This is a genomic window from Rhizobium sp. Root1334 (assembly GCF_001426665.1).
Taxonomy (GTDB): Bacteria; Pseudomonadota; Alphaproteobacteria; order Rhizobiales; family Rhizobiaceae; genus Pararhizobium.
Map to the genome: position 1 here is coordinate 1359800 of NZ_LMEY01000001.1, position 54930 is coordinate 1414729.

At 60.5% G+C, this 54930-nt stretch carries 60 protein-coding genes (2 of these 60 only partly in view); 34 read left to right on the forward strand and 26 right to left on the reverse strand.

Annotation, left to right across the window (positions count from 1 at the left end; genetic code table 11):
- On the forward strand, window positions 1-475 hold the 3' portion of the coding sequence (locus ASD36_RS06640; RefSeq protein ID WP_060501216.1) for a metallophosphoesterase. 302 nt of this gene lie to the left of the window's left edge; only the last 475 of its 777 coding nucleotides appear in the window; the start codon falls outside the window, past its left edge; it ends in the stop codon at window positions 473-475.
- 23 nt (window positions 476-498) lie between these two features.
- Here ASD36_RS06640 and ASD36_RS06645 read toward each other — a convergent pair whose 3' ends face one another.
- Window positions 499-1656: a fumarylacetoacetate hydrolase family protein gene (locus ASD36_RS06645; protein ID WP_060501218.1), complete on the reverse strand. Its 1158-nt coding sequence runs from the start codon at window positions 1654-1656 to the stop codon at window positions 499-501.
- Window positions 1657-1910: 254 nt separating this feature from the next.
- Here ASD36_RS06645 and ASD36_RS06650 point away from each other — a divergent pair, with 254 nt between their 5' ends.
- The 3 genes from ASD36_RS06650 to ASD36_RS06660 all read left to right on the forward strand — a co-directional run bounded on the left by ASD36_RS06650 (window position 1911) and on the right by ASD36_RS06660 (window position 4768).
- Window positions 1911-3095: a TMEM43 family protein gene (locus ASD36_RS06650; protein WP_060501220.1), complete on the forward strand. Its 1185-nt coding sequence runs from the start codon at window positions 1911-1913 to the stop codon at window positions 3093-3095.
- Window positions 3096-3248: 153 nt separating this feature from the next.
- The gene (locus tag ASD36_RS06655) at window positions 3249-4037 is read left to right on the forward strand and encodes a YdcF family protein (protein WP_060501222.1); all 789 of its coding nucleotides are present in this window, start codon (window positions 3249-3251) and stop codon (window positions 4035-4037) included.
- 95 nt (window positions 4038-4132) lie between these two features.
- Window positions 4133-4768: a trimeric intracellular cation channel family protein gene (locus ASD36_RS06660; RefSeq protein WP_060501224.1), complete on the forward strand. Its 636-nt coding sequence runs from the start codon at window positions 4133-4135 to the stop codon at window positions 4766-4768.
- A gap of 33 nt (window positions 4769-4801) precedes the next feature.
- On the opposite strand, the gene irrA is transcribed toward ASD36_RS06660, so the two are convergent.
- On the reverse strand, window positions 4802-5221 hold the full coding sequence (irrA, locus tag ASD36_RS06665; protein ID WP_060501226.1) for an iron response transcriptional regulator IrrA: 420 nt from the start codon (window positions 5219-5221) through the stop codon (window positions 4802-4804).
- Window positions 5222-5541: 320 nt separating this feature from the next.
- Here irrA and fabA point away from each other — a divergent pair, with 320 nt between their 5' ends.
- The 4 genes from fabA (at window position 5542) to htpG (ending at window position 10128) form a co-directional block, all read left to right on the forward strand.
- Window positions 5542-6057 carry a 3-hydroxyacyl-[acyl-carrier-protein] dehydratase FabA gene (fabA, locus tag ASD36_RS06670; RefSeq protein WP_060501228.1) on the forward strand — a complete coding sequence of 172 codons (516 nt, stop codon included), beginning with the start codon at window positions 5542-5544 and terminating at the stop codon, window positions 6055-6057.
- Between the two features lie 47 nt (window positions 6058-6104).
- A complete protein-coding gene (gene fabB, locus ASD36_RS06675; protein ID WP_060501230.1) occupies window positions 6105-7328 on the forward strand; it encodes a beta-ketoacyl-ACP synthase I in 1224 nt (407 codons plus the stop codon).
- A gap of 4 nt (window positions 7329-7332) precedes the next feature.
- On the forward strand, window positions 7333-8139 hold the full coding sequence (gene fabI / locus ASD36_RS06680; protein WP_060501233.1) for an enoyl-ACP reductase FabI: 807 nt from the start codon (window positions 7333-7335) through the stop codon (window positions 8137-8139).
- Window positions 8140-8241: 102 nt separating this feature from the next.
- A complete protein-coding gene (gene htpG / locus ASD36_RS06685; RefSeq protein ID WP_060501236.1) occupies window positions 8242-10128 on the forward strand; it encodes a molecular chaperone HtpG in 1887 nt (628 codons plus the stop codon).
- A gap of 21 nt (window positions 10129-10149) precedes the next feature.
- On the opposite strand, the gene ASD36_RS06690 is transcribed toward htpG, so the two are convergent.
- From ASD36_RS06690 to rbfA, 9 genes are all read right to left on the reverse strand, one after another.
- Complete coding sequence (locus ASD36_RS06690) at window positions 10150-10389, reverse strand: hypothetical protein (protein ID WP_060501238.1); 240 nt, start codon at window positions 10387-10389, stop codon at window positions 10150-10152.
- A 97-nt stretch (window positions 10390-10486) separates the two neighbouring features.
- Window positions 10487-11503 carry a class I SAM-dependent methyltransferase gene (locus ASD36_RS06695; protein ID WP_060501239.1) on the reverse strand — a complete coding sequence of 339 codons (1017 nt, stop codon included), beginning with the start codon at window positions 11501-11503 and terminating at the stop codon, window positions 10487-10489.
- A 167-nt stretch (window positions 11504-11670) separates the two neighbouring features.
- Window positions 11671-13803: a polyribonucleotide nucleotidyltransferase gene (gene pnp, locus ASD36_RS06700; protein ID WP_060501241.1), complete on the reverse strand. Its 2133-nt coding sequence runs from the start codon at window positions 13801-13803 to the stop codon at window positions 11671-11673.
- Between the two features lie 365 nt (window positions 13804-14168).
- Window positions 14169-14438, reverse strand: coding sequence for a 30S ribosomal protein S15 (gene rpsO / locus ASD36_RS06705; RefSeq protein ID WP_037103961.1), 270 nt, complete (start codon window positions 14436-14438; stop codon window positions 14169-14171).
- Window positions 14439-14616: 178 nt separating this feature from the next.
- A complete protein-coding gene (locus ASD36_RS06710) occupies window positions 14617-14952 on the reverse strand; it encodes an SH3 domain-containing protein (RefSeq protein WP_082511911.1) in 336 nt (111 codons plus the stop codon).
- 45 nt (window positions 14953-14997) lie between these two features.
- Window positions 14998-16707 (reverse strand): sensor histidine kinase, encoded by a 1710-nt coding sequence (locus tag ASD36_RS06715; RefSeq protein ID WP_060501245.1) that lies wholly within the window; start codon window positions 16705-16707, stop codon window positions 14998-15000.
- 177 nt (window positions 16708-16884) lie between these two features.
- On the reverse strand, window positions 16885-17820 hold the full coding sequence (gene truB, locus ASD36_RS06720; protein WP_060501247.1) for a tRNA pseudouridine(55) synthase TruB: 936 nt from the start codon (window positions 17818-17820) through the stop codon (window positions 16885-16887).
- Window positions 17821-17823: 3 nt separating this feature from the next.
- Window positions 17824-18279, reverse strand: a complete 456-nt coding sequence (locus ASD36_RS06725; RefSeq protein ID WP_060501249.1) for a hypothetical protein — start codon at window positions 18277-18279, stop codon at window positions 17824-17826.
- Complete coding sequence (gene rbfA / locus ASD36_RS06730; RefSeq protein ID WP_060501252.1) at window positions 18279-18683, reverse strand: 30S ribosome-binding factor RbfA; 405 nt, start codon at window positions 18681-18683, stop codon at window positions 18279-18281. The genes ASD36_RS06725 and rbfA overlap by 1 nt, the downstream gene beginning before the upstream one ends.
- Before the next feature lie 189 nt (window positions 18684-18872).
- On the opposite strand from rbfA, the gene ASD36_RS06735 reads away from it, so the two are divergent.
- The 3 genes from ASD36_RS06735 (at window position 18873) to ASD36_RS06745 (ending at window position 21042) form a co-directional block, all read left to right on the forward strand.
- A complete protein-coding gene (locus ASD36_RS06735; RefSeq protein ID WP_060501453.1) occupies window positions 18873-19625 on the forward strand; it encodes a type 1 glutamine amidotransferase in 753 nt (250 codons plus the stop codon).
- 120 nt (window positions 19626-19745) lie between these two features.
- Window positions 19746-20468, forward strand: a complete 723-nt coding sequence (locus tag ASD36_RS06740) for a pentapeptide repeat-containing protein (RefSeq protein ID WP_060501254.1) — start codon at window positions 19746-19748, stop codon at window positions 20466-20468.
- A gap of 115 nt (window positions 20469-20583) precedes the next feature.
- Window positions 20584-21042: a GFA family protein gene (locus tag ASD36_RS06745; protein WP_060501255.1), complete on the forward strand. Its 459-nt coding sequence runs from the start codon at window positions 20584-20586 to the stop codon at window positions 21040-21042.
- Here the strand turns inward: ASD36_RS06745 and ASD36_RS06750 are convergent.
- Genes ASD36_RS06750 through ASD36_RS06765 form a run of 4 tightly spaced genes read right to left on the reverse strand, consistent with a single transcriptional unit; the run spans window position 21039 to window position 24791 of the window.
- Window positions 21039-21338, reverse strand: coding sequence for a CcdB family protein (locus tag ASD36_RS06750; RefSeq protein WP_060501257.1), 300 nt, complete (start codon window positions 21336-21338; stop codon window positions 21039-21041). The two genes, ASD36_RS06745 and ASD36_RS06750, sit on opposite strands and share 4 nt — an antisense overlap.
- Window positions 21338-21568 (reverse strand): type II toxin-antitoxin system CcdA family antitoxin, encoded by a 231-nt coding sequence (locus ASD36_RS06755; protein WP_060501260.1) that lies wholly within the window; start codon window positions 21566-21568, stop codon window positions 21338-21340. The genes ASD36_RS06750 and ASD36_RS06755 overlap by 1 nt, the downstream gene beginning before the upstream one ends.
- A gap of 57 nt (window positions 21569-21625) precedes the next feature.
- Window positions 21626-23461, reverse strand: coding sequence for a translation elongation factor 4 (lepA, locus tag ASD36_RS06760; protein ID WP_060501262.1), 1836 nt, complete (start codon window positions 23459-23461; stop codon window positions 21626-21628).
- Window positions 23462-23510: 49 nt separating this feature from the next.
- Window positions 23511-24791, reverse strand: a complete 1281-nt coding sequence (locus ASD36_RS06765) for an MFS transporter (protein ID WP_060501264.1) — start codon at window positions 24789-24791, stop codon at window positions 23511-23513.
- A 218-nt stretch (window positions 24792-25009) separates the two neighbouring features.
- Between ASD36_RS06765 and ASD36_RS06770 the strand changes: the two genes are divergently transcribed.
- The 5 genes from ASD36_RS06770 (at window position 25010) to ASD36_RS06790 (ending at window position 28791) form a co-directional block, all read left to right on the forward strand.
- Window positions 25010-25585, forward strand: a complete 576-nt coding sequence (locus tag ASD36_RS06770) for a helix-turn-helix domain-containing protein (RefSeq protein ID WP_060501266.1) — start codon at window positions 25010-25012, stop codon at window positions 25583-25585.
- Window positions 25586-25590: 5 nt separating this feature from the next.
- A complete protein-coding gene (locus tag ASD36_RS06775; protein ID WP_060501268.1) occupies window positions 25591-26121 on the forward strand; it encodes a GNAT family N-acetyltransferase in 531 nt (176 codons plus the stop codon).
- A gap of 159 nt (window positions 26122-26280) precedes the next feature.
- Window positions 26281-26658, forward strand: coding sequence for a hypothetical protein (locus ASD36_RS06780; RefSeq protein ID WP_060501270.1), 378 nt, complete (start codon window positions 26281-26283; stop codon window positions 26656-26658).
- A 180-nt stretch (window positions 26659-26838) separates the two neighbouring features.
- Entirely contained in the window at window positions 26839-27504 is a 666-nt protein-coding gene (locus ASD36_RS06785; RefSeq protein ID WP_060501272.1) for an OmpA family protein, read from the forward strand.
- Window positions 27505-27693: 189 nt separating this feature from the next.
- Window positions 27694-28791 (forward strand): helix-turn-helix transcriptional regulator, encoded by a 1098-nt coding sequence (locus tag ASD36_RS06790; protein WP_060501274.1) that lies wholly within the window; start codon window positions 27694-27696, stop codon window positions 28789-28791.
- Here ASD36_RS06790 and ASD36_RS06795 read toward each other — a convergent pair.
- Window positions 28788-29858: a lysine-2,3-aminomutase-like protein gene (locus ASD36_RS06795; RefSeq protein WP_060501276.1), complete on the reverse strand. Its 1071-nt coding sequence runs from the start codon at window positions 29856-29858 to the stop codon at window positions 28788-28790. The two genes, ASD36_RS06790 and ASD36_RS06795, sit on opposite strands and share 4 nt — an antisense overlap.
- Window positions 29855-30925: an EF-P lysine aminoacylase EpmA gene (gene epmA, locus ASD36_RS06800; RefSeq protein WP_060501277.1), complete on the reverse strand. Its 1071-nt coding sequence runs from the start codon at window positions 30923-30925 to the stop codon at window positions 29855-29857. Before epmA ends, ASD36_RS06795 begins: the two co-directional genes overlap by 4 nt.
- 197 nt (window positions 30926-31122) lie before the next feature.
- Here epmA and efp point away from each other — a divergent pair, with 197 nt between their 5' ends.
- Window positions 31123-31692: an elongation factor P gene (gene efp / locus ASD36_RS06805; protein ID WP_060501279.1), complete on the forward strand. Its 570-nt coding sequence runs from the start codon at window positions 31123-31125 to the stop codon at window positions 31690-31692.
- Between the two features lie 75 nt (window positions 31693-31767).
- Here the strand turns inward: efp and ASD36_RS06810 are convergent, their stop codons facing one another.
- On the reverse strand, window positions 31768-32097 hold the full coding sequence (locus ASD36_RS06810; protein WP_060501281.1) for a hypothetical protein: 330 nt from the start codon (window positions 32095-32097) through the stop codon (window positions 31768-31770).
- A gap of 25 nt (window positions 32098-32122) precedes the next feature.
- On the reverse strand, window positions 32123-32374 hold the full coding sequence (locus tag ASD36_RS06815) for a GlsB/YeaQ/YmgE family stress response membrane protein (protein WP_060501283.1): 252 nt from the start codon (window positions 32372-32374) through the stop codon (window positions 32123-32125).
- 238 nt (window positions 32375-32612) lie between these two features.
- On the opposite strand from ASD36_RS06815, the gene ASD36_RS06820 reads away from it, so the two are divergent.
- A complete protein-coding gene (locus ASD36_RS06820; RefSeq protein ID WP_244481822.1) occupies window positions 32613-33476 on the forward strand; it encodes an EamA family transporter in 864 nt (287 codons plus the stop codon).
- Window positions 33477-33562: 86 nt separating this feature from the next.
- Window positions 33563-34804 (forward strand): cyclopropane-fatty-acyl-phospholipid synthase family protein, encoded by a 1242-nt coding sequence (locus ASD36_RS06825; RefSeq protein ID WP_060501287.1) that lies wholly within the window; start codon window positions 33563-33565, stop codon window positions 34802-34804.
- On the opposite strand, the gene ASD36_RS06830 is transcribed toward ASD36_RS06825, so the two are convergent.
- Window positions 34794-35615 (reverse strand): lipo-like protein, encoded by an 822-nt coding sequence (locus ASD36_RS06830; protein ID WP_060501289.1) that lies wholly within the window; start codon window positions 35613-35615, stop codon window positions 34794-34796. The genes ASD36_RS06825 and ASD36_RS06830 overlap by 11 nt on opposite strands.
- Window positions 35616-35762: 147 nt before the next feature.
- On the opposite strand from ASD36_RS06830, the gene mbfA reads away from it, so the two are divergent.
- Together mbfA and ASD36_RS06840 are read left to right on the forward strand one after the other, a co-directional pair.
- Window positions 35763-36746: an iron exporter MbfA gene (gene mbfA, locus ASD36_RS06835; protein WP_060501291.1), complete on the forward strand. Its 984-nt coding sequence runs from the start codon at window positions 35763-35765 to the stop codon at window positions 36744-36746.
- A 143-nt stretch (window positions 36747-36889) separates the two neighbouring features.
- Window positions 36890-37282 carry a glyoxalase superfamily protein gene (locus ASD36_RS06840; RefSeq protein ID WP_060501293.1) on the forward strand — a complete coding sequence of 131 codons (393 nt, stop codon included), beginning with the start codon at window positions 36890-36892 and terminating at the stop codon, window positions 37280-37282.
- Between the two features lie 66 nt (window positions 37283-37348).
- On the opposite strand, the gene ASD36_RS06845 is transcribed toward ASD36_RS06840, so the two are convergent.
- Together ASD36_RS06845 and ASD36_RS06850 are read right to left on the reverse strand one after the other, a co-directional pair.
- Window positions 37349-37969 (reverse strand): transglutaminase-like cysteine peptidase, encoded by a 621-nt coding sequence (locus ASD36_RS06845; RefSeq protein ID WP_060501295.1) that lies wholly within the window; start codon window positions 37967-37969, stop codon window positions 37349-37351.
- A gap of 223 nt (window positions 37970-38192) precedes the next feature.
- A complete protein-coding gene (locus tag ASD36_RS06850; protein ID WP_060501297.1) occupies window positions 38193-38996 on the reverse strand; it encodes an alpha/beta hydrolase in 804 nt (267 codons plus the stop codon).
- 218 nt (window positions 38997-39214) lie between these two features.
- Here ASD36_RS06850 and infC point away from each other — a divergent pair, with 218 nt between their 5' ends.
- The 7 genes from infC to ASD36_RS06885 all read left to right on the forward strand — a co-directional run bounded on the left by infC (window position 39215) and on the right by ASD36_RS06885 (window position 46428).
- Window positions 39215-39751, forward strand: coding sequence for a translation initiation factor IF-3 (gene infC / locus ASD36_RS06855; RefSeq protein WP_060501299.1), 537 nt, complete (start codon window positions 39215-39217; stop codon window positions 39749-39751).
- A 228-nt stretch (window positions 39752-39979) separates the two neighbouring features.
- The gene (rpmI, locus tag ASD36_RS06860; protein WP_018323613.1) at window positions 39980-40183 is read left to right on the forward strand and encodes a 50S ribosomal protein L35; all 204 of its coding nucleotides are present in this window, start codon (window positions 39980-39982) and stop codon (window positions 40181-40183) included.
- 38 nt (window positions 40184-40221) lie between these two features.
- A complete protein-coding gene (gene rplT / locus ASD36_RS06865) occupies window positions 40222-40626 on the forward strand; it encodes a 50S ribosomal protein L20 (protein ID WP_037103878.1) in 405 nt (134 codons plus the stop codon).
- A 108-nt stretch (window positions 40627-40734) separates the two neighbouring features.
- The gene (gene pheS / locus ASD36_RS06870; protein ID WP_060501301.1) at window positions 40735-41820 is read left to right on the forward strand and encodes a phenylalanine--tRNA ligase subunit alpha; all 1086 of its coding nucleotides are present in this window, start codon (window positions 40735-40737) and stop codon (window positions 41818-41820) included.
- Between the two features lie 78 nt (window positions 41821-41898).
- Window positions 41899-44325 (forward strand): phenylalanine--tRNA ligase subunit beta, encoded by a 2427-nt coding sequence (gene pheT, locus ASD36_RS06875; protein WP_060501303.1) that lies wholly within the window; start codon window positions 41899-41901, stop codon window positions 44323-44325.
- A 170-nt stretch (window positions 44326-44495) separates the two neighbouring features.
- Window positions 44496-44864 (forward strand): nuclear transport factor 2 family protein, encoded by a 369-nt coding sequence (locus tag ASD36_RS06880; RefSeq protein WP_060501305.1) that lies wholly within the window; start codon window positions 44496-44498, stop codon window positions 44862-44864.
- A gap of 373 nt (window positions 44865-45237) precedes the next feature.
- Window positions 45238-46428 carry a TCR/Tet family MFS transporter gene (locus ASD36_RS06885; protein ID WP_060501306.1) on the forward strand — a complete coding sequence of 397 codons (1191 nt, stop codon included), beginning with the start codon at window positions 45238-45240 and terminating at the stop codon, window positions 46426-46428.
- A 964-nt stretch (window positions 46429-47392) separates the two neighbouring features.
- Here ASD36_RS06885 and ASD36_RS06890 read toward each other — a convergent pair.
- Window positions 47393-47752, reverse strand: a complete 360-nt coding sequence (locus tag ASD36_RS06890; RefSeq protein WP_037103863.1) for a nuclear transport factor 2 family protein — start codon at window positions 47750-47752, stop codon at window positions 47393-47395.
- 149 nt (window positions 47753-47901) lie between these two features.
- Between ASD36_RS06890 and ASD36_RS06895 the strand changes: the two genes are divergently transcribed.
- Entirely contained in the window at window positions 47902-48537 is a 636-nt protein-coding gene (locus tag ASD36_RS06895) for a hypothetical protein (RefSeq protein ID WP_060502887.1), read from the forward strand.
- Here the strand turns inward: ASD36_RS06895 and ASD36_RS06900 are convergent.
- Window positions 48489-48962, reverse strand: a complete 474-nt coding sequence (locus tag ASD36_RS06900; RefSeq protein ID WP_060502888.1) for a GNAT family N-acetyltransferase — start codon at window positions 48960-48962, stop codon at window positions 48489-48491. The two genes, ASD36_RS06895 and ASD36_RS06900, sit on opposite strands and share 49 nt — an antisense overlap.
- 126 nt (window positions 48963-49088) lie before the next feature.
- On the reverse strand, window positions 49089-50033 hold the full coding sequence (locus tag ASD36_RS06905) for an aldo/keto reductase (RefSeq protein ID WP_060502889.1): 945 nt from the start codon (window positions 50031-50033) through the stop codon (window positions 49089-49091).
- 173 nt (window positions 50034-50206) lie between these two features.
- On the opposite strand from ASD36_RS06905, the gene ASD36_RS06910 reads away from it, so the two are divergent.
- Complete coding sequence (locus ASD36_RS06910) at window positions 50207-51193, forward strand: Gfo/Idh/MocA family oxidoreductase (protein ID WP_060502890.1); 987 nt, start codon at window positions 50207-50209, stop codon at window positions 51191-51193.
- Between the two features lie 75 nt (window positions 51194-51268).
- Here ASD36_RS06910 and ASD36_RS06915 read toward each other — a convergent pair whose 3' ends face one another.
- Window positions 51269-51499: a hypothetical protein gene (locus tag ASD36_RS06915; protein WP_060502891.1), complete on the reverse strand. Its 231-nt coding sequence runs from the start codon at window positions 51497-51499 to the stop codon at window positions 51269-51271.
- Between the two features lie 186 nt (window positions 51500-51685).
- On the opposite strand from ASD36_RS06915, the gene xseA reads away from it, so the two are divergent.
- The 4 genes from xseA to ASD36_RS06935 form a co-directional block, all read left to right on the forward strand.
- A complete protein-coding gene (xseA, locus tag ASD36_RS06920) occupies window positions 51686-53278 on the forward strand; it encodes an exodeoxyribonuclease VII large subunit (protein ID WP_060502892.1) in 1593 nt (530 codons plus the stop codon).
- Between the two features lies 1 nt (window position 53279).
- Complete coding sequence (locus ASD36_RS06925; protein WP_060502893.1) at window positions 53280-53870, forward strand: NAD(P)H-dependent oxidoreductase; 591 nt, start codon at window positions 53280-53282, stop codon at window positions 53868-53870.
- Between the two features lie 71 nt (window positions 53871-53941).
- The gene (locus tag ASD36_RS06930; protein ID WP_060502894.1) at window positions 53942-54292 is read left to right on the forward strand and encodes a MarR family winged helix-turn-helix transcriptional regulator; all 351 of its coding nucleotides are present in this window, start codon (window positions 53942-53944) and stop codon (window positions 54290-54292) included.
- A 6-nt stretch (window positions 54293-54298) separates the two neighbouring features.
- Window positions 54299-54930: the 5' portion of an NlpC/P60 family protein gene (locus tag ASD36_RS06935; protein WP_060502895.1), read on the forward strand. 223 nt of this gene lie beyond the right edge of the window; 632 of the gene's 855 nt are visible here — the first part of the coding sequence; its start codon is at window positions 54299-54301; its stop codon lies off the right edge, out of view.

The window sequence follows — 54930 nt, forward strand, 5'->3', positions numbered from 1 at the left end:
CAATCACGAGGCGGTCATGCTCGATTTTCTCGGCAATCCCTCTCCAGATCACCACTGGCTGCGGTTGGGCGGCCTGGAAACGCTGTATTCCTACGGGTTGAACAGGCTTCCAGCCGACCGCGAGGAGAGAAAAAAACTGCTGCGGTCTCTCATTCCCGTCCAGCATGTCGCCTTCCTCGAATCCCTCCCCTCGATGTTGCAGGTCCCAGGTTACTGCTTTGTCCATGCAGGTCTGAAAACGGGTGTCGCACCCGCCGACCAGAAAGACGCAGACCTCCTGTGGCTGCGCCCGCTGGCCTTGACGGACGATGCCCCGGCCGAAGGCTTCGTCACCGTTCACGGCCACACGCCGGTGGCGGGGGTCGAGATTGGCACAGGGCGTATCAATGTCGATACCGGCATCTACATGAGCGGCATTCTCTCGGCCGTTCGCCTTTCGCGCAACGAGCCACCGGACATCATCCAGAGCCGGTAAACACGCTCACCGCGGAAAACACATCAGAGCAATCCACGCGCTGCCAGATTGCGCATCAGGGCGGAGGGCCCGAACGTCCAGGGCGGGCATTCGGTCGAGAGCCGCACCGTATTGGTCAGCGATCCCAGTTCGGCATTCGAGATCGTGACGACATCGCCGATCTTGTGTGTAAACCCCTGCCCAGGCGCATCGCGGTCCTCGACCGGCGCAAACAGGGTGCCCATGAACAGCATGAAGCCATCAGGATACTGATGATGACGGCCGATGGTCTGGAAAACCAGGTCGAGCGGATCGCGGCTGATTTCCCGCATCGTGCTTGCGCCCTTGAGGACGAACCCGTCGGGGCCGCTGATGGTCAGCGACAGGTCGGCCTTGCGCACATGGTCGATCGTATAGGTGTCGTCGAACAGACGGATGAACGGGCCGATGGCGGACGAGGCATTGTTGTCCTTGGCCTTGCCAAGCAGCAGGGCTGAACGGCCCTCGACATCGCGCAGGTTAACGTCGTTGCCGAGCGTCGCCCCCTTGACCCGTCCCTGACTATCGACGGCCAGCACGATTTCCGGCTCGGGATTGTTCCATTTGGAGATCGGATGCAGCCCGACCGACGCCCCCCAGCCGACCGAGGCCAGGACCTGCGCCTTGGAAAAAACCTCTGCATCCGGTCCGATACCGACTTCCAGATATTGCGACCAGACGCCGACCTCGATCAACGCCGCTTTCACCTTCGCCGCCTCCGGCGATCCCGCTTTCAGGTCGCGCAAGCTATCGCCGATAATGGCGGTGACGCGCTGACGCATGGTTTCGGCCAAAGCCGGATTTCCCGCAGCCTTTTCCTCAATGACACGCTCGATCATCGACCGGGCGAAGGTGACACCGCAGGCCTTGACCGCCTGCAGATCGCACGGGGCAAGCAGATGGATGGCCGAGAGATCGCCGGCGGCTTCCACCGAGGCGGTCATGATGGCTTCGAGGGTGGACAGGCGCTCGCCCTGACAGTCCGAGAGGAACCCGATGGGATCCTCCAGTTCCAGAAGGTCGCGCATCGTCGGCACGTCTTTCGACGTGATGTCAATGAGATCGCCACCGCGCAGGACCACCAGCGCCGGACCCGCAACATCCGGCCGCCAGACGCGCCCGACGAACGTTCCCGTTCCAAACACTTCGTTGACCGATGTCATGCCGCCCCTCCCGAACAAAACTCACGGCCGCAAGATACAAGCCGTTGGATCATGGGCAAGGGATGAAATGGAAAAACGGCTCTGCTTGCGGGAAAGGAATGCCCCGAAATCTTTGCGAAGCGCCCAAAGAGTGTTCACCGCGACGGGGGATCGTTCTATCTAATTTTACTGATTTACTGATAGCACCTGTGTCATCGAATAAGTGTGTCGAACCAACCGTTAGACGGATGGGCACCAACAGAGGGACAAGGAGCATGAGCTTTACGGAAACAACAAAGACGTCGTGGTTTTCACGGCTGAAAAGCGGCCTTGCCGGGCTGTTGATCGGCCCAATCCTCGTCATCGGGATGATCTGGCTTCTGTCCTGGAATGAAGGCCGCTCGGTCCAGACCTATCGTGCGCTGGTGGAAGGTGCCGGTATCGTCGCTTCTGTCGAGAACGGCACCGTGGATCCGGCCAATGAAGGCAAGCTCGTGCATGTTTCCGGCCCCGTAAAACCGGACGGCACGCCCGAGGATCCGATGCTGGGCGTCTCGGCAGAGGGGGCTGCCGGCCTCAACCGCCAGGTAGAGATGTATCAGTGGATCGAAGACAGCAAGAGCGAGACCCAAAAGACGCTCGGCGGTGGCGAAGAGACCGTCACCACCTACAGCTACAAGAAGGAATGGCGCCCGCGCCCGGTCGATTCGTCCGATTTCAAACAGAGCGACCAGCACCAGAACCCTGACATGCCGATCGAGGGGGACCGGTTCACCGTGGCGACCGCAACGCTCGGCGCCTTCACGGTCGATGGCAAGGCGGTCGCCAATCTCGGGACAGAGACGCCGGTCAAGTTATCTCCCGGTGTCATCGCGCAGGTCACGGCAGCGCTCGGTTCCGACAAGCCGGTCAATGCCAATGGCACCACCCTCTACGTTTCGCAGAACCGCCAGAACCCGGCCATCGGCGACCTGCGCATCAGCTTCAGCCGCGAGGACATCGCTGAAGCCAGCTTCGTCGGCGCCCAGACGGGGACTAATCTCACCGGCTACAAGGCCTCCAATGGCCGCGAACTGTTTCTGAGTGCTGCCGGAAAGGTCGATGCGCCGCAGATGTTCGACGCCGCCCAGAGTGAGAACACGCTGATCACCTGGCTCATTCGCGGCGGTGGAATGCTCGGCATGTTCATCGGTTTTGCCATGATGCTGTCAATTCTCGGTATCATTGCCGACGTCATTCCGTTCGTCGGGTCGATCGTCGGCTTCGGCACCTCGGTGATCGCTATTATCCTGACGCTGATCCTCGGGCCTCTGGTCATCGCCATCGCCTGGATTGCCTACCGGCCGGTGCTGGCCATTGCCATCATCGCCGGCGGCATCCTGCTTGCCGCCGGACTGATCTATCTGAAGCGCAACAAGACGGCGGCAGTTCAGGCGCCAATAACGCTCGGCCGGGCCTGAAAGCCCGAACCATCGTCAACCCGAAAGGCCCGTGGCAAATGAGCCGTCACGGGCCTCTTACTCTCCAAATAGACTCCATTGGCCAATACCGACCGGGCTGCTAGGTTCGCCCTCCCCGACCCCATGCCCCAGGAAGAGACGGTAGCAGGCCCCATGTTTCTCGCATCAAAACTGTTCTGGCTGCTTGCGCAACCGCTGTCGCTGGTCTTCATTCTCCTGGTCCTGAGCTTCCTCCTCGCCGCCGTTGGCCGGCGGTGGCTCTGCCGGTTCCTGTCTGGACTTGCGGTGACCTTGCTTTTCCTCACCCTGTTCACCAGCACCGGCGCCGTCATGCTGCAGGTTCTGGAAAACCGCATCCCAAGGCCCGTAAGCCTGCCGGACAATCTTTCCTGCATCATCATCCTCGGCGGCGCCTTCGAAAACGAAGTGATTGCCAAGCGGGGCGGCATCGAACTCAACCAGGCAGCCGACCGGTTCGTCGAAGGATTGAAACTGGCTCAGGCCCATCCGGCGGCACGTATTCTCGTTTCGGGTGGCGACGGCTCGTTCAGCGGCCAATATGACGGTGACGCGCAGACGTCCGACACCTTCTTCTCGACCTTCGGCATCGCGCCGGACCGGTTGATCCGCGAAGACCAGTCGCGCACCACCTTCGAGAATGCGACCAATACGAAACAGTTGCTGGAAGCGAATGGATTGTCGAACTGCGCCCTGATCACGTCCGCCTTCCATATGCCGCGGTCCGTTGGTTTGTTCCGCAAACTCGGCATCGGCGTAACACCGTGGCCGGTGGACTATCGAACCAGCGGCGAACTGACCCTCGGCTTTGATTTCAGCCAACCCTCCTTGAACGCGCAGCTAACGACAACGGCGATGCGCGAATGGACTGGTCTGCTCGCCTATTTCATCAGTGGCCGCACGCACGTCCTCTTTCCGCAGTAATCAGCGATACCTGCTTTGAGACCTGCCGTTGACGTGACCGTCCCGTTGTGGTCCTTCTCGAATGTCTGGCGGGCCTGATTTCTGGTGGAGGAAAAATGCCGATCCTGGAAATTCTCGACTATGCCGGCGTGGCGGTTTTCGCGGCGACCGGCGCCTTGGCCGCTTCGCGCAAGCAGCTGGATGTTATTGGTTATATCTTTCTCGCCTCGGTCACCGGCATCGGCGGCGGCACGTTGCGCGATGTCATCCTTGGCGCGACACCGGTCTTCTGGATCACCAATCCGATCTACCTGCTCGTCTGTGGCTGCATGGGTCTTCTGGTGTTCTTCTCGGCGCATATGATGGAATCCCGCTACCGGTTCCTCGTCTGGCTGGATGCCATCGGGCTTGCGGCCTACAGTGTCATGGGGGCTGCCAAGGGGCTGGCGGCGACGGGGTCCCCCCTCGTTGCGCTTGTCACCGGCATGCTGACGGCGACATTCGGCGGCATCCTGCGCGATCTTCTTGCTGGCGAGCCCTCCGTCCTGCTGCGTCCGGAAATCTATGTGACGGCGGCACTGACGGGAGCGGGCGTGTTCACAGCCGCGACGTGGCTTGGTGGATCCGTGCTGGTCGCATCGAGCCTCGGCGTCGCGACCGCCTTTGCGGTGCGCGGCGGCGCGCTGAAATATGGCTGGACGCTGCCAACCGGAGATCCCCGGCCGGGCCGCCATCCCGACGACGTGATGTAATCCGCCGTCGGCGACGTGATGTAGGAAAAGTGTTTAGCCGCGCTTGCGGCGCAGGCGGATCACCACGTCGACATGGGCAATTTCCATGCCTTCGGGCGGCTCCGGCAGATTGCCGATCGAAATATTGTTCACCGGAATGTCGAGCACCTCGTTATGGCCCTCGACGAAGAAGTGGTGATGATCGGACACGTTGGTGTCGAAATAGGTCTTGGCACTTTCCACGGCCAGAACACGGATCATGCCGGCTTCGGTGAACTGGTGCAGCGTGTTGTAGACTGTCGCCAACGACACCGGAACACCGGCGGTCACCGCTTCTTCGTGCAACTCCTCGACCGTCAGATGGCGGTCACCCTTGGCAAAGATCAGGTCGGCAAGCGCCATGCGCTGGCGCGTCGGCCTGAGGCCGGAGCGGCGCAGGCGTTCTTCCGAACAGATCTCGATGGCAGTCGTCATACGGACGGATCCAGATTTCCAAGCTATTGCAGAACACACTTCCAGAGCCGATATAACTTTTGCCGAGAATGCTTTCAATAGTGAGCAAGCACCCTCAAGGCATCAAGATGGTAAAAACCGCCTGATTCTTGGGGCAAAAGGCAATTATCTCTGGCTGTTGCAGCAGCCATCATGTATGCGACGGCGGAAATAGGCCTTGTGCTTGGCCAGACAGGAATACGCGAAACGACGCGCTTTGGTCATGCCGGAGCTTCAATTCGCGCCCATCTTGCTCTAAACCAAGTCAACCAAAAACGGATCTAGCGGGGAAACCACAGTTCATGACGACCAGACAATCCAGCTTCAATTATGAAGAGATCCTGAAATGCGGTCGCGGCGAACTGTTTGGCCCGGGCAATGCCCAGCTGCCCCTGCCTCCGATGCTGATGGTTCACCGCATCACCGACATCTCCGAAACCGGCGGCGCCTTCGACAAGGGTTATATCCGGGCCGAATATGACGTGCGTCCCGATGACTGGTATTTCCCCTGCCATTTCCAGGGCAATCCGATCATGCCGGGTTGCCTTGGCCTTGACGGCATGTGGCAGCTGACGGGTTTCTTCCTCGGCTGGCTCGGCGAGCCCGGCCGCGGCATGGCGCTGTCCACCGGCGAAGTGAAGTTCAAGGGCATGATCCGCCCGGACACAAAGCTTCTCGAGTACGGCATCGACTTCAAGCGCGTCATGCGTGGCCGCCTGGTGCTCGGCACAGCCGACGGCTGGTTGAAGGCCGATGGTGAAACCATCTATCAGGCAACTGACCTGCGCGTCGGTCTGTCGAAAGAAAAAGCTGCCTGAACCGCGGTATAGCCGCACTCAGCTAGATTAAAGAAGAGGTCATCCACATGAGACGGGTTGTTGTTACGGGGCTGGGCATTGTTTCCTCGATCGGAAACGATGCGCAGGAAGTCACCACGTCGCTGCGTGAAGCAAAATCCGGCATTTCGTTTTCGAACGATTTTGCCGAACACGGCTTCAAGTGCCAGGTCTGGGGTGCACCCAATCTCGACACGACCGAGCTTGTCGATCGCCGCGCCGCACGTTTCCTGTCGCAGGGCGGCACATGGAACCATGTTGCGATGAAGCAGGCGATCGCCGACAGCGGCCTTGAAGACAAGGATGTCGGCGGCAACGAGCGCACCGGCATCATCATGGGCTCGGGTGGTCCGTCCACCCGCACGCTGATCGAGGCTGCTGAAATCACGCTGAAGAACAATTCGCCCAAGCGCATCGGCCCGTTTGCCGTGCCGAAGGCAATGTCCTCGACAGCATCGGCGACACTTGCCACCTGGTTCAAAATCCACGGCGTCAACTATTCGATCTCGTCGGCGTGCTCGACCTCGGCGCACTGCATCGGCAACGCCATGGAAATGATCCAGTGGGGCAAGCAGGACGTGATGTTCGCCGGCGGTCACGAAGACCTCGACTGGACCATGTCGAACCTGTTCGACGCCATGGGTGCCATGTCCTCCAAGTACAACGACACGCCGTCGACCGCGTCGCGCGCCTACGACGTTTCGCGTGACGGCTTCGTCATCGCCGGTGGCGCAGGCGTTCTGGTTCTGGAAGAACTGGAGCATGCCAAGGCTCGCGGCGCCAAGATTTACGCCGAAATCACCGGCTACGGCGCGACGTCCGACGGCTACGACATGGTCGCCCCGTCAGGCGAAGGCGCCATCCGCTGCATGCGCCAGGCACTGGCAACGGTGAAGGGCGACGTCGACTACATCAACACGCACGGCACTTCGACACCGGTTGGCGATTCGAAAGAAATCGGCGCCATCCGCGAAGTCTTCGGCAACAAAATCCCGCATATCCAGTCGACAAAGTCGCTGACGGGTCACTCGCTCGGCGCCGCCGGCGTGCAGGAATCGATCTACGGCCTTCTCATGATGCAGGCCGGCTTCATTGGCGAAAGCGCCCATATCACCGAACTCGATCCGGAATTCGACGGCGTGCCGATCGTGCGCAAGCGCATCGACAATGCCAAGATCGACACCGTCTTGTCGAACTCCTTCGGCTTCGGCGGCACCAATGCCACGCTCGTCTTCCAGCGCCACAACGGATAAGTCGATGACCGGTATCATGAACGGAAAGCGCGGCCTCATCATGGGGGTCGCCAACAGCCACTCCATCGCGTGGGGCATCGCACAGAAGCTGGCCGGTCAAGGTGCTGAACTCGCCTTCACCTACCAGGGCGAAGCGCTCGGCAAGCGCGTAAAGCCGCTCGCCGCCGAACTTAACTCCGACTTCGTCATCCCCTGCGATGTCGAGGACATCGCCTCGGTCGATGCGACCATCGATGCGATCAAGGAAAAGTGGGGCAAGCTCGATTTCGTCGTTCACGCCATCGGCTTTTCCGACAAGAGCGAACTGAAGGGCCTTTACGCCGATACGTCGCGTGACAATTTCAGCCGTACCATGGTCATCTCCTGCTTCTCCTTCACGGAAATCGCCAAGCGCGCCGCAGACTTGATGAACGACGGCGGCTCGATGCTGACGCTGACCTATGGCGGCTCCACCCGCATCATGCCGAACTACAACGTCATGGGCGTCGCGAAAGCCGCCCTGGAAGCGTCCGTGCGCTATCTTGCCGGCGACTACGGCCCACGCGGCATTCGCGTCAACGCCATCTCCGCCGGTCCGATCCGCACGCTCGCCGGCGCCGGTATTTCGGATGCCCGCGCCATGCTCTCCTGGCAACAGAAGAACGCGCCGCTCCGCCGCACCGTCACCATCGAGGATGTCGGCAACTCGGCGCTCTACCTTCTTTCTGACCTTTCGAGCGGCGTTACCGGCGAAATCCACTATGTGGACTCCGGCTACAACATCACATCGATGCCAGCACTCGATACGTTGGCAAAGGCGGACGCGGAGTAACATCCGGGCCGCCATCCCTTACCGTGCCTCTTGAATTTTGCACCTGCACTTGCCAGTTCAGAGCGCGCAAACCTTCCAGATCCACGTTGAGGCACAATTCGCATGAGCAACGCTGCTGAAAAACCCGTCGAAAATCACGTTTTCGAAGCCGATGTCGCACGCCTGCTGCATCTCATGGTGCACTCGGTCTATTCCGACAAGGACGTGTTCCTCCGCGAACTGATCTCCAATGCGGCCGACGGCTGCGAGAAGCTGCGCTACGCGGCCATCAGCGCGCCTGAGCTGCTCTCCGATGATCCCACACCGCGCATCACCCTGACGCTCGACGCCGATGGCAACACGCTCATCGTCGAGGACAACGGCATCGGCATGAGCCGTGACGACATGGTCGAGGCGCTCGGTACCATCGCCCGCTCCGGCACCCGCGCCTTCATGGAGCGCGTCGAGGCGGCAAAGGCGGGCGAAGGCGCCCAGCTGATCGGCCAGTTCGGCGTCGGTTTCTATTCCGCCTTCATGGTGGCCGGCAAGGTCGATGTCGTCTCCCGTCATGCCGGTAGCGCCCACGCCTGGCTCTGGTCGTCCGACGGCCAGGGCAGCTATACCGTCTCCGAAGCCGAACTGTCCGAGGCTCCGGCACGCGGCACCCGCATCACGCTGCATCTTCTGGACGATGCCAAGAGCTATACGTCCAAATGGAGCGTCGAGAAGATCGTCAAGGACCAGTCCGGCCACGTTCCCGTCCCGATCGACCTGATCGAGAAGCCCGGCGCGGACGCCGAGCGCATCGGCGACGGCACGGCGCTCTGGACGAAATCACGCAGCGAGATCACCAAGGAAGAATACGCCGATTTCTATCGTGGCGTTTCAGGCCAGTATGACGAACCGGCTTTGACGGTGCATTTCAGGGCTGAAGGCCGGCATGAATATACCGGTCTTGCCTTCGTGCCGGAATCCAAGCCGATGGACATGTTCGATCCTTCGGCCAAGGGCCGCATGAAGCTTTACGTCAAGCGCGTCTTCATCACCGACGATGCCGAGCTTCTGCCGCGCTACCTGCGCTTCGTGCGCGGCCTTGTCGATACGTCCGACCTGCCGCTCAATGTGTCGCGCGAGATGATCCAGGAAAGCCCGATCCTTGCCGCCATCCGCAAGGGCCTGACCAACCGCGTGCTGACCGCCATCGAAAAGCTGGCCGACAGCGACGCTGACGCCTTTGCCAAGCTCTGGGATGCCTTTGGTGCAGTCCTCAAGGAAGGCATCTACGACGATTTCGAGCGCCGGGCGCAGCTCATTGCGCTGTCGCGCTTCCGCACCACGGCGTCGGACGAGGCGACGCGGTCGCTGGCCGATTATGTCAAGGACATGAAGGACGCGCAGGCGGCGATCTACTACCTGACGGGCGACAATCTCGACCGGCTGAAAGCCTCGCCGCAGCTCGAAGGTTTTCGCGCCCGCGGGATCGAGGTTTTGTTGCTGACCGATTCGGTCGACAGCTTCTGGGTGACGGCTGCGCCGGATTTCGAAGGCAAGCCGCTCAAGTCGATCACGCAAGGGGCGGCCGATCTCACACAGGTTCCGACAACCGATGGCGAAACACCGGCCGCACCGGAAACCTCCGAAGCTGTCACCGGTTTCATCGCCTTTGCCAAGACGGCTCTCGGCGATGCCGTATCGGACGTTCGGGCTTCCGACCGCCTGACCGAAAGCGCCGTCTGCCTGGTGGCACCGGAACAGGGTTACGACCGTCAGCTGGAAAAGCTACTGCAGGGTTCCGGTCGGCTCGACATGATCGCCAAGCCCATCCTCGAAATCAATCCGGGCCACGGCCTGATCTCGGCACTGGCCGCCAGTGGTAGCAATGAATTCCGCACCGATGCCGTCCAGCTGCTGCTCGACCAGGCCCGCGTCCTCGACGGCGACAAGCCGCAAGACCCGCGCGCCTTTGCCGAGCGGATGTCACGGCTGTTTGAGCGGGCTTTGAAGGGCTAATTCGTCAGATTGGGTGGGCCGTCACGCGGCCCACCAGACCACGAGCAGAACGGCCAGAACCGCAACGGCAAAAACACCGAACAGCATCATCTGCTTGCGGGTGTTGCCGAGAACCGTGGGATCAACGGGCGCGCGGCTGGTCTGGAAGGCCAGAGGCACCTCCGAAGCACCGCTTTTGCCTTCTCCGCTCTTGATATCCTTGACGATGACTTCTGCAACGCCCTCACTGACGGGCGGGCGGTGTCCATAGTTAGAAACCATTGGCACACTCCATCGATGCCTGCGCGATATCACGCAGGCGCGGGAGTCAAAGGTGTACCTGTTTCGTCAAGAAAGCAATTGCAAAAGCAGGCGCTGATCAGCGCTTGCCCCAAAGCACCTTGAAGCGCGCGTTGCGGCAGGTTTCGCCCCATTCCTTGAAGGTCTCGGTCATGACCGTTTCATAAGGCAGGCCGCGATTGGCAACCAGCATCAGCCGCCCGCCGATCTTCAGCGCCTTGGCAGCCGCCTTGATCATTGCAGCGCCCAGCGCCGGGTCAGCTGCCTGTGTCTCATGGAAGGGCGGGTTCATGACGATCAGGTCGTATTTGTCGCGGGTTTCTTCAGACGTCAGGTCCTGCCAGAAAAAGCGGGTCGGCACGTTCGGGCAATTGGCCTTCAGGTTTGCGCGCGCGGCTTCCAGCGAATGATAATCGGCCTCGAACAGGTCGATGCCCTTCAGGTTCGGCGCCTTCTCGGCCAGCATCACCGACAGATAACCCCAGCCAGCACCGAAATCGGCGGCATGGCCCTTGAAATCGTCAGGCAGGCGCGAGGCCAGAAGCTCGGAGCCAGCATCGATGCGCTCGTGCGAGAACATGCCCGGTGCCGCGTCAAAACGGCCTTCGACACGAACCGGCTTCTTGGAAAACTTGGCGATGACGTCGCTTGCGTCTTCCGGACGGCCAAACCAGAAGGCGATGCCATGATACTTCGGCAGGCTGTCGCCACCCCAGCCGAGCTGGTTGACGCGCTTGCGCAGGGATTGGATGCCATCATCCTTGCCACCGGCGACAACGATCAGGCCGCCGACCTTGACGCGCTTCAGCGCCTCGGCGATCCGGTCTTCGTTCTCACCCTTGTGCTTGCCGCACAGGATGAGAGCCGCATCATAGTCCTCGCCCTCGATGACCGGCGTCACGGATGCCCTGACGGCCTCCAGAGCCTTGTACAGCGGCTTTGACGCCTGTACGGCGGCAATCGAGCCTGCGAACTCCGCCGGCAACCGGTAGCCTGCCTCGGCTCCCAGGAACAGCACACGCTCGCCTTCGCCGGGTGCGGGAACAACACCGGTCTCGAAAGGATGGAAAAGGGTCTTCAGCGTGTCGCGGCTCATGGTCGAGATCCTTGGGCTTGTCGGGAAAAATTGGAAAGCGGCTTCCAAAAGGGACAAACGGTAACAAAGGGAATGAGGGGTGCCCGGTTCGAGCCACTCTCACACAAAATAAGAAAAGGCGCGGAACGATCCGCTCCGCGCCCGTAGTCTGTCAAACGGCCGAGCGCTTATTCAGCAGCTTCGCCTTCGCCCTTGGCAACTTCCTTGCCGGTTGCCTGGTCGACAACCTTCATGGAGAGGCGAACCTTGCCGCGCTCATCGAAGCCCATCAGCTTGACCCAAACCTTGTCGCCTTCCTTGACGACGTCGGAGGTCTTGGCAACACGGTCGGAAGCGAGCTGCGAGATGTGCACGAGGCCATCACGCGGGCCGAAGAAGTTGACAAAAGCGCCGAAGTCGGCAGTCTTGACGACAGTGCCTTCGTAGATCTGGCCAACTTCCGGCTCTGCAACGATCGAGTGGATCCACTTGCGGGCCGCTTCGATTTCCTTGCCGGAGGACGAAGCGATCTTGATCGTGCCATCGTCTTCGATGTTGATCTTGGCGCCGGTCTTTTCGACGATTTCGCGGATGACCTTGCCGCCCGAACCGATGACTTCACGGATCTTGTCGACCGGGATGTTCATGACTTCGATGCGCGGTGCGAATTCGCCGAGCTGGCTGCGGCCTTCGGTGATGGCGTTGGCCATTTCGCCGAGGATGTGCTTGCGGCCGCCCTGTGCCTGCTCAAGCGCGACCTTCATGATCTCTTCGGTGATACCGGCGATCTTGATGTCCATCTGCAGCGAGGTGATGCCGTCGGCAGTGCCGGCAACCTTGAAGTCCATGTCGCCGAGGTGATCTTCGTCGCCGAGAATGTCGGAGAGAACGGCGAAACGTTCACCTTCGAGGATCAGGCCCATGGCGATACCGGCAACCGGCTTGGCCAAGGGAACGCCGGCATCCATCAGTGCGAGCGAGGTGCCGCAGACGGTTGCCATCGAGGACGAGCCGTTCGACTCGGTGATTTCGGAGACGACGCGCAGCGTGTAGGGGAACTGCTCGGCAGCCGGCAGCATCGGGCGGATAGCGCGCCAGGCGAGCTTGCCGTGACCGATTTCGCGGCGGCCCGGGGAACCCATGCGGCCTGTTTCACCGACCGAGTAGGGCGGGAAGTTGTAATGCAGCAGGAAGCGTTCCTTGTACATGCCGGTGAGCGAGTCGACATACTGTTCGTCTTCGCCGGTACCGAGCGTGGCAACAACGATCGCCTGTGTCTCACCGCGGGTAAACAGCGCCGAACCGTGCGTGCGCGGCAGGATGCCGACTTCCGAAACGATAGCGCGAACGGTCGACAGATCACGGCCGTCGATGCGGCTCTTGGTGTCGAGGATGTTCCAGCGAACGATCTTGGCCTGCAGGTGCTTGAAGACGGCGCCGATGACTTCGGCAGTGTACTTCGGCTCAACGCCTTCCGGGAAGAAGTGAGCCTTGACCTTTGCCTTGACGGCATCAACCGCAGCGTAACGATCAGCCTTCTGGGTGATCTTGTAGGCAGCGCGCAGTTCGGTTTCGGCGATCGAAAGCATTTCGGCTTCGAGTTCCGAATGATCTTCCGGGGTGAAGTCGCGCGGTTCCTTGGCAGCCACTTCAGCGAGCTTGATGATCGCATCGATGACCGGCTGGAAGCCCTTGTGGCCGAACATGACGGCGCCGAGCATGACTTCTTCGTTGAGTTCCTTGGCTTCCGATTCAACCATCAGGACGGCGTCCTGGGTACCGGCAACGACGAGGTCGAGAACCGACTCGTCCATCTCGTCGAGATGCGGGTTCAAGACGTACTGGCCATTGATGTAGCCGACGCGTGCGCCACCGACCGGGCCCATGAAAGGAACGCCGGAGATCGTCAGCGCTGCCGAAGCGGCAACCATCGACAGGATGTCCGGATCATTTTCCAGATCGTGCTGGACGACGGTGACAACGACCTGCGTGTCGTTCTTGTAGCCTTCCGGGAACAGCGGGCGGATCGGGCGGTCGATCAGGCGGGAAACCAGTGTTTCCTTTTCAGACGGACGGCCTTCGCGCTTGAAATAGCCACCGGGGATCTTGCCGGCGGCATAGGTCTTTTCCTGGTAGTTGACGGTCAGCGGGAAGAAATCCTGGCCCGGCTTCGGAGCCTTGGCCGAAACGACGGTCGCGAGAACGATGGTCTCGCCGTAGGTTGCAAGAACGGCGCCGTCAGCCTGACGGGCGATCTTGCCGGTTTCGAGCTTGAGCGGGCGGCCTGCCCATTCAATTTCGACTGTGTGGGTATCGAACATGTTTTGTCCTTCGTGTGCGCCAATGCCGCGCCGCAGCCAGTGTGGCGCGGGCGGCAGTGTTTTCGCTGATATGACACATCACGGGCAAGACAACGGGAGGCTTCCAAAATCGGCTGGCGCTCGTTCCGTTCCCTCAAAGCCGGACGCTTCGGGTGCGTGGAAAACGCGCAAGCGCCGAAGCATCCTGCAATCCTGCCCCATGACAGGTCATCGGTTGTTTCCGCAGAGCCGGCCCATCCGGTCTGCTGGGGTGTCTGCTTCCAACAGCGCCCTTTCGGCTTTGGCTGGAAGCGCAAACGCGGGGTGTATGCCCCGCAAAAAACAAACCGGCGGGCCCCTGTTGAAGGGTCCCGCCGGTGTAAGGCTTAGCGGCGAATGCCGAGAGCAGTGATCAGCTTGGTGTACCGTGCCTCTTCCTTGCCCTTGACATAGTCAAGAAGCGAACGGCGGGTGGAAACCATTGCCAGAAGGCCACGACGCGAGTGGTTGTCCTTCTTGTGACCCTTGAAGTGTTCGGTCAGGTTGTTGATCCGCTCGGTGAGGATCGCAACCTGGACTTCCGGGGAACCGGTGTCGCCTTCGACGATTGCGTATTCCTTGATAAGCGCAGCCTTGCGCTCTGCAGTGATCGACATCGTGTCATCCTTTCAATGTTTAGGATTTCGGGTCGCCAGCAGCCGGGATGCCGTCTAGCTGCGGCCATGAAGGCAAAAGTCCGCAAAGGGCGGGGTCTGATGCTGGCGCTGCCTATAAACCATCCGGCATTAAAAAGAAAGAGGGCGGATAAAGACGCCGCAGCGGCTCAACTCACCGTCATTGCGGCGGGGTTCGCGGCTTCATCGGCGCGGATTTCCGGGCGTCATCGATAGCGGCACAATCGAGATAGGCGGCGAAGACCCAGCCAAGAACCGCGCCATTTGCGGCGACCTTTGCCCATCGTTTGCCGCCAAGGGTGCGCTCGTCGAGGGTCTCGACGGCCATACCATTGCCGAGAGCCGACAGAACGCGGCCTTCAGGCTTGACGCGAACGTTGAGCGGCGTTCCGGTGGGGTCTGCCACCACACAATCCGCACCAATCACTGTGTCTGCGGTACCGGCGAAAGTGGCTGCGACGAGAAAGGCGGCCACCCCACGGCGTCTTCGCGACATCGATATTCCCTCCAAACAGAATAAACCGCAATAAGCAGGCAACGCCTAAGCTTGACCCGAGAGATTGGCACTCAGCTTTTCATCCGGAATCTTGACGCGCCATTCGATCCCGTCATCGTGCATGATCCGCTCCAGCTTGGCGTCCAGCGCCATGCCGAGCATGCGCTCCAGAACCATGGTTCCAAAGCCCTTGCGCACGGCCCCATCCTCGGCCGGGGTGATGTCGGCGCCCTTTTCTCTCCAGACAAACAGGAACGTGCCCCCGGAGACCGACCATTGCAGGTCGATCACACCGCTCGCATTGGCAAGCGCTCCATACTTCGTCGCATTGGTGGCCAGTTCGTGCAACGCCATGCCGAGCGTCTGCGACACTTGGGCATCCAGCCGCACCGGCGGCCCCGACAGATGAACCCTGTCCGGATCGTCGGGCGTGAACGGCTGCAGCTGGTTCTGCACCAGCTCGCGGAAATCGACGCCCTGCGCCGCATTGGCAATCATCAGATCGGTCGAGCGGGCTAAGCCGGCGATGCGCTTGCGGAAAGTTTCGGCGAAATCCACCCGGCTTTCGGCGGCATTGAGCGACTGGTTGAGCATCGACTGGATCACCGTGAGCTGGTTTTTCGAGCGGTGCGCCACCTCGCGCATCAGGAAACGGATCTCGTTTTCCGCCTTCCGGCGTGCCTGCGCCGCCTCGGCCAAAGCCGACGATACGGTTTCGATTTCGGCGATCATATGCTTGCGTGCCGCAATCGGCCGGCCAGCCCCCAAGAGATGCGCGTCACGGGCCAGGACCTTGACGCCCTGTGTCAGGAGACCCGCGATGGTGGCCGATCCGGCTACGGCTATTCCGGCAAAGAGAAGCCCGCCCAGCGACAACCAGAGATAGGACCAAAGCGCCGGAGCATCGACATCCGCACTCTTTGCCCAGGCGACGATCTTCCAGCCGGTCAGCACCGAAAACTCGGTGACTGTCCGGTACTCCACGCCATCGTGAACCGCCTCCCCGACACCAACACGCAATGCCGGAACGATTTCCATGAAGAACGGCTTGCCGACGGCAAGCCCCGGATCCGACGAGGCAATCACGTTGCCTGCAGCATCCAGCAAGGCCGCGTTCCAGCCGGGCGACACCACATCCCGATTGACCGCCTTCGACATGCTTTCGGCATTGCGCGTCAGGGTCAGGAGGTAGTCGCTGTTGCCGAGCGGCGTGGTTATGGGGAGATAAACATTGAACACCCATCGCTGTGCCGTCTTGCCGAAGAAGACATTCGAGATGTAAGGCCCGCCAACGCGGAACGCCTCATCGACCGAGACCGGATCGGATGCTTTGCCGAGCGGGCTGCCATAAGGCACCCGCGTATTAAAAAGCTGATTGTGACCGCGATCGATCACCAACAGATTGGAGTCCGTGTCCGCCAGCGACGAGCGCGCGCGATCGTAAAATTCAGCAAGATTGCTGCCGTTGCTTGGACCAGCTGCGGCAAGCACCTTGAGGGTGGCCAGCATGCTGTCGACCTCGCGCTCGACCAGGCGCGTCACCGACCCTGTCGATGCCTTCAGCAACGCCGTCACGACGCGCTCTTGCTCGTCGGTGCTGCGTTTCAAAATAATCATCGAAAACAGGAAGGATGGAATAATGGCGACGAGCAGCAGCACCGTCAGATAAAATGATAACGGGCGTCTCAATCGCGAACGCAGAATGACCCTGAAGGGAGCATGCTGCGCACGTGTTCTATCCAGTCCGTCGCTCAACCGTTCATCACCCAAAGTCCCATAGCCGAAGATCGGCAGTGGCCCGATTTCGGGACGCGAACCCGGCGGGCTAACCCGCAAGTCCGCGCGAATCCCAAACACAGACCGGAACATGCGCCAGCGATGTTAGGAACGCAACCGATGCCATGCGGCGAAATTTGGGAAGCGATCCGGGTTTCAGGCTGTGACGAAGACGCGCTTCGGGCGGAATTCACCCTCACCGATCTCGCCAATGGCGACCAGCTTGCCGCGCGAGGTCGCATAGGCTTCCGGCTCTGCGGTCGGGGCATCACGGCCGCGCAGGATGATCGGATTGCCCATTTTCAGGCGGTGGGCCTGATCTTCGGTAATGGCGATATGCGGCAGGTTGGACAGGGCTTCGCCGGTATCGATCAGGAAGGCGTCGAGCGCTTCCAGCCGTTCCTCGTCGCTTTCGATCTTCTCCAGCGCCACCAGTTCAGCCAGCGTCACCATGGCTTCTTCCGCGAAAGGCGCCACGAAGCTGCGGCGCAGCGAGGCGATATGGCCGAAGCAACCGAGGTCACGGCCGAAATCGCGCGCCAGCGAGCGCACATAGGTGCCCTTGCCGCATTCGATCTCGAAATGCGCCAGATTCGGTGTGCAGCCGAGCAGCGACAGGCGGAACACTTCAACTTCGCGAGCGGGAATATCGACGGTCTCGCCTTCACGGGCCAGATCGTAGGCACGGTTGCCATCGATCTTGATCGCCGAGAACTGCGGCGGCACCTGGCTGATGACGCCGGTATATTTCGGCAGAAGGGCGCGGATATCTTCTTCCGACGGACGCGTGCTGGACGACTGCGTCACCTCACCTTCGAGATCGTCGGTCGAGCGTTCTTCACCCCAGGCGACCGCGAATTCATAGATCTTGCGGCCATCCATGACGTAGGGAACGGTCTTCGTGGCATCACCAAGCGCGATCGGCAACATGCCCGATGCCAAAGGATCGAGTGTGCCGGCATGTCCGGCTTTCTGCGCCTTGAACAGCCACTTGATCTTCGACACGGCCTCGGTCGAGCCGAAATCCAGCGGCTTGTCGAGGATCAGCCAGCCGGAAATCGGGCGGCCCTTGGGCTTGCGGGGTTTTGACATGGTTCAGGCTCTTTTTTTGCGGAACGTCGCTGCAGTCTTGGCAACGCTGCCATCCGGCATTTTCTGGCTGTTGCCCTTCTCGAATCCCAAAGCGTAAAGCCGCTTGGCGATCAGGTATCCGGCAGCAATGGTGGCACCGTTGTCGATGCGGTAATCTTCGCCGAGACCTTCGACCAGCAAGGGCTCGATGGCGCCGAGCGGTGGCTTTCCGGATGCGGCGGCTTCAAGCAACAGCTTCTCATTATAGGGCGAACCGACAATGGCTTCGAGCGCCTTCATCTCGCGGTCGCCATGGGCGATGTCCTTGCCGTGACGAAACGGCAGGCCGGAGGCGGCTATCATTTCGACAAGACGGACGGAATCGGCATTATCGAACCGCGCAAGACCGTTGCGATAGAATGTCCGGCGCTGGTCGAACGTCCAGGCGTTGAGTTCGTCCAGTGTGATATGCTTGGCCATCACTGCTCGCCGTCTTCATCCTTCAGGTCGCGCAGGACTTCGGGAGACCGGAGAAGCTCATCGATCTTCTTGTAGTTGTCGAAGCTGGTATCGTCCTTGAAGCGCACTTCCGGCATGTATTTCAGCTGACGGATATGCGGGGTCAGGCGGCCGCGGATATATTTGGCATGGCGGTTGAGCGCTTCGATGACATTGGAATGATCGGCAACGCCGAGCGGGGTCACGAAGGCCGTGGCAACGCGCAGGTCCGTCGACATGCGAACTTCGGAGATCGAGATCACCGTCGTTTCAAGCAGGGGGTCGCGCACTTCTCCGCGCTGCAAGACCTGTGTCAGGCCTGCACGTACCTGTTCGCCGACCCTCAGCATGCGCTGCGAGGGGGCAGAGGATGTCACTTTACTCATGGTTTTTCCGCTGTCTGGCGTTTCAAGGAACGCGACCAAGGCGGTCCAATGCTACTTTCAGGCCCAAAGGTCAAGGCTTTCCGGTGATTCGGTCCTTAGGAAAGACTGCCAAATCGGTTCGAAGCCCCCTTGAAAGCGCTGCCTCCGCGTGATCAACCTGACCGGAAAGAAGAAGCAGACGGAGAGATGATGCGGGTTCTGGCAGTGGAAAACATGAACCATTCCAGCCTGGGGCAAGTTGGGGTGGCGCTGCAGGAAGCAGGGATTGAGATCGACTTGCGACGGCCGTTTACTGGCGAGGCGCTCCCCGGCGATAGTCGCGAACATGATGCAGTGGTGGTCTTCGGCGGCGAGCAGAGTGCGGTCGATGATCACATTCACCCCTACCTGTCCGGCCTTGCCCGGCTGATGAAAACCTTCACCGATGACGGCAAGTCCGTACTCGGTATCTGCCTCGGCAGCCAGTTGCTCGCCCGCGCCCATGGCGGCGACAATCTTCTCGGTAAAACCAGAGAGTTTGGCTGGCATGGCGTCGAATTGACCAGCGACGGCAAACAGGATCCGGTGCTCAGCGCAGCCGGGGACGCCTTTACCAGTTTCGAATGGCACTCCGACAGTTTTACCCTGCCGCAAGGCGCCGTGCATCTGGCCACCAACCCGGCTGTTGCCAATCAGGCCTTCCGCATCGGCCGCGCTGCTTATGGCATGCAGTTCCATTTCGAGGCGGGAACGCCCGTCGTCGAAGGCTGGAACCGGACGTTTGAGACGGTGATCAACGGGATCGATCCGGATTGGTTGCAGCTCTATCCGGAGCATGCCGCCAGACACGCGCAACAAGCCGATGCCGCCGGATTGGCACTGGCCCACGCCTGGGTGGCGACGATACAGCCTGCAGCGGCCGGCTTCGATCGCACACGGGAAATGGCAGGCGTGGGTGCCTGATACATAAACGTGTTCCACCGTTTGCCGCGAGGGTTTGCGGTTCCTATCTACAACATGGAACACACTGTTATAAGCGCAAGAAGTTTGCCCGGCTGAGGCAGACGGAGGAGCGAGAAGCGCATGACGATATTTTCCACCAGGCACATCCCGGCGTTCGCCGCCGCCCTGCTTCCGGCTATCGGGCTGGCAACGTTTCTTGCCGCCCCTTCACCGGCAATCGCCGCCTATTGCAGCAGCACGCCGGAACCCGGGCTCGACTGGAGCGAATGCACCAAGAAGAACCTGATGCTGCCCTCCAGTGAACTCGAAGGCGCCAATCTCTCCGGTACCGATTTTTCGCTAACCGATCTCAGTGGCTCCAACCTGGCATCAGCCAATTTTGAAAAAGCCAACCTGGTGCGTGCGTGGCTGGCCGGCGCCAGGGCTGAAAAGGCCAATTTCTCCCGCGTCGAGGCCTATCGCTCGAGCTTTGCCAATATTGCCGCCAATGGCGCGTCATTTGCCGGCGCCGAACTGCAGCGCGCCGATTTCAGCGGCGCCGACCTGACCGGAGCCAATTTCGAAAAGGCGGAAGTCGGCCGGGTGATGTTCAAGGGTGCGGTGCTCACCGGTGCACGCTTTGCGCTGGCCAACCTGTCGCGCGCCAATCTCAGTGGTGCGACCTTTGAAGGTCCGCTGGATTTCGATCAGGCCTTCATGTTCCTCACCCATATCGAGGGGCTGGATCTCTCTGCCGCCAAGGGGCTTGAGCAGGCTCAGGTCGACCTGACCTGCGGTGACAAGGAAACGAAGCTGCCGGCGGGACTGACCACGCCCACCGGCTGGCCTTGCGCATCAGACTAAGCCGGCTAACGAACTACACATTTCGCTCGCCGGCCGGCGTCTCTTCGACCATCGGGCACACTGGACAAGAGAGGCTTCTCCGCTAGATTACTGCCTGAAAGCGGAGGAGTGAAACATGAGCAGATTGACGATCCCCCAGGAAGGCGGCTGCCGTTGCGGCCAGGTGCGGCTGAAGATCAGTGCGCCCCCGATCCTGACCATGGCCTGCCACTGCACCGGCTGCCAGAAAATGTCCTCAAGCGCCTATTCGTTAAGCGCCGCCATTCCGGCCGAGGGTTTTGAAGTCATCGCCGGTGAGCCGGTGATCGGCGGCCTGCACGGCGCCTCCCGCCACTATTTCTGCCCGCACTGCATGACCTGGATGTTCACCCGCCCGGAAGGCATGGACTGGTTCGTCAACCTACGCCCGACCATGCTGGATGACACAAGCGGCTTTGCGCCCTTCATCGAGACCTTCACCAGTGAAAAACTGTCCTTCGCAGCCACTGGGGCTGTGCATTCCTACGAGACCTTCCCCCCAATGGAAGCCTATGAGGGGCTTGTGCAGGAGTTTGCAGAGCGATCAGCTGTCTAAAATCCCTGGAACAGAAAATCCGTGGCGGCGGTAATGGCGTCCGCGTGACTGGTAAGGTCGGCCACGGTCTCTCCGATTTCGCTGACGGCAACGACCCCCATGAACTGGGTTGCCATCACGTAAGGACGGCCGCCAATTTCAAATTTTGGATTAAGCCGCGCGATCAGGCGAGAAATCTCTCCCGGGAGAAGCAGCGGCGCCACGTTTCGGGTTTGAAGATCGGACAAAATATCGGCTTGGAGGTCGAGCACCAGCGCGCCACCTTGCCTGAGACGATAGACGCGAAATCTCGCCATCAGAATTGACGATATTTCGCCAAAGGCAGGCCATGTTCCTCGACATATTTGTTGGATGCCGCAATCGCCTCGGCATTTTCCAGCCTCCAGAGACGTTCCTGCTCGGCCTTGACCGCACGCCCGATGCCGTCTTCAGCTGCCCGCGAGAGATTGATCTTGAGATCACGCGCCTGCGAAACGAGGTCGCTATCGAGGGACAGGTTTGCAGATTTGCGGGACGGTTGAGACATGATCTTCTCCATCGGGTATGCGCCTAATGTATGCGCATACCCGATGGAAGAAAAGCCTTACTCATCACCCATCTTCAGCGCTGCGATGAACGCTTCCTGCGGGATTTCGACCTTGCCGAACTGGCGCATGCGCTTCTTGCCGGCCTTCTGCTTGTCGAGCAGCTTGCGTTTACGCGAGGCGTCGCCGCCGTAGCACTTGGCGGTCACGTCCTTGCGCAGTGCCGAGATGGTTTCGCGGGCGATCACGTTGCCGCCGATGGCGGCCTGGATCGGGATCTTGAACATGTGCTTGGGGATCAGCTCCTTGAGCTTCTCGCACATGTCGCGGCCGCGCTTTTCGGCTGCCATGCGGTGGACCATCATAGACAGTGCATCGACCGGCTCGCCATTGACGAGGATCGACATCTTCACCAGATGGCCTTCCTGATGGCTGGTGATCGCATAGTCGAAAGAGGCATAACCCTTGGAAATCGACTTCAGCCGGTCATAGAAATCGAACACGACTTCATTGAGCGGCAGATCATAGGTCAGCATCGCGCGGGTGCCGACATAGGTCAGCTCCACCTGGATGCCACGCCGGTCCTGGCAAAGCTTCAGGATGCCGCCGAGATAATCATCGGGCGTCAGAATGGTGGCGCGAATCCATGGCTCATGGATTTCAGCGATCTTGACGACATCCGGCATATCGGCCGGATTGTGCAGCTCGCGCTCGGTGCCATCGGTCATAAACAGCTTGTAGACGACGGACGGTGCCGTCGCGATCAGGTCGAGATCGAACTCGCGCTCGAGGCGCTCCTGGACGATTTCCAGATGCAAGAGGCCGAGGAAGCCGCAGCGGAAACCGAAACCGAGAGCGGCGGACGATTCCATTTCGAACGAGAACGACGCATCGTTGAGGCGCAGCTTGCCCATGGCGGCGCGCAGATCCTCGAAATCGGCGGCGTCGACCGGGAACAGGCCGCAGAACACCACTGGCTGCGCCGGCTTGAAGCCCGGCAGCATGTTGGCAGTCGGGCGCTTGTCCTCGGTGATCGTATCGCCGACGCGGGTATCGGCCACTTCCTTGATGGAGGCGGTGATGAAGCCGATCTCGCCCGGGCCGAGCGCGTCGACATTGACCATCTTCGGGGTGATGACGCCGACGCGTTCCACCTGATACTTGGCATCGGTGCCCATCATGCGGATGGTCTGGCCCTTTTTCAGGACGCCATCGAGAATGCGGACGAGAACGATAACGCCGAGATAGGTGTCATACCAGCTGTCGACCAGCAGCGCCTTCAACGGCGCGGTCTCACCGCCTTCGCTCTTCGGTGCGGGCAGCTGATGCACGATCGCTTCGAGCACATCGGGAATGCCAAGGCCGGTCTTGGCCGAGATCAGCACAGCCTGCGAAGCGTCGATGCCGATGACTTCCTCGATCTGCTCGCGGATACGGTCGGGTTCGGCGGCTGGCAGGTCGATCTTGTTGAGAACCGTGACCAGTTCGTGGTTGTTGTCGATCGCCTGATAGACGTTGGCAAGCGTCTGGGCTTCGACGCCCTGCGACGCATCCACGACCAGCAGCGAGCCTTCGCAAGCCGACAGCGAGCGCGAGACTTCGTAGGCGAAGTCGACATGGCCGGGGGTGTCGATCAGGTTCAGGACATAGGTCTCACCGTTGTTGGCGACGTAATGCAGACGCACGGTCTGCGCCTTGATGGTGATGCCGCGTTCCTTCTCGATATCCATGTTATCGAGAACCTGTTCCGACATTTCGCGTGCGGCCAGGCCGCCGGTCGACTGGATCAACCGGTCGGCCAGCGTCGACTTGCCGTGGTCGATATGGGCCACGATCGAGAAATTGCGGATATGCGACAGGGGCGTCTTTGAAGGTGTTGTGCTCATGGGCCGCATATAGCAGCGGTATCAACCGCCGCAAAGCGGGAAATGCAGGCTTTGTTCACTATAATTGCCGGATTTCGCCTGCAGCCGGATCGCCCTCGACCATCGCGCCCGCATTCGGCATCTGTGCGCTCTTCATCTCGAAATTTTCGCGCAGATGCGGCGGCACCGTTTCGCGGAATTTCAGCCGCACGGCGACGAAGGCAGCGTAGGCGAGTGCGGTGCCCAAGGCAGCATAGATGAAGGTCTTCGGCCCAAAGACCGGGGTCAGCAGCGTGATCGCCAACGGGATGATCGTGGCGGCGATCGACCAGCACATCAAAAGCGTCGAGGCGAGCGGCACGAAGTCGGCGGGCGCGGTGCGATCGTTGGCATGGGCATTGGCAATCGAATAGACGGTTTCGACCGCTCCCGCGAAAACGGCAAAGACCAGCATCAAGAGAATGAGGTTGGCGAACGAAACGGCGAGCGAGACGACGGCGGCAACCGAGATCAGCGCGCAGACCAGAATCATGACGATACGCCGATCGATCCGGTCCGACAGCACGCCCATCGGATACTGGATGAAGATCAGGCCGAACTGCATGACCAGCATCAACAGCGCGACGTCGCCCTGACTGACCGAATTGGCGGCGGCATAGATCGGCGTAAAGCCCTGTACCGCCATCGAAAGGCCGCCGGAGGCAAGCACCCCGACGAAGGCAACCGGTGAATTGCGCCAGACCATCGGCACATCGACGCTGACCTTGGCCGGCGGCGGCGGATTGGGCAGGCGCGTCAGGCCGATCGGCAGGATCGCCATGGTGGTGAAGAAGATCGTCAGCAGCGGCGCCAGATTGCCATCCGCCGGGATCTGGCCGAACAGCCAGGCACCGAGACCGATGGCGATGACATAGACCATGTAGAACACCGACATCGCCTTGCCGCGCCAGCTGTTAGCGCTGGCATGATTGAGCCAGCTCAGCGAGATGATGAAATTGATATTGCCCGCCGCGCCATAAACGCCGCGCGCAAACACCCAGAGCAGCGGGTGAAAGCCAAGCGCGATCAGGAAGGCAGACAGCAGCACCAGCGCCATCGAGCAGGAAAACGCCCGCGCATGGCCGACCCTGCGGATCATCGGGCCTGCGACGACGCAACCGGCAAGACCGCCAAAGGCAAGCGCCGTCACCGCCGCACCGGCAACCCAGGGCGGACTATCGCCACGCGCCAACAGGAACGGCACATAGGCAAACATCATGCCGTTGCCGATACCGACGCAGGCCATGGAGGCAACGATGCTGGCAATCGAGAGCACGGATGCCCGTGACTGCTCCGGCCGGATTTCTTCTATCGCCGCCATTCACCCTCTCAAGCTTCACTGCAGCCAGCCCCCTCGCCGCCTGCTCAAGCATTCCCTAAGATATTGATCGCAAGACGCTTTCCTCAACGGGCCTGCACGATATCACTCTATCCGGTCGCGCCCTCCTTGCCTGTCGCTAAAACGGCATCGCCCGACTTTATTTCGAGGCAACAACATTTTCCGTTGACTCCATTATAAGAACGAATAATTCTCCTATAATGGAAAATTCAACAGGTTTTGAAACGGATATCGCCGAACGGATGAAGGCATTGCGGCTGGCCCAGTCGCTGACGCTGGATGATCTCGCCAGCCGCGCCGGCGTCAGCCGGGCAATGATCTCGCGGATCGAGCGCGGTGAGGCAAGCCCCACGGCGCAGCTTCTTGCCCGGCTATGCAGCGCATTGGGGACGACATTGTCACGGTTTTTCGCCGACAGCGAAACCGCCAGCGATCCACTCTCGCGCCGGAACGACCAGCGCGTCTGGCGCGATCCCGAGACCGGTTATCTGCGCCGTTCCGTATCACCGGATGGCACCGGCTCGCCGGTCGATATCGTCGAGGTCGAGTTCCCGCCGGGGGCGCGTGTCGTTTTCGAACGGCAGCAGTTCGATGCCGGACTGACCCAGCATCTCTGGCTGTTCGAAGGCAGGCTGACCATGTCCGCCGGTGGCCAGACGCACGTGCTGGAGGCAGGCGACTGCCTGTTCATGCAGCTTGCCGAGGCCCACATCTTTCACAATCCGCATGGCACGCCTGCCCGCTACGCCATCATTCTCAACCGCAGCAAAGTCTGATCCCGATGTCCAAGGTCACCGTCCGCACGCTTACTCCTTCCGAAACCGCTGCTGCCCTGCCGGCACTTGCCGAAATCCTGTCCGACTGCGTCGAAGGCGGCGCTTCTGTCGGGTTCATGTCGCCCTATACGCCGCAGGAGGCAATTCCCTATTGGGAAGGGGTGGCCAGGGCGGTCGCTGAGGGCAGTACAGTGCTGATCGTGGCGGAGACGGATGGGGAAATCCTCGGCACGGTTCAGCTTGGCGTCGGCATGATGCCGAACCAGCCGCATCGCGCCGATCTGAAGAAACTGCTCGTCCACCGCAAGGCCCGTGGTCTGGGGCTTTCACGCCTGTTGATGGACGCCGCAGAAGAGGAGGCCCGCAAGTATGGGCGGCATGTTCTGGTACTCGACACAGCAACCGGAAGCCCGGCGGAAAGCATCTACGAGAAATTCGGCTGGCAGCGCGTCGGCGTCATTCCGCAATATGCTCTGATGCCGGACGGCAGCTATTGCGGTTCGACATTCTTCTACAAATCGCTGGCCGCAGATTGACGTGCGCCGCACTGGCGAACGCCACCTATCCTTGTCACCAAAAATGGCTATACCACGCCGGAAAAACCCGCTTTTTCCGGCCAATGGCCCCATTCCTCGCCCCCTGTCTTCGTGCTAGCTGACTTTCAGCCGCAAGGCCATAATTCTTAAGGGGAACCCATGAAAACCATTCTTCAGCGGGCGGCCATCGCCGCGCTTTCCATCGCCATGCTTGCAGGCGGCATCTCCGTTGCTTCGGCAGCCGATGTCACCTTCGAAATGAAAAACAGCCATCCGAATGCCGTTGAGGTCGAGCTCTACAGCCAGGACCGCGATCATGTCTGGCCGGGCAACAATCAGGTTTACCTGCTGGACGACGGCGAGACCAAGCAGATCCCGCTGTCCTGCGACCAGGGCGAAAAGATCTGCTACGGCGCCTGGATTTCCGGCGACAAATCGACCTATTGGGGCACAGGCCCGGATAATGCCGAGACCTGCTCGGATTGCTGCTACACCTGCACGGGCGGCAGCACGGAAGAAATCGACCTCACCGAATAGCCGGACCGACCGGGAGAGCCAGGCGTCCGCGCACGCGCCGCCCTGGCCCTTCCAACACAGCGCGAGACCGATGGACGCGCATGGAAACAGAAAGTTCATTAACCAAAAGGCCCGCTCTTCATCTTCCTGCCGCAATCGGTAGTATGAAGCAGAGTAGATCTATTGGGGACCTGTGATTCCATGATGAAGAAAATCGCCGTATTGGCCATCGCCGCAGTTTATCTTTCCGGCTGCACCACGACCGACCCCTATACGGGCGAACAGAAGATGTCGAACACCGCCGGTGGCGCGCTGATCGGCGCGGGCCTCGGTGCCGCAACCGGCCTTCTGGTCGGTGGCAGCTCTGCCGGACGGCGCGATGCCGCGCTTGTCGGCGCGGGCATCGGCGCGCTCGGTGGTGGCCTGATCGGCAACTACATGGACAGCCAGGAATCCGAACTGCGCGCACAGCTGCAGAACACCGGCGTTTCGGTCACTCGCGTCGGCGACCGTATCGTTCTCAACATGCCTGAGAACATCACCTTCGCCACCGACCAGGACCAGATGAGTCCACGGGCCTATCCGACGCTGAACTCGGTCGCGATCGTACTGCGCAAGTTCAACAAGACGCTTGTCGATGTCGATGGCCATACGGATTCGACCGGCAGCGCCAGCTACAACCAGGGCCTCTCGGAGCGCCGCGCCATCTCGGTGGCCAACTATCTCGGTTCGCAGGGCGTCGATCAGCGCCGCATGTCGGCCGTCGGCTACGGCCCGGACCGGCCGATCGCATCGAACGGCAGCCCAGCCGGACGCGCGCAGAACCGCCGCGTCGAAATTTCGATCGCGCCGATCAAACAGGGCTAATCCGCCTCAAAGCTTCAAAAGCCGGCCGCTTTTTCTGCAGCGGCCGGCTTTTTTGTGCCTGGAATCCCGTCCGGGTTTGGCATAGGGCCGAAATTGGACCAATGAACAGAATCATCCCGGCCTGGACACCATTGACGCGAGGTGCCCCGAAAACCTAAAATCCTCGCTCGCGAATGTGAGAATATTCGAATGCGTGTCAACGCAGAACGCCTCTCTGAAGCCCTGGATCAGGTCCAGGCTGCGGTTTTTGAACCCTCGCTGTGGCTGCCGACAATGGAAGCGGTCAGCCGGGCGAGCGGTGCTTTGGGCATCAATATAATGGAGCCGTCCGGCCGCGGTACTTTCGGCGCGGTGCTCAGCACAGAAAATCTTGAAACGCTTCTGGACGGCTATATGCGTGACGACTGGGGATCGCGGGATTTTCGCGCGAACTTGCTACAGCCACTCCACCGTGCTGGCGTCGTGCTTGAAGCCGAAATTATCTCAAAAGAGCAGTTCGACCACCACGAATACTATCAATTCATGAAAAAGCACGGCGTTGGCGATTGTGTGCTGATGGACATCTCCTCAGGCAAGGATGCGCTGTATTTCGTCCTGCAGAGTAGCTTGACCGACGATTCCCCGCGGGCAACGGACTTACCGCATTTTCATACCATCCGGACACGGCTGCTGACCGCCGTGCACCTCGCCCAGCATGTCGACGCCAGCAGGGTCATGGGCATGGCAGCGGCCTTCCAGACCTCGAATATTGGCTGCATCTTCTTTGACCGGAAAGGCCTCGTCACACTGACGAACCTCAAGGCCGAAACGCTGTTTTCGGACGATTTGCGCATTTCCAGAGGCGAAGTGCGCGCCGGCTCCGCACATGAGACGGCGCGCTTTCACCGGGAACTCAAGATCGCGTTGCAGGCTGCCGGCCCCGGCGCCGAGCCATTGTCCGCCGTTCGCCTGTCACGCACGGGCAAACGGCCGCTCATCGTCCGGTTCGAACGGTTTGGTCCGCAGCTTGCCGATTTATTCTCGCATTCCTGCGCCTTGGCCCTGATCGAGGATCCGGACGACGAGATGCGGCAGAACCCGGAAACACTGATGGCGCTATTCGACCTGACCCCGGCAGAAACCCGGATATCGATGCTTGTCGCCAGCGGCATGAGCGCCGTTGACATCGCCAGCCAGCACGGCATCAGCTATGAAACGGTCAGAAGCCATATTCGCTCGATATTCCAGAAAACCGGCACCGGCCGGCAATCGGAACTCAGCGCCCTGTTCGGTAAAATCCGGCTTTAAAGAGGCTGCTTGCCGGCCGATCCCGGCGAATAGGCGTGTTGCCCGCCATTGAAATCAGACACCGTGTAGCAGCCATCGCCGTTATCCTCGATGGTCGATGCGCTGATCACCGTTTTGCCGTGACCGCCGGGGATGTCGAGGATGTAGGCGGGCTGGCAGAGGCCGGAGACACGGCCGCGCAACGAGGCGACCAGCGCCTGCCCCTCCTCGATCGTCAGGCGGAAATGGCTGGTGCCTGGCGCAAGATCGGGGTGATGCAGGTAATAGGGCTTGATTCGGTTTTCGACGAAGGCGCGCATAAGCGCCGCCAGCGTGTCGGGATCGTCGTTGACGCCCTTGAGCAGCACCGACTGGCTGATCATGACGATGCCGCTATCGACCAGCCGGGCACAGGCGGCGCGCGCGTCTGCCGTCAGTTCGCGCGGATGGTTGGCATGCAGCGCCAGATAGGTGGTCTTGCCGCTGGCCTTGAGCGCTGCAATCAATGCTTCGTCGACACGTTCAGGTTCGACAACCGGCACGCGGGTGTGAAACCGGACGATCTTCACGTGTTCGATACCGGCCAGCCGCTCCATGATCGACGCCAGCCGGCGCGGCGACAGAACCAGCGGATCGCCGCCGGTGAGGATCACTTCCCAGATTTCCGGATGATCGGCAATATAGGCGAAGGCATTATCCATCGCCTGCGATGCAAGCGTCCCAAGCCCCTGCGGCCCGACCATCTCGCGGCGGAAGCAGAACCGGCAATAGACCGGGCAGACATGCACGGCCTTCAGCAGCACGCGATCGGGATAGCGATGGACGATGCCTTCGACCGGACTATGGGCGCCGTCACCGATCGGGTCTTCGCGCTCTTCCGGCAGACGAACGAGTTCCGCCATATCAGGAATGAACTGCCGGGCGATCGGATCGTTGGGATCATTCGGGTCGATCAGGGCTGAGACAGCCGGCGTGACGGCCACCGCATAACGCGCGGCAACCTCCTCCAGCCCGGCGCGCCGGCCGGCAGGAACAAGGCCGGCGTCCTGCAGATCACCGATCGACTTGAGGGAGCGAAGCACTGTCACCGGCGGTCCTCACTCAGCGGCTCGGTCTGCGCCACCGGCGCCCAGATCACCTGGTCGATCCGCGATGCACCGGTTGCCAGCATCACCAGCCGGTCGAAGCCAAGCGCGCTGCCGCTCGCCTGTGGCATGATTTCAAGCGCCTTCAGGAAATCTTCGTCCAGCGGGTACGTTTCGCCGTAAACGCGCTGTTTTTCGGCCATTTCCATGCCAAAGCGGCGGCGCTGTTCGGCGGCATCCGTCAGTTCGCCGAAGGCATTGGCGAGTTCCACACCACAGGCATAAAGCTCAAACCGCTCGGCGACGCGCGGATCATGCGGCGTGGGCCGCGCCAGCGCGGCCTCGGCGACGGGATATTCATAGAGGATCGTCGCCCGGCCGAAGCCAAGATTGGGCTCTACCTTCTCGACGATGACCCGGCTGAACATATCCGCCCAGGTATCATCGTCCGCAACTCTGAGGCCGGCGACCCGAAGGGTTCCGGCAAGGCGTTCGCGGTCGGTTTCGCCGCTCCGGCCGATGGAGGAAAGAAGATCGACGCCGGCGAACCGCGCAAAGGCTTCGGCAACGGTGATGCGCTCAGGCTCGGCAAACGGATCGGCCTGCGCGCCGCGATAGCTCAGCTGCTTTGCCCCCAACGTTTCCGCCGCAAGCCCGAGTATCCCAGCACAGTCGCGCATCAGCGCATCGTAGGTTTCTCCGGCGCGGTACCATTCCAGCATGGTGAATTCTGGATGGTGCAACGGCCCGCGTTCGCGGTTACGATAGACATGGGCGAAGCAGGCGATGCGCGGTTCCCCGGCAGACAGCAGTTTCTTGCAGGCAAATTCCGGGGACGTGTGGAGATAGAGCGGGGCAGTGCTACCATCGTGATGGATAGCCTGCGTTGCGAAGGCATGCAGATGTGCCTCGTTGCCCGGTGACACCTGCAGTGTCGCGGTATCGATCTCGACAAAATCGCGATCGGCGAAGAAACCACGCAACGCCGCCTGAATCCGGTTGCGGCCGATCAGGAAACCACGGCGGTCGGCATGGACATCAGGAGTCCACCAGGGAGAGGCAGCAGGCATGAACGTGTGGTTCCGTTTCTCGGGCAGTCTATATTTCGCGGCAGTTGTACGGGTTTCTTCGAGCCTGATCCGCCGTCACACTGGCAATTTGCCCAAATATAGGATAGGTGCGGCCCGAAAACGCATTCTGGCGTCTGTGACGCGCATATTTCGTGCGCTCCTCTACGACGCATCAAGCTCAGTTACAAGGAAGACTTATGGTCAAGGTAATCGCCTCCTCGGTCCGCAAGGGCAACGTTCTCGAAGTCGACGGCAAGCTTTACGCCGTTCTCACCGCGCAGAACTTTCACCCTGGCAAGGGTACGCCCGTCACGCAGGTGGATATGCGCCGCATTTCCGACGGCGTGAAGGTCTCCGAGCGCTGGCGCACCACCGAGCAGGTCGAGCGCGCCTTCGTTGAAGATAGCGACCACACCTTCCTGTATGAAGATGGCGAAGGCTTCCACTTCATGAACCCCCAGACCTACGATCAGGTTGCCGTTTCGCCCGACGTTATCGGCGACGACAAGGCTTATCTCCAGGAAGGTATGGCTGTTCAGCTGAAGATGTACGAAGGCCAGGCGCTGGCCATAGAACTTCCCACCCGCATGACGCTCGAGATTGCCGAGACGGAACCGGTCGTCAAGGGCCAGACGGCATCGTCCTCCTACAAGCCGGCGATCCTGTCGAATGGCGTGCGCACCATGGTGCCGCCGCATATCGGCGTTGGCACCCGCGTCGTCATCCTGACCGAAGACGCATCCTACGTGGAACGCGCCAAGGATTGATCCTTGATATCTGGATTGTGAAAACGGGCGCGGCTTCAAACCCCGCCCGTTTTCGTTTCTGCGGCAGAGTTGCCGCTAATGCTTCAATTCCGGATAGGCGTCCGACACCTCATCAACGCCTCTCAGCGTGCCGTCATACCCCTCAAGCGTGACACAAACGCTGGAATGAACATCCAGCACACCGTCGCGCCGTACCGCCATGCGTGATCCATTACTGCGTACCAGAACCGCATCACCCTTGAAGCCCTGCTTCAACAACCAATCGCGCGAAGCATTCAGGCGAATGCGCACTTGGCTGGCATCATCTTGCTCGCGCGCCACGATAAGCTCATAGGAAACCGGCTCGGAATGACCGTTGATTTCCAGCTTGCCCTGGCTACTGCCTTCGGCTGCGAATGTTAGCATTGTCGTTCTCCTTTGAACCCGGCCACTATCGTCGAACGGCGCGGCCGACCGCAATCAACAGGCAAGCACCGACGAAGCCGATGACCAGATAGGCAAGCCATCCGGTGAAGCCCATGCCGGCAAAAGCGAGGATGGCATTCAGCACGACGGCACCGACGATGCCGAGAATGATGTTCATGAAGACGCCCATGTCGGATTTCATGAACTGTTCAGCCAGCCAGCCGGCAAAGCCGCCGATGATGATTGCCGCAATCCAGCCTACGCCATTGACGTCCATGTGTTTGCCCTCGCTTGAAACAGGTTTCTGCTGCAACCGATAACGGTCGAGCGGGTCATATGTTCCGCCCTGCTCAATAAGCAGTATCAAAGTGCCTTATATTAACCCCCACAAATATGAATTTGCCGGCAGGGTCCGCATTCGCTAGAGCCGTACTGGGCGTGATCGGCACGGCCTGCGGGAGAATGACATCTTGGATCAGCGCACAGCAGCATCAGCCGATGGCAACGAAGGCCTCATTCCACCCGCAGCAACATTGCCTGACACCGGCACCGCAGCTGCGCTCACCGGCGGACTGATGTGCCTTCTGTCAATGTCGAGCGTCCAGTTCGGCTCGGCGCTGTCGGCACCGTCAATCGCTGCCTATGGCCCATTCGGCACCACCTGGCTGCGCCTGGCCTGGGCCGCTATGCTGCTGGCCATCGTCGTGCGTCCACCGATCCTTCGCTATTCGCGGGCGCAGTGGCAGACGGCCGGTCTGCTCGGCGCCTGCATGGCGGGCATGACGCTGTGTTTCTTCGCGGCCATCGAGCGCATCCCGCTCGGTCTCGCCGTCGCCATCGATTTTCTCGGGCCGCTCGCGGTTGCCACTTTCGCTTTCGGCCTCGGCTGGCGGCTGGTCTGGCCGTTGATCGCTGGTGCCGGCGTGCTTTTGCTCGCCCATGACGGCAACGGCTGGATCGGCGATTCCACCGGCATTCTCTTCGCCTTCGGGGCCGCCACAGGCTGGGGGCTTTACATTATCCTGATGAAGAAGGCCGGAAACGCCTTCGAAGGCCTGCAGGGTCTCTCCATGTCGCTGATCGTGGCAGCAATCGTCGCCACGCCTTTCGGGCTTCTCGACCTGCCGCGCATAACGATGGAAGGCGTGGTGACGATCGCGGGTCTAGCGCTGCTTGTACCGCTCATCCCTTACGCGCTGGAAATGATCGCGCTGCGCCGCATGAGCACATCCTCCTTCGGCATCCTGATGAGCCTGGAGCCGGCGCTTGGGGCACTTGCGGGTTTTCTGGTCCTCAGCCAGCCGATGACTGCCCTGCAGATCATGGGGACTGTTCTGGTCGTCGCAGCCAGTGCCGGAGCCACCGCCACAGGCCGTTGAAACGCCCGAGAATTATTGCCGCGCTTTTTGCAAACCCGGTGATAGAGTGCTGCTTCGCAAGCGTCGCTTTTTCCATCGAGGTGTGCATGTTTCCACTATCGCATATGATGAAAGCTTTCATTCGCAAGGGTCAGCTGACCGTCATCGACGCCGATGGCAAACCACATGTTTTCAAGGGTGAGCCCGGTCCGGAAGTGACCATGCGGCTGACCGACCGCAAGCTCTACCGCACCCTCGTCTTCAATTCCGAACTGGCCGCCGGCGAAGCCTATATGGACGGCACGCTGCGCTTCGAAGACGGTTCGAACTTACGTGATTTCCTGACGCTGTTTTCCATCAACCGGCTGTCGCTCGGCTCCTATCCGATCCAGAAGGCGCTGCGCGCCATCAAGATGCGCTTCCGCAAGCGCCAGCAGTCCAACGTCAAGGGCGAGGCCCAGCGCAACGTCGCCCATCATTACGACCTCGGCAACGACTTTTACAAACTCTTCCTCGACGAGCACATGCTCTATTCCTGCGCCTATTTCCGCGAACCGGACGAGACGCTGGAACAGGCGCAACGCAACAAGTTGAGACTGCTTGCTTCCAAGCTTTGCCTCCGGCCCGGCATGAAAGTGCTCGACATCGGTTGTGGCTGGGGAGATCTGGCGCTCTATCTTGCCCAGCTTGAGGATGTCGAAGTGCTGGGGGTGACGCTGTCCAAGGAACAGCAGGCACTGGCGACACAGCGCGCCAAGGATGCCGGACTGGAAGGCCGCGTGCGCTTCGAACTGCGCGATTACCGCGAGGTCAACGAGACCTTCGATCGCATCGTCTCGGTCGGCATGTTCGAGCATGTCGGCGTCAGCCACTATGATGAGTTCTTCAAGAAGGTGAACACTCTGATGCCCGACGACGGCATTGCGGTGCTTCATTCGATCGGCCATATGAGCCCGCCCGGCATGGCCAGCGCCTGGCTGCGCAAATACATTTTCCCCGGCGCCTATTCACCCGCCCTTTCCGAGGTTTTCGAGGTGGTGGAGCGCAACAGCCTGTGGGTCAGCGATCTCGAATTTCTGCGCGTCCACTATGCGACGACGCTCAAGCATTGGGTCGAGCGCTTCGATAAGAACCGCGACAAGGTCGTCGAGATGTATGACGAACGCTTTGCCCGCATGTGGGAATTCTATCTGGTCAGCTGCGAGATGATGTTCCGCACCGGCAGCCAGCTGGTGTTCCACATGCAGCTGTCGCGCTCGCGCGATGCCGCACCGATCGTGCGCGACTACATCACCGACCGGCAGAAGGCCTACATCATCCGCGAACAGACGCTCAATATCACCCTATGAGCGCCTGATCGCTGTCACCCTGCCATTGCAGCCGCTTGTAATCGAAGCCGTATTCGAGCGTCGGCTTGACGATGGCAAAATAGGGCGAAAGATCGAAATCGCGCGGCGTGTAAAGCGAATGATGGCGAATATGCAGGATTTCGGCGCGTGAATAGGTCGAAGTCGCCGACGCCCTGCCCGGCGCCCGGGTAATCTCCGGCAGGATCGGATAGCGGATCTGCTCAAAGGCCTGGGCGATCAGCGTCGAGCAGATTGCCCGTGTCGGGTCGCCGGACCCGAAAGCCAGCATGCGGCGGCGAAACCGCACCGGCACCGGCGGTGTCGGCATGAAGTAGCGTAGCATATCGAGGATGTTCTTCATGTCGTATTTCAGGCCGAGCCGCGAAATCATGAAGGACAGAACGGCGTTGCGATCGTCCGGCGTCAGCCCGACAGGCCGGCAGATGCGGGTGTTGTAAGTGCAGTATTTTCTGAGCGGCACCGCAACGCAGCCTTCGCCGAGATTGACCTCGATCAGCTGCGGACGGTCGATCACCGGCAGCGTTGCCTGATCGAGCGTCAGCGGGATTTCGTCACCGGCAAAGAACGCGGCATGCGACCAGGTCGATTGAGTGAGATACTTGATCGTGTTCGAAACCTTGTGATTGCCCTCGATCAGCAGGATATCACCCGGCCGCAGCGTTCGCGCCAGCGTTTCGGGGTCGGACGGCGTATAGGGTTCGTATCCCGATGTCCGTGCCGTCAGCCTTCCTGCCATCGCCATGCCGATGCGATCGAGAAGCGTATCCTTGCTGGTCAGAAGCGGGTTCATGCGCAAGCAGCCTTCGTTCGGCGTTCATCCTCCTGTTTATGTAGGAATTTATCCTGCCGCCTGTCGAGTCACACGACCGGTTCGGGGGTTGACCTTCGCGTGATGCGGTCTTAATTTAGAATTATTCTAAACTAGGTTGATCGCATCATGTTTTCCCGTCTGTTTTCGCGCCCCAAGCGTTCGCTCTCCTCGCTGTCCGAACAGGAAGTCCTGGCACTTGCCATCTCATCCGAGGAAGACGACAGCCGCATCTATTTTGCCTATGCCGACGCGCTGAAGGACAAGTATCCGGACTCTGCGAAAGTCTTCGAGGACATGGGAGAGGTGGAAAACACCCACAAGACCATGCTGATCGACATGCACCGCCGCCGGTTCGGCGAACGTATTCCCCTGATCCGCCGCGAACATGTCAGCGGATTCCCTGCCCGCAAGCCTGACTGGCTGCGCCACAACCAGTCGCTCGACGCCATGCGGCGCGAGGCGGAAGAGATGGAAACGCAGGCCTACAATTTCTATGTCGAGGCGGGCAAAAACACATCCGACGCAGCAACCCGGCAATTGCTTGGCGATCTGGCATTGGCCGAGCAGGGTCATGAGGACATTGCCCGCATGCTGACGGACAAGCACGTGCCGGAAAGCGCGCGCAAAAAGGAAGATGAGGCGGCACACCGCCAGTTCCTGCTGACATACGTGCAGCCGGGCCTTGCCGGACTGATGGATGGCTCGGTCTCGACCCTGGCCCCGATTTTCGCCGCCGCCTTTGCCACCCAGGACACATGGCAGACCTTTCTCGTCGGCCTGTCGGCGTCGGTCGGTGCCGGCATATCCATGGGCTTCACCGAAGCCGCCCATGACGACGGCAAGCTCTCCGGCCGTGGCTCGCCGCTGAAGCGTGGTCTTGCCTGCGGCATCATGACGACGCTCGGCGGCCTTGGCCACGCCCTGCCCTATCTCATCCCGCATTTTTGGACGGCCACGATCATCGCCGCCGTCATCGTCTTCTTCGAACTCTGGATCATCGCTTTTATCCAGAACAAGTATATGGAAACGCCATTTTTGCGCGCGGCCTTCCAGGTGGTGCTGGGCGGCGGACTGGTGCTGGCGGCGGGCGTGTTGATCGGTAACGCATGATTAAAACGTTTTGCCGCCCGGGGTTTTCCCTGTTACAGACACGGGGGCGTGAGCACTGTCTCATCGATTGAAAAAAGGAGTACGGGTTTCACGCGGCACCGCCCGTCTGGCGCCCCGAATTCTCCCAAATCTGAGGTGAAGCGATGGATGACATCGCCGATCACGGTATTCGCTTCGGGCGAATTGCCGCCATGCTCCCGGTCAAGGATATGGGCAAGGCCCACGACTTCTACGTCAATGTCCTCGGCTTCCGCAAAACCTTCGAAAACGGCAATCCGGTCGGCTTCATGATCCTCAAGCAGGATCAGGCCGAACTGCATCTGACCCTGCAACCCGGCCACAAGGCCGCTGCCTTCAATGTGGCGCATATGATGGTGGCGGATGTCGATGCCTTGCATGCGATTTGCCAGAGCCACGGACTGCGCATCATCAAGGGCCTGCAGGACAAGGACTATGGCCTGCGCGCCTTCGTCTTTGAAGATCCAGATGGCAACCGGATCGATGTCGGTCAGGTTCTTCCCGCAAAGCCCCGCTGATCAGAAACAGGAAGGGCGCGACCTACGCAGGTCGCGCCCTTTTTCAAAACCTTGAACTGGCGGCAATCAGTTCCCGACCGAACCCACCAGCACTTCCGCGCCGTTCTCGATCGTGACCCAGCGGCCGGTGTTGAACGATGCCTGGCGCTTGAGGAAGCGATAGGGTGTCTTGCTCCAGAGCTTCACGTCATTTTCGAGATTGTCGAGGATGAAGTCACCCTGTGCCGTGCGCACGGTCAGGACTGCATGGCCTTCGCCATCCGGCTTGCGAACAACGGTGATCAGCAGGTCAGACGGAGAGAACCCTTTTTCCATCAGGCGCTTGCGCTTCAGAAGAACGAAATCCTCACAATCGCCCGCACCTTCGGGATAGGCCCAGACCTCGTCCTTGCCGAACAGGTCCATGTCGGTCATCGGGGTAATCTCGCTGTTGACGGCGAGATTGACCTGGCGGATCACCGACCAGCCGAAATCGGTGACGCGCGGCGCTACCGTCGATTTGGTCTTGATTTCGCATTCCGGACGATGGGTCTGGCAGAATTCGTAGTGGCCGATCGGCTGCGAGGTGATGGCGCCCGTCTGCATCGACAGCGCGCTTGCCGATGGCGCCGGAATAGCAACGCCTGCCGAAGCGAAAACAGCCGCAAGTACCACGACCACTTTCCTGATGCCCATCAACTGCGCCATGCGTGTCCCCTGTGGCGCGGTTTCTTCTGAAACCTCAGAAAGAACCCCCGCGAAAGCCTGAAATCCGTGGTCAGCTTTCGCGGTGAAACCCCGCCGCGCGCCGCTCTAATCATTAACAAAGAGTTAACAGCGCGGCCGAAACGAAGTCAATCACATGAATCGGGGATCGCCGGATATGGTTAAAATGCCCGGCAACGCCTTTGGTCGTAGGGGTTTACGGCTTTCAGCCAGCCAGCATCGCATCCACGGCAACCAGAATCCGCTCGATATCCTCCGGCCGCGACAGGCGGTGATCGCCATCGCGGATCAGCGTCATCACCACATCGTCCGAGGGCAGATGCTCCATCAGCTTCAGGGCATGGCTATAAGGAACATCGGGATCCTGCATGCCCTGCAGGATATGCACCGGGCAGCCGGTCTCGATAATGCCGGTCAATACGCGGTTCTGCCGCCCGTCCTCGATCAGCCGGGCGGTAAAAATATTCGGATCCGGCCCGTACGGAGTCGGCTCTTCGAAATAGCCACGTTCGGCCAGCGAAGCGCGTTCCGCATCCGAAAGATTCGGCTCAATCAGCTCGCTGGTGAAATCCGGCGCAGGGGCGATCAGCACGAGGCCGGCAATCCTTGTTCCTTCGCCGCGAGCGCGCAGTTCGGCAACCAGCCTGAGCGCCACCCAGCAGCCCATCGATGAGCCGACGAGAACCATGCGCTCCGGGTTCAGATGATCGATGACCGCGAGGCTCTCCTCCAGCCATCTTGAAATCGTCCCGTCGGTAAAGGCACCACCGGAGGCGCCATGGCCGGAATAGTCGAAGCGGATGCAGGCAGCACCGGAAGCGGCCGCGTGCCGCTCCAGCTCGACGGCTTTTGTGCCGGTCATGTCCGACCGGTAGCCACCCAGCCAGACCAGGGCGGGCAGGCGATTGCCGCTCTTTGCCTTCAGGACGCGCATGGCGATGAGCCGCGATTCGCTGCCGGTACCGACTTCAAGAGTGTCCGGTGCGGTGTTCGAAACTGGCAATGACATGCTATTTTCCTTATTTTAAAGCGCTTACCGCTGATTTTCTTTCTAAAACAGATTCTTCGAATGCCTGACAGGTGGTGATTTTCGTGAAGAGCTGTGTTATTGACTTTTCCGCAGCAATTTACACATGAAGACCAAGCGGCAGTGGAACGGCATTTTAGCCGGGACAAAGCGCTATCATCCGAACATTGCATTCGTAACAGCTCGAGGAGAGTACGACCATTCGCAGACCGTTCAAAACGGACGCCCCAGTCAAAGACGGGCCCCGCTCTAACAAGGAAATCCGGTCCCCCCGGGTGCAGCTCATCGACGCCGAAGGTGTAAACCACGGCAGCGTTCCCACCGATCAGGCGCTCCGCATGGCGGAAGAACTGGGTCTTGACCTCGTCGAGATCTCGCCGAACGCGGAACCGCCGGTGTGCAAGATCCTTGATCTGGGCAAGCTGAAATACGCGACGCAGAAGAAGGCCGCCGAGGCGCGCAAGAAGCAGAAGATCATCGAGATCAAGGAGATCAAGATGCGTCCGAACATCGACACGCACGACTATGACGTCAAGATGCGCGCGATGAACCGCTTCTTCGAAGAAGGTGACAAGGTCAAGGTGACCCTGAAGTTCCGCGGCCGCGAAATGGCCCACCAGGAACTGGGCATGAAGCTGCTCCTCCAGGTGAAGGAAGACACTACGGCAATCGCCAAGGTGGAAGCCGAGCCGAAGCTGGAAGGCCGCCAGATGATGATGGTTCTGGCTCCGCGGTAATCCCCGCCCAGAACCACCGCTGATGAAGCCGCCGGATTGGCGGCTTTTTCATTGCAATGACTGGCAATCGGGAAATGTCGGGCTGTTTCCGGAATCCCATTGCACTTTTCGGGCGCTTCGGTTACAAGCCCCCGTCCGAACGGTCCGGCAGGGCATGCCGTGGCCGTTCTTTACGCTGGAGACGACCTCGTCAGTCGATCTCAAAACCAAGAAGAATGGAGTAGCAAAATGCCCAAGATGAAGACGAAATCCTCGGCCAAGAAGCGGTTCAAGATCACCGCGACCGGCAAGGTAATGGCAGCTGCCGCAGGCAAGCGCCATGGCATGATCAAGCGGTCCAACAAGTTCATTCGCGATGCACGTGGCACCATGGTGCTGGCAGAGCCAGATGGCAAGAAGGTCATCAAGAACTACCTGCCCAACGGTCTCTAAGACGTCTGGCACTTTTGGATTTATAAGGAGATCATAACATGGCACGTGTAAAACGCGGCGTAGCAGCTCACGCCAAGCACAAGAAGACACTCAAGGCAGCCAAGGGCTTCTACGGCCGCCGCAAGAACACCATCCGCGCAGCCAAGGCTGCTGTGGATCGCTCGAAGGCATTTGCCTATCGCGACCGCAAGGTCAACAAGCGCAACTTCCGCGCCCTCTGGATCCAGCGCATCAACGCTGCCGTTCGCGAACATGGCCTGACGTATGGCCGTTTCATCGACGGTCTGGCGAAGGCTGGCATCGAAGTCGACCGCAAGGTTCTCTCCGACATGGCTATCCATGAGCCGGCAGCATTCGGCGCGCTTGTCGCTGCCGCCAAGAAGGCGCTTGAATACCTCAAGGACGCAGGCACCACCAACGAGTTTGAAAGCGCGGTTCGTTAAGACCAGCGCTTCCCAAGCCTTTTGGAATACGAATTGGGAAACCCGCGCTGGCACGGCTGGCGCGGGTTTTTCTTTGACCGATCACGGCAATGAACCGGGAAATGAACGATGTCCGATCTGGAAACCCTGAAAGACAATCTGCTGGCCGAAGTAACCGCTGCCGGTGACGAAGCCGCGATCGAAGCCGTGCGCGTCAACGCACTCGGCAAGAAAGGCTCGATCTCCGAGCTTTTGAAGACGCTCGGCACGATGACGCCGGAAGAGCGCCAGACCCGCGGCGCCGCCATCAACGCGCTGAAGACCGACGTCTTCGAAGCGATCGCCACCCGCAAATCGGCCCTCAAGGACGCAGCGATCGCCGAACGGCTGGCGCGCGAAACCGTCGATATCTCGCTGCCGGTCCGCTCCTCGCCCGCCGAGCGCGGCCGCATCCATCCGATCAGCCAGATCATCGACGAGATCACCGCGATCTTCGCCGATATGGGTTTCTCGATTGCCGAAGGTCCGGACATCGAGACCGACTATTACAATTTCACCGCGCTGAACTTCCCCGAAGGCCATCCGGCCCGCGAAATGCACGATACGTTCTTCTTCAATCCGGACGAGAAGGGCGAGCGCAAGGTTCTGCGCACGCATACCTCGCCGGTGCAGATCCGCACGATGGAAGCGCAGAAGCCGCCAATCCGCATCATCATTCCGGGCAAGACCTACCGGCAGGATTCGGACGCCACCCATTCGCCGATGTTCCATCAGGTCGAAGGCCTTGTGGTCGATACCAAGTCGAACGTCGCCAACATGCGCTGGATTCTCGAAGAGTTCTGCAAGACCTTCTTCGAGGTCGATGACGTGACGATGCGCTTCCGCCCGTCGTTCTTCCCGTTCACGGAACCGTCCTTCGAGGTCGATATTCAGTGCGACCGTTCCTCCGGTCCGATCGTCAAGTTCGGCGAGGGCACCGACTGGATGGAAATCCTCGGTTGCGGCATGGTGCATCCGAACGTCCTGCGCGCCGGCGGGCTTGATCCCGACGTCTACCAGGGCTTTGCCTGGGGCATGGGCCTCGACCGCATCGCCATGCTGAAATACGGCATGCCGGACCTCAGAAACTTCTTCGATGCCGACGTTCGCTGGATGAGCCATTACGGCTTCCGCCCGCTCGACATGCCGACCTTGTTTGGCGGTTTGAGCGCTTAAGATCGTCGATTGAACAATTTCCGCCAGCACTTCCGAAACGAGGAAGCACCGGCAAGACATTAGGACACGAGTGAAATCATGAAATTCACACTCTCCTGGCTGAAAGACCATCTGGAAACGGATGCCACCCTTGAACAGATTTGCGAGCGCCTGACCTCGATCGGGCTCGAGGTCGAGGAGGTCGATGACAAGGCCGCGTTCAAGCCCTTCGTCATCGCCAAGGTCGTCTCGGCCGAAAAGCATCCGCAGGCCGACAAGCTGCGCGTCCTGATGGTCGATACCGGCACCGGTGCCCCGGTCCAGGTCGTCTGCGGCGCGCCGAATGCGCGCGCGGGCCTTATTGGCGCTTTCGCCGCCCCCGGCGCTTACGTCCCCGGCATCGATGTCACACTCGCCGTCGGCACCATCCGCGGCGTCGAAAGCCATGGCATGATGTGCTCGGAAAAAGAGCTGCAGATGTCGGACAGCCATGACGGCATCATCGACCTGCCGGAAGATGCGCCGGTCGGCACCAGCTTTGCCGCCTATGCCGGGCTCGACGATCCGATCATCGAAATCAACCTGACGCCGAACCGTCCCGACTGCACGTCGATCTACGGCATTGCCCGCGATCTCGCGGCCTCCGGCCTCGGCACGCTGAAGGCAGCGCCGCAGCCGGCCTTCAAGACCGAAGGTGAGACCACCACCAAGGTCAAGCTCGATCTTGGCACAGACAGCCATCTCTGCCCAGGCTTTGCGCTTCGTCTCGTGCGTGGCGTCAAGAACGGCCCGAGCCCGAAATGGATGCAGCAGCGCCTGCTCGCCATCGGCCTTCGCCCAATCAATGCGCTGGTCGACGTCACCAATTACATGACCTTCGACCAGGGCCGCCCGCTGCACGTCTTTGACGCCGCCAAGGTCAAGGGCAACCTCACCGTCCGGCGCGCCACTGAGGGCGAAAAGGTTCTGGCGCTCGATACGCGCGAATACACTCTTTCGCCGGCTAACGTTGTCATCGCCGATGACAAGGGCATCGAGTCGATCGGCGGCATCATGGGCGGCGAGCATTCCGGCTGCGATGAAAACACCGTCGACGTGCTGATCGAATCCGCACTTTGGGACCCGATGAACATCGCCAAGAGCGGCCGTTCGCTCGGGATCATCACCGATGCGCGCTACCGCTTCGAGCGCGGCGTGGACCCGGAATACATGGTTCCAGGTCTTGAGCGCGCCACCCAGCTGGTTCTCGACATCTGCGGCGGCACGGCCGCCAAGACCGATGTCGTCGGTTATGCCGGCTACACGGCGAAGATCGTCGATTTCCCGGTGTCCGAGGTAAAGCGCCTGACCGGTCTTGAGGTCAGCGCGCAAGAGAGTATCTCGATCCTCACGGGCCTCGGCTTCGGCGTTGAAGGCTCTGGCGAGCGCGTTTCGGTTTCCGTCCCCTCCTGGCGTCCGGATGTCGATGGCAAGGCCGATCTCGTGGAAGAGGTCATGCGCATCCATGGCGTCGACAATATCAAGCCGCAGCCGATCGAAAGCATCGGCGCCGTCAACGGCAAGATCCTGACGACCCTGCAGATCCGCACCCGGCTTGCCAAGCGGGCGCTGGCATCCCGCGGCATGCTGGAAGCCGTCACCTGGTCCTTCATCTCGAAGGCACAGGCCACCCTGTTCGGCGGCGGCGCGGAAAGCCTGTCGCTCGCAAACCCGATCGCTGCCGATATGTCCGACATGCGGCCGTCGCTGCTCCCCGGCCTGTTGACCGCGGCCCAGCGCAATGCCGACAAGGGCTTTGGCGACGTGGCGATCTTCGAAGTCTCCGGCACCTATGAAAACGATACCCCGGCCGGGCAGCGCCGTGTTGCCGGCGGTATCCGCCGCGGCACCGCATCGCTTGCCGGTGCCGGCCGTTCCTGGTCGAATGCCGCCAAGGGCGGCGGCAAGCCGGTTGATGTCTTCGACGCCAAGGCCGATGCCATTGCTGTCCTCGAAGCCTGCGGCGTGCCGATGGGCAATGTCCAGTTCGAAGCAGGCGGCCCGTCCTGGTATCACCCCGGCCGTTCCGGCACGATCAAGCTCGGCCCGAAGATCGTTCTCGGCCATTTCGGCGAGTTCCATCCGAAGGTTCTCGAAGCGCTCGACGTTTCCGGCGCGCTTGCCGGTTTCGAAGTCTATGTCGATGCCATGCCCGAGCCGAAGAAGAAGGCCACCCGCACCAAGGCCGCACTGGAGCTTTCCCCCTTCCAGGCCGTCAAGCGCGACTTCGCCTTCGTCGTCGACAAATCCGTCGAAGCCGGTGCGATCCTCAAGGCCGCATCGAGCGCCGACCGCAAGCTGGTCACCGGCGTCAACGTCTTCGACATCTTTGAAGGCGCATCGGTTGGCGAAGGCAAGAAGTCCGTCGCCATCGAAGTCGTCATCCAGCCGGCTGAGCGCACGCTGACCGACGAAGATTTCGAAGTTTTGACGGGGAAGATCATCGCCAATGTGACGAAGAACACCGGTGGGGTTTTGCGGGCGTAAAAAGCGTGAGCACCGGGAGGGGCGATTTGCCTCTTTCGGTGGTTCAACGCAGGCTGACGCGGTGTTTGGGCGATGGACGCCGCGACTGGACCGCTTTGCGCCATTTGCAGACATCAGATAATGGCTGTCGTGATGAACGAATTTCGCAATATTTTTAGAGGACCACAGTTTTGAACGATGTTTCCCTGCCGGTGCAAAAACAGCTTGAGGCTTATAATGCACGTGACATTGATGCGTTCATGCCTTGGTGGGCGGACGATTGCCAGTATTATTCTTTCCCAAACACTCTGCTGGCGGGAAGTGCTGCGGAAATCAAGGCGCGCCACGTCGAGCGGTTCAAAGAGCCTGATTTGTACGGCAATTTGCTCACACGCATCGTTGTCGGAAACGTAGTTATTGATCACGAAACTGTCACGCGAACCTTTTCTCAAGGAAAGGGAGAGATCGACGTCGTCTGCATCTATGAAATTGAAGACAGCAAGATCGCGAAAGCGTGGTTCAAGACGAGCGAGCCCCGAATGTATCTTCCTATCGCCTGAGTTCTGCAGGCAATAGGGGGCCGCTGGGCCAGAAGGCGACAATCCGGCATTTCACGGCCTGCCCGCATTCTGTATTTTTCGGTCGCTGTTTCTATGGTGGCTGACTTGGTCAGCTGAGAGGACTTGCCCCTTCGCACCCGCCGATGTAAATAACATCCGTCGCGAAAAGCGGCCGCTTCCCTTGATCCGCTCGGTAGCGGAGTAAACAGGTGGACGAATTGTCGTCCAGGTGGTCAAGCACACGCCATCCCTGCGCATTTTTGGCATGGATCGGCCAGCGTTTCCCTTAAACCACACGCCTGATCTCCGTCAGGCCCTATCGCACGCATCGGCGCGGATCGCGTCCGCATGCCTGCGTCGATCGGATTGCGCCATGAACAGGCCTCTGCTTGTCATTTTTACCGCCATTGTCCTCGATGCCATCGGCATCGGTCTCATCTTTCCCATTCTGCCCTCCCTGCTGCAGGAGGTGACCCACACCCAGAACGTCGCGCCTTACATCGGTACGATGACCGCTCTTTATGCGGTGATGCAGTTTATCTTTGCCCCGGTGCTCGGCGCTCTCAGCGATCGTATCGGCCGCCGGCCCGTGCTGTTGATTTCGCTTGGCGGTGCGGCCATCAACTATCTCTTCCTGGCTTTCGCATCCAATCTCTGGATGCTCTTCATCGGCCGCGCCATCGCCGGCCTCACCAGCGCCAATATTGCCGTCGCAATGGCCTATATCACCGACATCTCTGCCGAGGACAAACGCGCCAAGCGCTTTGGCCTGTTCAATGCCATGTTCGGCATCGGCTTCATCATCGGCCCCGTCCTCGGCGGCGTCCTTGGCGATCATTGGCTGCGGCTGCCGTTCATCGCGGCGGCGCTGCTCAACGGCTGCAATCTGCTTCTGGCCTACTTCATCCTGCCGGAGTCCCGCACACCGACACGCGAGGCACTGGATCTCGGCGCACTCAATCCGCTGCGCCCCTTGCGATGGGTGTTTTCGCTGAAAAGCGTTTTGCCGCTGGTCTTCATCTTCTTCATCTTCAGCGCCACCGGCGAAGCCTATGGCACCTGCTGGGCGCTGTGGGGTAACGATGCCTTTCATTGGAACGGTCTGTGGATCGGTCTTTCGCTCGGTGCTTTCGGCATCTGCCAGACGCTTGCCCAGGCATTCCTTCCCGGCCCGGCCGTGAAGCTTCTCGGTGAGCGGACGGCTATTCTGGCCGGGGTCACCGGCACCTGCATTGCCCTCGTCGTCATGGCGTTCGCCACGCAAAGCTGGATGATCTTCGCGATCATGCCGGTCTTTGCGCTGGGTGGCATTGGCGTTCCGGCACTGCAATCTCTTGCCACCCGGCAGGTTGACGAGCGCAGCCAGGGCCAGTTCCAGGGTGTGCTGGCGTCCGTTGTCAGCCTCGCCACGATCATCGCACCGTTGGCCTTCTCAAGTGTCTACTTCGCCTTCCGCCAACACTGGCCCGGCGCGATCTGGCTATCGGTCGTTGCCGTCTACGCGATCGGCATGCTTTTGGTGCTTGGCCTGCGATTGAAGCCGCCGGTGGCAAGTGCGCCGTAAGGCCAGCGCCCTCCGCAACAGGTTGGAAGCAGATCCTGACGGGGATATGCGGCAGCCCATCAAGACGGACTGCGCACTGGAAAACGGGTATGGTGGACGTTCATATTGCTGAAATACTTCATGTTTCCAGCTCGACAGCATCTGCGGCCGAAGTCACGCCACCGAACCGCGCGCATTTTTCATTCCCGTAAATCCCCGCGATCAAAACCTGTGCCATCATCATTGCGTCCTGTCATCGGCGAGACCGCTAGGCGTAGCGGTGAGACAGGGCCGGTGCCGGGTGRAGGACAGACGTAAGCCTTTGTCCGGTGGATGGTCAGAAAGTGGTTTCCCTCCCGTCTGCAAAATGGCGGGGCGTGCCTGTGAGGCACACATGAGGACCNTGTCCGGTGGATGGTCAGAAAGTGGTTTCCCTCCCGTCTGCAAAATGGCGGGGCGTGCCTGTGAGGCACACATGAGGACCGGCGAGCGGTATTGCGACAGCARTATCTTTCCTGGCGCGGCGGCAACGTCAGCGTCAGCCCGTATCAAAAGGGCGCCGCCAYCCCCGCAGAGAAACCGGAGTTGCCCATCGTCGAACACTGAACGGGGCGCTGGAAGGCGTCATATACTTACTTTGTCCCGGCACTTTCCAGCGCCCCGGCCAAGTAAACAACAGAGAAAACCACGGCGGATTTTCCGGGCGTGGGGGCGTGGTTATAGACCGTTGAGGAAGGCGACGATCTCCCTCTTCTCCCCATCGGGGAGAAGGTGGCCCGCAGGGCCGGATGAGGGGGGCGAAGCCACCCTTGAAGAAGAGAGCTTGAGCAAACGGAATCTGGAGCCCACTGCAATGAAAGACTCGCACATTCATGCCGGACCGCCCCCTCATCCGCCCTTCGGGCACCTTCTCCCCGCTGGGGAGAAGAGAAAGCGCCGCCGCCCTCTCAGCGGGAGAGCTAAACAGCAGTCCCTTGGCCAAGTCCTACCGGTGCAGATGAAACAGCTTGTTGACGATCACCCAGCGGCCATCGATCTTCAGGAGCGACAGGTAATCGCTGAACCGCATGCCGGCGAATTCATCGGCAACTTTGACGAAGGCGGCTTCGCCCTCGATGTCGGTGATCTCGATATCCATCAGCGGCTGCGTTCCGGGAGGGGCCGGCGGTTCGGCGAGGGTGGCAGCAATGAAATCGTCGCGGGACATCCATTCGACGGCACCCTGATAATGGCCGATGATCTTGGCATCCGGATGGAAAGCCTTGCGCAGCGCCGCTTCGTTGCAGAACGCCATACCATCGACATAGAGGTGAACGACCGCGCCTATTGCCTGCTCGTCGGACATGCTTCTCTCCCTAGCTGACCGCCGATCTTAACACGATGACGCGGTCGAATGAAGGCGAGAGGGTGGATTGCTCCGGTCTCGGCGCACGGAAAACGGGTGGCACGCCAGCTGTCTGCGGCATAGTCTTCATCAAAACCGGGGAGCATCCGATGAAAAAGCCAGGATCGATGAAAGCGCTGGAAGATATGGGCCGGGCGCGGCTGTCGGAGAGTTTTTTCCTGCGCGACTTCCTGCATTCGGAGATCGCCGATTTCTATGGCATGCCGAACATTCCCGACGATCCGGACCTGACGATCGCGGCGGGCACAAAACTCTGCGAAGAGCTTCTGGAGCCGCTGCAGCGGACCTTCGGGCGGCTGCATATCCGCTCGGGCTACCGGTCACGTTCCGTCAACGAGTTCGGCAACCGCAACAAGCTCAATTGCTCGACCAATGCAGCAACGGCCGCCGATCATATCTGGGACATGCGCGACGCCGACGGCTGCATGGGCGCAACCGCCTGCATCGTCATCCCCTGGGTCTGGGACCGCCGCGCCACCCTTGGCGGCTGGCAATCGCTCGCCTGGTGGATCCATGATCACCTGCCCTATGCGTCGCTCTGCTTCTTCCCAAAACTCTGGGCCGTCAACATCCAGTGGCACGAGCGCCCCGTCCGGCGCATCCGCAGTTATGTCGCGCCCGCAGGTCTGCTGACAAAAGCGGGCATGGCCAATCATTCCGGCAGCCATGCAGACGCCTACGTTGGATTTCCCGAACTGGTGAACGTGCCGAACGTGATCTTGTAGCGCACATGGTCGTCAGTGCCGGAATAGCGATCGTAAAGCCGCCTTGCCGGTGCGTTACCGGCTTCGGTGTACCAGTAGAGCCGGTCCCAATTGTTTGCCTCGCACAGCGCGATCAGATCGTCGATCATCGCCTTGGCAACGCCGCTCCCCCGTGCTGCCGGATCGACGAACAGATCTTCCAGGTAGCAGACCGGTTCGCGAAAGAAGGTGGCGAACTGCTTCTGGCAGATGGCAAAACCCACGACGGCGTTGTCCAGTATCGCCAGCCGCGCAAACAACGGCGTGGCGTCATCCATCAGCCGCGCCCAGGTCCGGTCGATGATGTCGGCCGCCAGCGTGGTGCCGGAAAAGGCGGCATAGCCGGCCCAAAGTCTGCGCCAGTCGTGCTCATCTTGCGGCCCCGCCGCGCGTATTTCGATCGCCATGTCGGTCCCTCCCGCAATCTCCGGCTTCGTGTAGCAGCCGAAGCGCCTTTTGGGAAAGACGATGCACAGTCCGCCGCCAATATCTTGCCGGGTTGCAGACAGGACACCGGGGCGCTGAACCTGCGCTTACTGGCTTGCCTCGTTGAGCAGCCGGCAGGCGTCATCCGAAAGCGTGATCGAAGCCGATTTCGTCAGGCTTTCCAGTTGCTTCAGATTGGTGGCGCTGGCGATCGGGGCGGTCACGCCCTTGCGCGCCATGATCCAGGCAAGCGCAATTTCCGCCTGCGTATTGCCGGTATCGGCCGCCACTTCGTCAAGCGCGCCGAGAATGCGCATGCCGCGCCCATCGAGATATTTGCCGACACCGCTGCCGCGCGCCGAGCCTTCGAGATCCTTGTGCGAGCGGTACTTGCCCGACAGGAAGCCGCGCGCCAGGCCGAAATAACTGATCACGCCGATATTCTCGGCGATGCAGAGATTGCGCAGCGGCCCGTCGAACGAGGGCCGGTCGTAAAGATTATATTCCGGCTGCAGCACATCGTAGCGCGGCAGGCTTTTTGCCGCGGAAACATCGAGGGCTGCCCGCAGCTGCTCCGCATTCAGATTGGAGGCGCCCGCATGGCGAATCTTGCCCTGCTGCAGAAGCTTGTCATAGGCACCAAGCGTTTCCTCATACGGCGTTTCCTCATCCGGCCAATGGGAGAGATAGACATCGATATGATCAGTCTGAAGCCGGCGAAGCGAATCCTCCACCGCCTGCACGATCCAGCTGGCCGACAGGCCCTTTTTGCCCGGCCCCATCTCGGAGCCGACCTTGGTGATGATCACGGCTTCGTCGCGGGCGCGACCCTTCAGCCATTTACCGATGATCGTCTCGGACTCGCCGCCCGCGTTGCCCGGAACCCAGGAGGAATAGACATCGGCGGTATCGATGGCATTGAAGCCGGCGTCGAAAAAAGCATCGAGCAACTGGAAGGAGGTCTTTTCGTCGGCGGTCCAGCCGAAGACATTGCCGCCGAAAACCAGCGGCGCGATAGGCAGGCCCGTGCGGCCAAGGGTTCGCTTTTGCATGAGGTCGCTCCAGATTGTTTGGGATCATCGCTTGGGAGGCGTGAAGTCTGCACCAAGGACATAGCCCGGGTACAGCGCTTTTACAGGACGGACGGCAATTTTATTCCGGCCGGGGCAGCTTGATAGGCACGTACCTCGGGGATACTGTGCCGCCAAACGGAGAGGACAAAATCATGTTGCGTTTCGGGATTCTATCGACGGCCAAGATCGGCCGTGAACTCGTTGTTCCAGCCATTCAGGACGCTGAAAACTGCGTCGTGACGGCGATCGCCAGCCGCGACCTTTCCAAGGCGCGTGAGATGGCAGACCGCTTTTCGGTGCCGCATGCCTTCGGTTCCTACGAGGACATGCTTGCCTCCGATCTGATCGACGCCGTCTACATTCCGCTGCCGACCTCGCAGCATGTCGAATGGACGATCAAGGCTGCCAATGCCGGAAAGCATGTGCTGTGCGAAAAGCCGATCGCCCTGAAAGCCTCTGAGATCGATGCCCTGATCGAGGCGCGCGACCGCAACAAGGTGCTGGTCTCGGAAGCCTATATGGTCACCTACAGCCCGGTTTGGCGCAAGGTTCGCTCGCTGCTTTCCGAAGGCGCTATCGGCAAGCTGCGGCATGTCCAGGGTGCCTTCACCTACTACAACCGTGATGCCGGCAACATGCGCAACAAGCCGGAACTGGGCGGCGGCGGACTGCCGGATATCGGCGTCTACCCGACGATCTCGACCCGCTTCGTCACGGGCAAGGAGCCGCTTCGTGTCCAGGCGAACACCGACCGCGATCCGGAGTTCGGCACCGACATCTATTCGAGCGTGCGCGCCGATTTCGGCGATTTCGAACTGAGCTTCTACATCTCCACCCAGCTCGCCGCCCGCCAGATCATGGTCTTCCACGGCGACAAGGGGTTCATCGAGGTCAAGTCACCGTTCAACGCCGACCGTTACGGCGCTGAGGAACTGGAACTGACCAACCAGAACCATTCACAGTCGCAGCTTTTCCGCTTCCAGGATGCGCGTCAGTACAAGCTGGAGGCCGAGGCCTTTTCGCGTGCGGCAAAGGGGGAGAAGGAAGAGGTGGTGACGCTGGAAAGCTCGGTCAACAACCAGAAGCTCATCGACGCCATCTACCGCGCCAGTGAGAAGGATGGCTGGGAGCCTGTCTGAGCCACTTCCCGACAAGCGTAAACCCGCCGGTGGCAACGCGGCGGGTTTTCATCCGCCGTGTCCTGACCGCGCGGTCTATGCCTCGGTGCGAAGTTCCACAACCAGCGCCATCAGCAACGTCGCCACGACACCTGCATTGTACGACAGGATCGCCAGAACCAGTGCGAGCAGCGACACGTTCCCCAACGAACAGACCGCCGCCAGAGCAAAGGCTGCGATGATCAGCCAGGGTGTCATCACATAACAGATCAGCGAGCGCGTGGCCGCTGCCAACAATCCGATTGCAAATGCGGTCAAGATGATCATCCGACCCTCCGCCTATAACTCAATGCGGCGACACTGGGGCGGAGGCGCTAAAATTGCCTTAAAATTCAACGTTCCGGTGCCGATGAGGCCAGCCTGGAACCTGAGAAAAGACAGGTATGGTGAAAGCTTTGTTGAGATCGGTGTCAGAGACTGGCCATCCGCTGCCCGGCGCGGCAAAATAGAACAATGAGCTCCTTCTTCGAATCCGATTCGCCCTCCAATCTCGCCGAGTATTCGGTCTCCGAACTATCCGGATCGATCAAGCGCACGGTCGAGCAGGCTTTCGACCAAGTGCGGGTACGTGGCGAAATTTCCGGTTATCGCGGACCGCATTCCTCCGGCCATGCCTATTTCGCCTTGAAGGACGACAAGGCGCGGATCGATGCCGTCATCTGGAAGGGCACGATGAGCCGGCTGAAGTTCCGGCCGGAAGAGGGCATGGAAGTGATTGCCACCGGCAAGGTGACAACGTTCCCCGGCTCGTCGAAATACCAGATCGTCATCGAAACGCTGGAGCCCGCAGGCGCCGGTGCGCTGATGGCGCTGATCGAGGAGCGCAAGCGCAAACTCGGCGCCGAGGGATTGTTCGATCCGGCGCGCAAGCGGCCGCTGCCCTACATGCCGAAAGTCATCGGCGTCATCACCTCGCCCACCGGCGCTGTCATCCGCGATATCCTTCACCGCATCTCCGACCGGTTTCCTGTGCATGTCATCGTCTGGCCGGTGCGGGTGCAGGGCGAAGGCTCCGGCAATGAGGTGGCTGCGGCGATCGAAGGCTTCAATGCCTTTACGCCGGGTGGGCCGATCGCCCGGCCCGATCTGCTCATCGTTGCGCGTGGCGGCGGCAGCCTCGAGGATCTCTGGAGTTTTAACGACGAGGCCGTGGTGCGGGCGGCGGCAAATTCGCAGATCCCGTTAATCTCCGCCGTCGGCCACGAGACCGACTGGACCTTGATCGACTATGCCAGCGACCAGCGGGCGCCGACACCGACCGGGGCGGCGGAAATGGCCGTACCGGTGAAGGCCGATCTGGAAGCTGCTGTTTCGGCACTGTCTGCCCGCCTCAAATCTGCTGTCGGGCGGCAGATGGACAATCGCCGCCAGAGCGTGCGGGCGCTCACCCGTGCGCTGCCCTCGCTCGATCAATTGCTGGCTCTGCCGCGCCGCCGGTTCGATGAAGCCTCGGCGGGACTCGGCCGCGGCTTGCAGATGAACACCGCCAACAAGCGGCGGAGTTTCGAGCGCATTGCCGCGCATCTGCGGCCCGACGTTCTTTCAACCCGGATCAATGAACGGCGGCAGAAGCTCACTGAGCGGATGATCCGCGCCGAACGGATCGTCGAGCGTTTGCTACAGAGATCCGCCTCGCGGGTCTCTTCCGCCGATGCGGCCCTGCGCACCCTGCCCGCCCGTTTGTTGGGCCAGATTCACCGCTCGCAGGATCGCCTCACAAGCCTTTCCGGCAGAGCCGACAGCGCGCTTCTGGCCGACCTGCGGCGTCGCCGCAGTATCCTATTGGCACATGGCCGCATGTTGCAATCAATGTCGTACGGAAGTGTTTTGAAGCGCGGCTATGCGCTTATCCGCGACGAAACTGGGGCACTTATCGGAGCCGCCTCTGCGCTCTCTTTGAACCAAGCTATTAAAATTCAATTCGCAGACGACACTATCAATGCATTGACGACCGAAGGGAGCGCTACGCCGCCGCCTCAGCCGGCAAAGAAACGCGCCGAAAAGCCGGTGGCTGCGGCACCGCCGAAACAGGGTAGCCTGTTCTAGCATGCGCATTCTCCTCGTTCTCGCCCATCCGCTGATCGACAGTTTTGCCGCAAGCGTTGCTACAACGGCGAAAGCTGCACTGGAGAAGTCCGGCCACAGTGTCGATCTGCTCGATCTTTACCGGGAGGGTTTCGATCCACGGCTGACAGAACAGGAACGGCGCGGTTACTTCGACATGCCCTATGACACCTCTGCCGTCGATGCCATCGTTGCGCGGCTGAGGGCGGCCGACGGGCTGATCCTCGTCTTTCCGCAATGGTGGTTCAATTTTCCGGCCATTCTCAAGGGCTTCTTCGACCGGGTCTTTGCGCCCGGTGTCGCCTTCGATCACGATCAGGCTGGCGGACGGATCATACCGCGCCTCACCAATATCAAGCAGTTCTGGGCGTTGACGACGACCGGTTCGCCCTGGTGGGTGGTCAAGCTCTATATGGGCAACCCGGTGCGCCGCCTGCTGAAGCGCGGCATTGCCGCCTTCTGCGCGAAGGATGTCCAGTTCCGGATGCTCTCTCTGCACGACATGGACCGGGTAACACCGGCGCAACGCGCGGCGCATCTGGCAAGGATCGAAAAGGCGCTCACGCGGATTTGAGTGCCACGAAAAGAAACGGTTCCGTAACGGTCTGGGGCTAAAATTCTCGCCGATTGAACCGAGGGCGTCCGATGCCGGTGGAATTATCAGCCTCGCAGGCGTTGAACCTCTGGCACAGCGTCTCGCTGGAACAGGTGCGGATCGACAATCGCGACCTGACGCTCCGGCAGATTTCCATTCTCCTGCACATCTATCTCGTTCCGCCGCCGCACACGGTGCGCGGCCTTGCCGGAATTCTGGGTGTGACCAAGCCGGTCATCACCCGGGCGCTCGACACGATGGGCGATCTCGGGCTCGTGACCCGGAGCCGCGACGAGCGCGACAAACGCAATGTGATCATCAAGCGCACGGTCGAAGGTGCGCTTTATCTTGAAAAACTTGGCGATCTGATCATTGATCAGGGACGCAAACTGTCTATCTGAGAACCCATGCTTGATCTTCCAGACCGCCGCCTGAACGCCTACCGTACCGACCTTGCCGAGGAAGGCCTGCGTGGCACCGTCGAAGCCGCCAGCTATGTCAGCGGCTCTCCGGGGCTGATTTGTGTGCCCGTTGTGCAGATGCGGGCAAGGCCGGAGCTCGAATGCGGCACCGATACCGAACTGCTGCTGGGCGAGACCGTGCGGGTGCTCGACACGGATGCGGGCTGGGCCTGGGTGAAGGCGGATTTCGACGGTTATGTCGGCTACATCCCGGACTATGCGGTCTCGCCGGTGGTACGCAGCCTGACACATATTATCACCGCCCCGCGCACCTTCATCTATTCCGGGCCGGACCTGAAATTCCCGACCGTGCAGGCCTTGTCGATGGGCAACCGGATCGCCGTCATCGATGAGCGCGAAACCCGCGGCACGCGCTATTTCCTGCTCGAAGGCGGACAGGCGGTGATTGCCAACCATTGCGCCGAAGTGGGCCAGCCGCTGTCGGGCGATTACGTCGCCATTGCCGAACGGTTTCTTGAAACTCCCTATCTCTGGGGCGGCCGCTCCGGCTTCGGCATCGATTGCTCGGGCCTGGTGCAGCTATCAATGATGATGGCGGGCAAGACCGCGCCGCGCGA

Coding starts and splice junctions, on each gene's coding strand:
- ASD36_RS06645 (WP_060501218.1), bottom strand. CDS start 1,656: ATGACATCGGTCAACGAAGTGTTTGGAACGGGAACGTTCGTCGGGCGC.
- ASD36_RS06650 (WP_060501220.1), top strand. CDS start 1,911: ATGAGCTTTACGGAAACAACAAAGACGTCGTGGTTTTCACGGCTGAAA.
- ASD36_RS06655 (WP_060501222.1), top strand. CDS start 3,249: ATGTTTCTCGCATCAAAACTGTTCTGGCTGCTTGCGCAACCGCTGTCG.
- ASD36_RS06660 (WP_060501224.1), top strand. CDS start 4,133: ATGCCGATCCTGGAAATTCTCGACTATGCCGGCGTGGCGGTTTTCGCG.
- irrA (WP_060501226.1), bottom strand. CDS start 5,221: ATGACGACTGCCATCGAGATCTGTTCGGAAGAACGCCTGCGCCGCTCC.
- fabA (WP_060501228.1), top strand. CDS start 5,542: ATGACGACCAGACAATCCAGCTTCAATTATGAAGAGATCCTGAAATGC.
- fabB (WP_060501230.1), top strand. CDS start 6,105: ATGAGACGGGTTGTTGTTACGGGGCTGGGCATTGTTTCCTCGATCGGA.
- fabI (WP_060501233.1), top strand. CDS start 7,333: ATGACCGGTATCATGAACGGAAAGCGCGGCCTCATCATGGGGGTCGCC.
- htpG (WP_060501236.1), top strand. CDS start 8,242: ATGAGCAACGCTGCTGAAAAACCCGTCGAAAATCACGTTTTCGAAGCC.
- ASD36_RS06690 (WP_060501238.1), bottom strand. CDS start 10,389: ATGGTTTCTAACTATGGACACCGCCCGCCCGTCAGTGAGGGCGTTGCA.
- ASD36_RS06695 (WP_060501239.1), bottom strand. CDS start 11,503: ATGAGCCGCGACACGCTGAAGACCCTTTTCCATCCTTTCGAGACCGGT.
- pnp (WP_060501241.1), bottom strand. CDS start 13,803: ATGTTCGATACCCACACAGTCGAAATTGAATGGGCAGGCCGCCCGCTC.
- rpsO (WP_037103961.1), bottom strand. CDS start 14,438: ATGTCGATCACTGCAGAGCGCAAGGCTGCGCTTATCAAGGAATACGCA.
- ASD36_RS06710 (WP_082511911.1), bottom strand. CDS start 14,952: ATGTCGCGAAGACGCCGTGGGGTGGCCGCCTTTCTCGTCGCAGCCACT.
- truB (WP_060501247.1), bottom strand. CDS start 17,820: ATGTCAAAACCCCGCAAGCCCAAGGGCCGCCCGATTTCCGGCTGGCTG.
- ASD36_RS06725 (WP_060501249.1), bottom strand. CDS start 18,279: ATGGCCAAGCATATCACACTGGACGAACTCAACGCCTGGACGTTCGAC.
- rbfA (WP_060501252.1), bottom strand. CDS start 18,683: ATGAGTAAAGTGACATCCTCTGCCCCCTCGCAGCGCATGCTGAGGGTC.
- ASD36_RS06735 (WP_060501453.1), top strand. CDS start 18,873: ATGCGGGTTCTGGCAGTGGAAAACATGAACCATTCCAGCCTGGGGCAA.
- ASD36_RS06740 (WP_060501254.1), top strand. CDS start 19,746: ATGACGATATTTTCCACCAGGCACATCCCGGCGTTCGCCGCCGCCCTG.
- ASD36_RS06745 (WP_060501255.1), top strand. CDS start 20,584: ATGAGCAGATTGACGATCCCCCAGGAAGGCGGCTGCCGTTGCGGCCAG.
- ASD36_RS06750 (WP_060501257.1), bottom strand. CDS start 21,338: ATGGCGAGATTTCGCGTCTATCGTCTCAGGCAAGGTGGCGCGCTGGTG.
- ASD36_RS06755 (WP_060501260.1), bottom strand. CDS start 21,568: ATGTCTCAACCGTCCCGCAAATCTGCAAACCTGTCCCTCGATAGCGAC.
- lepA (WP_060501262.1), bottom strand. CDS start 23,461: ATGCGGCCCATGAGCACAACACCTTCAAAGACGCCCCTGTCGCATATC.
- ASD36_RS06765 (WP_060501264.1), bottom strand. CDS start 24,791: ATGGCGGCGATAGAAGAAATCCGGCCGGAGCAGTCACGGGCATCCGTG.
- ASD36_RS06770 (WP_060501266.1), top strand. CDS start 25,010: ATGGAAAATTCAACAGGTTTTGAAACGGATATCGCCGAACGGATGAAG.
- ASD36_RS06775 (WP_060501268.1), top strand. CDS start 25,591: ATGTCCAAGGTCACCGTCCGCACGCTTACTCCTTCCGAAACCGCTGCT.
- ASD36_RS06780 (WP_060501270.1), top strand. CDS start 26,281: ATGAAAACCATTCTTCAGCGGGCGGCCATCGCCGCGCTTTCCATCGCC.
- ASD36_RS06785 (WP_060501272.1), top strand. CDS start 26,839: ATGATGAAGAAAATCGCCGTATTGGCCATCGCCGCAGTTTATCTTTCC.
- ASD36_RS06790 (WP_060501274.1), top strand. CDS start 27,694: ATGCGTGTCAACGCAGAACGCCTCTCTGAAGCCCTGGATCAGGTCCAG.
- epmA (WP_060501277.1), bottom strand. CDS start 30,925: ATGCCTGCTGCCTCTCCCTGGTGGACTCCTGATGTCCATGCCGACCGC.
- efp (WP_060501279.1), top strand. CDS start 31,123: ATGGTCAAGGTAATCGCCTCCTCGGTCCGCAAGGGCAACGTTCTCGAA.
- ASD36_RS06810 (WP_060501281.1), bottom strand. CDS start 32,097: ATGCTAACATTCGCAGCCGAAGGCAGTAGCCAGGGCAAGCTGGAAATC.
- ASD36_RS06815 (WP_060501283.1), bottom strand. CDS start 32,374: ATGGACGTCAATGGCGTAGGCTGGATTGCGGCAATCATCATCGGCGGC.
- ASD36_RS06825 (WP_060501287.1), top strand. CDS start 33,563: ATGTTTCCACTATCGCATATGATGAAAGCTTTCATTCGCAAGGGTCAG.
- ASD36_RS06830 (WP_060501289.1), bottom strand. CDS start 35,615: ATGAACCCGCTTCTGACCAGCAAGGATACGCTTCTCGATCGCATCGGC.
- mbfA (WP_060501291.1), top strand. CDS start 35,763: ATGTTTTCCCGTCTGTTTTCGCGCCCCAAGCGTTCGCTCTCCTCGCTG.
- ASD36_RS06840 (WP_060501293.1), top strand. CDS start 36,890: ATGGATGACATCGCCGATCACGGTATTCGCTTCGGGCGAATTGCCGCC.
- ASD36_RS06845 (WP_060501295.1), bottom strand. CDS start 37,969: ATGGCGCAGTTGATGGGCATCAGGAAAGTGGTCGTGGTACTTGCGGCT.
- ASD36_RS06850 (WP_060501297.1), bottom strand. CDS start 38,996: ATGTCATTGCCAGTTTCGAACACCGCACCGGACACTCTTGAAGTCGGT.
- rpmI (WP_018323613.1), top strand. CDS start 39,980: ATGCCCAAGATGAAGACGAAATCCTCGGCCAAGAAGCGGTTCAAGATC.
- rplT (WP_037103878.1), top strand. CDS start 40,222: ATGGCACGTGTAAAACGCGGCGTAGCAGCTCACGCCAAGCACAAGAAG.
- pheS (WP_060501301.1), top strand. CDS start 40,735: ATGTCCGATCTGGAAACCCTGAAAGACAATCTGCTGGCCGAAGTAACC.
- pheT (WP_060501303.1), top strand. CDS start 41,899: ATGAAATTCACACTCTCCTGGCTGAAAGACCATCTGGAAACGGATGCC.
- ASD36_RS06885 (WP_060501306.1), top strand. CDS start 45,238: ATGAACAGGCCTCTGCTTGTCATTTTTACCGCCATTGTCCTCGATGCC.
- ASD36_RS06890 (WP_037103863.1), bottom strand. CDS start 47,752: ATGTCCGACGAGCAGGCAATAGGCGCGGTCGTTCACCTCTATGTCGAT.
- ASD36_RS06895 (WP_060502887.1), top strand. CDS start 47,902: ATGAAAAAGCCAGGATCGATGAAAGCGCTGGAAGATATGGGCCGGGCG.
- ASD36_RS06900 (WP_060502888.1), bottom strand. CDS start 48,962: ATGGCGATCGAAATACGCGCGGCGGGGCCGCAAGATGAGCACGACTGG.
- ASD36_RS06905 (WP_060502889.1), bottom strand. CDS start 50,033: ATGCAAAAGCGAACCCTTGGCCGCACGGGCCTGCCTATCGCGCCGCTG.
- ASD36_RS06910 (WP_060502890.1), top strand. CDS start 50,207: ATGTTGCGTTTCGGGATTCTATCGACGGCCAAGATCGGCCGTGAACTC.
- ASD36_RS06915 (WP_060502891.1), bottom strand. CDS start 51,499: ATGATCATCTTGACCGCATTTGCAATCGGATTGTTGGCAGCGGCCACG.
- xseA (WP_060502892.1), top strand. CDS start 51,686: ATGAGCTCCTTCTTCGAATCCGATTCGCCCTCCAATCTCGCCGAGTAT.
- ASD36_RS06925 (WP_060502893.1), top strand. CDS start 53,280: ATGCGCATTCTCCTCGTTCTCGCCCATCCGCTGATCGACAGTTTTGCC.
- ASD36_RS06930 (WP_060502894.1), top strand. CDS start 53,942: ATGCCGGTGGAATTATCAGCCTCGCAGGCGTTGAACCTCTGGCACAGC.